This is a genomic window from Micromonospora sp. NPDC049151 (assembly GCF_040648395.1).
Taxonomy (GTDB): domain Bacteria; phylum Actinomycetota; class Actinomycetes; order Mycobacteriales; family Micromonosporaceae; genus Micromonospora.
Map to the genome: position 1 here is coordinate 1 of NZ_JBEZDP010000020.1, position 57,671 is coordinate 57,671.

Genomic DNA, 57,671 nt, shown 5'->3' on the forward strand with positions numbered 1-57,671 from the left:
CCGGTCACATTCCGAACCCGGAAGCTAAGCCCTCCAGCGCCGATGGTACTGCACTCGGGAGGGTGTGGGAGAGTAGGACACCGCCGGACAATCTTCCAGTCGAGGGCCGCCCCAGCAGGGGCGGCCCTCGACTGCGTTAGCGTTCTCGGCGGAAACGCCATCAGGAAGGATGTACCTGTGAGCTCAGGACCCCAGGGCGGGGACCGCCCCCGTCGTTACGAGGATCGCGCCGACCGCGGCCAGGGGCGTGGTGACGCCGGCCGCGACGGCCGTCGCGATGACCGTCCCTCGTACCGGGGCGGCCGCGACGACCGCCCGGGCGGCTTCCGTGGTGGCGATCGCGACAGTGGCGCCCGTGGCGGCGCCCGTCGCGAAGGCGGCTTCCGTGGCGGTGACCGCCGTGAGGGTGGTGCCCGTGAGGGCGGTTTCCGTGGCGGTGACCGTCGCGAGGGCGGTTTCGGCGGTGGTGACCGTCGCGAGGGTGGTGCCCGTGAGGGCGGTTTCCGTGGCGGTGACCGCCGTGAGGGCGGTTTCGGCGGTGGTGACCGTCGCGAGGGCGGTTTCCGGGGCGGCGACCGTGAGGGTGGCTTCCGGAGTGGAAACCGTGAGGGTGGCTTCCGGAGTGGAAACCGTCCGGGCGGTGACCGTCGCGAGGGCGGTTTCCGGGGCGGCGACCGTGACAGCGGTTTCCGCGGCGGGGAGCGTCGCGAGGGTGGATTCCGTGGCGGTGACCGTCGCGAAGGCGGCGCGCGTGACGGTGGCTTCCGCGGGGGCGACCGCCGTGAGAGTGGTGGTTTCCGGGGCGGCGACCGCCGCGAGGCGGGTGCCCGTGACGGTGGTTTCCGTGGCGCTGAGCGTCGTGAAGGCGGCTTCGCCGGTGGCGATCGTCGCGAAGGCGGTTTCCGTGGTGGTGACCGTCGTGAGGGCGGTTTCCGTGGTGGCGACCGTGAGGGTGGCTTCCGGAGCGGGGGCCGCGAGGGCGGCGACCGCCGCGAGGGCGGTTTCCGGGGCGGAGACCGCGAGGGTGGCTTCCGGGGCGGCGAGCGCCGTGAGGGTGGTTTCCGTGGTGGCGACCGCCGTGAGGGTGGTGCCCGTGAGGGCGGCTTCCGGGGCGGGGACCGTCGCGAGAGCGGCGCCCGTGATGGTGGTTTCCGAGGCGGTGACCGTCGCGAAGGCGGTTTCCGTGGTGGCGACCGCCGCGAGGGCGGTTTCCGTGGTGGCGACCGTGAGGGTGGCTTCCGGAGCGGGGGCCGCGAGGGCGGCGACCGTCGCGAGGGTGGCTTCCGGGGCGGCGAGCGCCGTGAGGGTGGCTTCCGCGGTGGTGACCGTGACGGTGGCTTCCGTGGTGGAGACCGCCGCGAGGGTGGTGCCCGTGACGGTGGTTTCCGGGGCGGTGACCGTCGTGAGGGCGGTGCCCGTGACGGTGGTTTCCGGGGCGGTGACCGTCGTGAGGGCGGTGCCCGTGACGGTGGTTTCCGGGGCGGCGATCGTCGTGAGGGCGGTGCCCGTGACGGTGGTTTCCGGGGCGGCGATCGTCGCGAAGGCGGTTACCAGGGAGGCGACAACCGCCGGGAGAGCTACGCCGGCGGCGACCGTCGCGAGGGCGGTTACCAGGGAGGCGATCGCCGTGAGGGCGGCTTCCGTGGTGGCGACCGTGACGGTGGCTTCCGGCGCGACGATCGTCGCGACGACCGGCGGCCGGGCGGCTTCCGGGGCGAGCGCGACAGTGAGCGCCGTGGCTACGGCGACCGGCCGGGTGGCGACGACCGCCGTGGCAACTACGGCCCGCAGCGGGAGCGCCGGGACGAGCGGGGCGAGGGGCGTACCGGCGAGGCGCCGGAGCTGCCGGACGACATCGTCGCGAGCGACCTCGACTCGGCCGTGCGGGCGGAGCTGCTCTCCCTCGCCAAGCCGGTGGCGGAGACCGTCGCCCGGCACCTGGTCGCGACCGGTCTGCTGATCGACGAGGACCCGCAGCTGGCGCTGGCGCACGCCATGGCGGCCCGCCGGCTCGCCTCGCGGATCGCCGCCGTGCGGGAGGCCGTCGGACTGGCCGCGTACCACGCCGGTGAGTGGCAGACCGCCATCGCCGAGCTGCGGACGTACCACCGGATGAGCGGGCTGCAGAGCCACCTGGCGGTGCTGGCCGACTGCGAGCGGGCGCTGGGCCGGCCGGAGCGGGCCATCGACCTGTTTCGCGGCGCCGACCGCGACAAGCTCGACCAGGCCGTCGCGATCGAGCTGCTGATCGTGGCTGCCGGGGCGCGTGGCGACCTCGGGCAGAAGGACGCCGCGGTGGCGATGCTCCAGGTCCGCGAGCTGACCGGCGACTCGACCGAGCCGTGGGCGGCGCGGCTGCGCTACGCGTACGCGGACGCCCTGCTGGCGGTGGGCCGGCGCGAGGAGGCGCGGGAGTGGTTCTCCCGGGCCGCCGACGTCGACTCCGAGGGTGAGACCGACGCCGCCGAGCGGCTGCTGGAGCTGGACGGCGTGGTCATCGAGGGCGACGACGAGCCGGAGGACGACGCGGACGCGTCCGAGCCGTCGGCCGGGGCCGCCCGCGACAATGACGACGACGAGGATGACCTCGACGACGACGACGATGACGACGATGACGACGACGACGATGACGATGACGATGACGATGACGATGACGACGATGACGATGACGACGACGACGACGACGACGACGACCTCGACGACGAGGATGACGACGACCGGGATGACGACGCGCGGCTGAGCGAGGACGACTCCGCCTCGGGTGCGGGCGGGGACGCGGCGCGGGCCGGCTACCGGGACCGGGACGCCGGCGATCTGGACGACGACGAGCTGACCGACGCCGAGGCCGGCTCGCTCGCGGCCGGCACCACGGCGGCCACCGCCGAGGCACCGACCACGCCGGCCACGACCACGCCGGACACCGGCGTGGCCGCCGACGGCCCGGCGGCCGACGTCACCCCGGCGGACGAGGCCGGCCGGTCCGCGCCGGGTGACGCCACGGGCGGCGAGGGCGAGGCGGCGGAGCGCCGATGACCGGGTACGCCGGTGACACCGCCTCCGGCGCGGATCGGGGAGAACCCGACCGCGCCGGGGCGGGCGGTCGGCTGGTCGACGCGTACTCGCTCGTGGTCTTCGACCTCGACGGCGTGATCTACCTGATCGACCGGCCCATCCCCGGCGCGGTCGAGGCGGTCGGCCGGCTGCACGCCGAGGGGCGCGCGGTCGCGTACGCGACGAACAACGCCTCCCGCCGCTCCAGCGAGGTGGCCGACCTGCTCACCGGCATGGGCGTTCCGGCCGAGCCGGCGGAGGTGCTCACCTCCGCGGCCGCCACCGCCGAACTGCTCCGCGACCGGCTGCCCGAAGGTGCGCCAGTGCTCGTGGTCGGCGCGGAGGCGCTGCGCGCCGAGCTGCGCGCGGTGGGCCTGCGGCCGGTGTCCACTGCCGACGAGGAGCCCGCCGCGGTGGCACAGGGCTACGGCCCGCAGGTCGGCTGGTCCGACCTGGCCGAGGCGTCCCTCGCGGTACGCGCGGGCGCGCCCTGGTACGCCACGAACACCGACCGCACGCTGCCCAGCCCGCGCGGCCCGCTGCCGGGCAACGGCTCGCTCGTCGCGGTGCTGCGTACCGCGCTGGGCCGCGACCCCGACGTGGTGGTGGGCAAGCCGGAGCCGGCGCTGTTCACCACCGCCGCGCGGCGGGCCGGGGCCGGGCGCACCCTCGTGGTGGGCGACCGGCTGGACACCGACATCGAGGGCGCCCGCCGGGCCGGGCTGGACAGCCTGCTGGTGCTCACCGGTGTCAGCGACGCCGCCGAGTTGCTGGCCACGCCGCAGGAGCGTCGCCCCGCGTACGTCTCGTTCGACCTGGCGGGTCTGTTCGACCCGGCCGCTGTGGTGGCCGTGCCGGGCCCGGAGAACGCGGGCGGCTGGGCGGTGACGGAGTCCGGCGGGGATCTCGTGCTCGACGGCGCGGGACCGCAGCTGGCGGCCCTCGCCGCGCTGTGCGGGGTGGCCTGGTCGACGGCGGCCGGGCCGCGCGTGCGGGCGCAGTCCCCGGCGGCGGCCGAGGCGCTCGCCGCGTTCGGCCTCGACGGCTGAGGCGCCGGCCGCTCAGAGCAGCTTGCGGAGCTTCATCAGGTCGAACGGGTTCGCCTTGATCGAGACCCGGCGGGAGGCCACCGCCGACATCACGTCGAGCCGGCCGTGCACCAGTGCGACGAGGTCGTCGCTGCCGGTGGTCAGCGCGATCTTCGCCTTCGGGTCGTCGCCGTCGGCGAGGTCGACCAGCCGGCCACCCTCCAGCCGCCCGTGGAACGCGGTGCCGAGGTCGGTGATCCGGCAGGCCAGGGTGCGGTCCAGGTCGATGCGCCCCTGCGCCTCGGCGTTGCGGTCCAGCCGCGCGGCCAGGTCCTGCAACGCCTGCCGGCACTCGTCCACGCTGGCCACATCGTCTCCTCACCACGAACCACGCCGTTCCCGGCACCGTACCGCAATGGGACGTCCGGGGTCCCCGGTAGCGTGGCACCTGCACACCTCGCCCCGCGGAAGGACTCAGGCATGCAGGACGCGTGGCGCGCCTACCTCGAGCTGGCCATGGGCCTGACGGAGGCGCCCCGGAAGAAGGCACAGGACGCGGTCATGCGCGTCGTCGGCCAGGGCGGCGCGACCGCCGCCCAGATCCAGACGCTCGCCGAGGAACTGGTGGCGACCGGCCTGGCGAACCGGGAGTCGCTGACCAAGCTGGTCCGCTTCGAGGTGGACCGGGCACTGGGCGCGGTCGGGCTGGCCACCGCCGACGAGGTCGCCGAGCTGACCCGCCGCGTGCACGACCTGGAGCGGCAGTTGCGTGAGGCGCGCGGCCACCTCGGGCCGGGCGAGACGGCGCCCGCCACGCCGTCCGGACTCGCCACCGCGCCGTCGGGGGCGACTGCCTCTCCGCAGACCGGGCCCGCGCACGCTGAGTCGTCCGAGGCAGCACCGGCCGGGACCGAGCCGCCGACGAAGACGGGCTCGCCCGCCGCGTCCTCCCCGGCGACGACGCCGACGAAGGCCCCCGCGACGACTCCGACGAGGGCGGTGGCGAAGAAGACGGTGGCCAAGAAGGCGATCGCGAAGAAGCCGCCGGCCACCGTGGCCCGCACCCCCGCCGACGGTTCGCCCGCCGCGCCCGCCCGGCCGGCGAAGAAGGCCACCGGGCGCCGGGCGGCCGGCTCGTGACCGCGCCCCGGCCCGGCCCGCCGCCGGGCCCGCGGCCCGGGCCACCCCCGGGGGTACGGCCCGCGCCGGTCGAGGAGGTCGGCGAGGCCCGGCACCCGGCGGTCGACGCCGCGGTGCTCGGCATGGCCAACGCCGAGGCGCTCGCCCCGGCCGACCAGATCGCCCAGTACGAGGCGGCGTACGAGACGCTGCGCGAGACCCTCGCCACCATCGACCAGGCCTGAGCAGAGGCGGAGACACACCTGATGGCTCGTCGTACCCGGCTGGACGCCGAACTGGTCCGGCGCGGGCTGGCCCGCTCCCGGGAACAGGCCGCCGCGCTCGTGGAGGCGGGTCGCGTCCAGTTGCGCGGAGTGCAGGCGCGCAAGGCCGCCGCGATGGTCGACCCGGCCGATCCACTGCTGGTCACCGGCGAGGACCCGGCCGACGCATACGTCTCCCGGGGCGGCCACAAGCTGGCCGGCGCGCTCGCCGCGTTCGCCCCCGGCGGGCTGACCGTCACCGGCCGGCGCTGCCTGGACGCCGGCGCGTCGACAGGCGGTTTCACCGACGTGCTGCTGCGCGGCGGCGCCGCCGAGGTGGTCGCCGTGGACGTCGGCTACGGGCAGCTCGCCTGGTCGCTGCGGACCGACGAGCGGGTCCGGGTGTTCGAGCGCACCAACGTGCGTACCCTCACGCCGGAGGCGATCGGCGGCCCGGTCGACCTGACGGTGGCCGACCTGTCGTTCATCTCACTGCGGCTGGTGCTGCCCGCGCTGGCCGCGTGCACCGGCCCCGGCGGTGACCTGGCGCTGATGGTCAAGCCGCAGTTCGAGGTCGGCAAGGAGCGCGTCGGCGCCGGCGGCGTGGTCCGCGACCCGGCGCTGCGCGCCGAGGCGGTGCTCGACGTGGCCGCGACGGCCGCCGGCCTCGGCCTCGGCCTGGCCGGCGTGGCGGCCAGCCCGCTGCCCGGCCCGAGCGGCAACGTCGAGTTCTTCGTATGGTTGCGCGGGGACGCGCCCGCCGCGGACCCGGAGCGGGTCCGCGCGGTGGTGGCCGCCGGCCCGCAGGGCGCCGCCGCGACGGCGGCCACGACCGAGGAGGTGTCCGGGTGAGCCGTACCGCCCTGCTGGTCACGCACACCGGCCGTCGACGCAGCACCGAGCACGCCCGCGCGGTGGCCGCCGACCTGATAGCCGCCGGTTTCGAGGTGCGGGTGGTGGCCGAGGAGGCCGACGACCTGGACCTGCCGGGCGTGGTGCCGGTGACCGGCCCGGAGGCCGCCGAGGGCGCCGAGATCGTGTTCGCGCTCGGCGGGGACGGCACGTTCCTGCGCGCCGCCGAGCTGGCCCGACCGGCCAAGGTGCCGCTGCTCGGCATCAACCTGGGCAAGGTCGGCTTCCTCGCCGAGGCGGAGATCGACGACCTGGACACCGCCGTACGCGACGTGGTCGACCGCAACTACACGGTGGACGAGCGGCTCACCCTCGACGTCACCGCCGAGTTCGAGGGCGGGCCGACAATCGAGTCGTGGGCGCTCAACGAGATCAGTGTGGAGAAGGGCGAGCGCGCCCAGATGCTGGAGCTGCTCGTGGACGTGGACGGCCGGCCGCTGTCCCGGTACGGCTGCGACGGCGTGATCTGCGCGACCCCGACCGGCTCGACCGCGTACGCGTTCTCCGGCGGCGGGCCGGTGGTCTGGCCCGAGGTGGAGGCGCTGCTGCTGGTGCCGATCAGCGCGCACGCGTTGTTCAGCCGCCCGCTGGTGACCGCGCCCACGTCGACGTTCGTCATCACCGTCGACCCGTTCACCACCCTGGCGGTGCTCTGCTGTGACGGCCGGCGCGTCTACGACCTGCCGCCCGGCGCCCGGGTCACGGTGCGCCGGGGCACGCTGCCGGTGCGCATCGTGCGGCTGCGTGCCCGCCCGTTCACCGACCGGCTGGTGGCCAAGTTCGACCTGCCCGTACAGGGCTGGCGGGGCAACCGCCGCTGACCAGCGGCTCAGCGGAAATTCTCCGTTCGGCCCACCGGCCCCGGCGCTCGCGCGCGTTACGGTGGGCGTACGGGCCGCGAAGAGGTGAGTCCGGGCGCGGCGGTGAGGCCCGTCGTTTCCCGGATGCGGCCCGTCTGTCGCGGGCTCGGCCAGGGGGTGGTCGGGACCGCGACGGTCGGGACGCCGGAGCGTCGTAGCCGGCCCGCGGCGGGCGGACCGGCACGCCGAGTCCGGTCGGGTGTCGACCCCGGCCGGGCCGACAGGTCGCAGGGCCGCCGCCGGAGGAAGCGGCGGCACGCGAACTGGGCGACGCGGTCTCCGGCGTCCCGGCCCCACTCCGTCGTGCCCGTGTCGACCTGGCGCCGATGCGGCGTCCCGGTGACCCGGCGGCGGGCCGACAAGGACGACCTGGGCGCACTGTGGACGTCGCCGCGGGACGCGCCGCATCGGCACGGGCTGAACCGTACGGGTGCCCGCGCCCCGCCCGGCCGGCTGGTCAACTGTCACACGGCGGGGCTACTGTCGGGTGCTGTGCTGGAAGAGCTGCGCATCACCGGACTGGGCGTCATCGAGGACACCACGCTGCCGCTGGCCGCGGGGATGAACGTCATCACCGGCGAGACCGGCGCCGGCAAGACCATGGTGGTGACCGGCCTCGGCCTGCTCTTCGGCGGCCGCGCCGACGCCGGCCGGGTGCGCGCCCAGCCGGGCCGCGCGGTCGTGGAGGGCCGGCTGCGGCTGGGCGGCCGGGTGGCCGAGTCGGTGCACGCCCGGATCCTCGACGCCGGTGGCGAGCCCGACGAGGACGGCGCGCTGCTGCTCAGCCGCACCGTCACCATCGAGGGCCGCTCGCGCGCGCACCTGGGCGGTCGCGCCATGCCGGTGGCCACGCTCGGCGAGGTCGGCGAGCAGGTGCTGGCCGTGCACGGCCAGTCCGACCAGCTGCGCCTGCTGCGCCCGGCCGAGCAGCGCGCCTCGCTCGACCGGTTCGCCGGGCCGGAGCACGAGAAGCTGCTCGACGCGCTGCGCGAGACGTACGCCAGGTGGCGCACAGTCGTCGACGACCTGGCCGACCGGCGGCGCAACGCCCGGGAGCGCAACCAGGAGGCCGACCTGCTGCGCCTGGGCCTGGACGAGATCACCCGGGTCGACCCGCAGCCGGGGGAGGACGAGGAGCTGAAGGCCGAGGCGCAGCGGCTGGAGCACGCCGAGGGGCTGCGCACCGCCGCGCAGGTGGCGCAGCAGTGCGTGGCCGGTGGCGTGGAGCCGGCCGACGAGACGCCGGACGCGAGCGCGCTGCTCGGCACCGCGCGGCGCACCCTCGAGGCGCAGGCCGGCACCGACCCGGCGCTGGGTGAGCTGGCGGCCCGGCTGGAGGAGGCGGCCACGCTCGTCACCGACGTGTCAGCGGAGCTGTCGGCCTATCTGGCCGCGCTGGACGCCGACCCGGCCCGCCTGCAGACCGTCTACGAGCGGCGGGCCGCGCTGCGCGGGCTGACCCGCAAGTACGCCGACGACGTCGACGGCGTGGTGGCGTGGGCCGAGCGGGCCCGGACCCGGCTGTCCGATCTGGACACCTCCGACGAGTTGCTGGACGAGCTGGACCGCGAGGCGACCCGGCTCGCCGGTGAGGTGGCCGACCTCGCCGGCCGGCTGTCGGCGTCCCGGCGGGAGGCAGCGGTCCGCTTCGCCGAGGAGGTGACCGTCGAGCTGGCCGGGCTGGCCATGCCGCACGCCCGCATCGAGGTGGCGGTGCTGCCGCGCCCGGCGGGCCGGTCCGAGCCGAGCCTGCCGGTCAACGGCGTCGAGACCGGCGTCGGCGCGGACGGCGCCGACGAGGTGGAGCTGCGGTTGCTGGCGCACCCGGGCGCACCGGCGCTGCCGTTGCAGAAGGGTGCCTCCGGCGGCGAGCTGTCCCGGGTGATGCTCGCCATCGAGGTGGTCTTCGCCGGTTCCGGTGGCCCGCCCACGCTGGTGTTCGACGAGGTCGACGCGGGGGTCGGCGGCCAGGCCGCGGTGGAGATCGGTCGCCGGCTTGCCCGGCTGGCCCGCAGCCACCAGGTGCTCGTGGTCACGCACCTGCCGCAGGTGGCCGCGTTCGCGGACCGGCACCTGGTGGTGGCCAAGGACATCGGGGGAGCGGTCACCACCAGCGGGGTGCGTGTGGTGGAGGACACCGAGCGCGCCCGCGAACTGGCCCGGATGCTCGCCGGTTTGCCGGACTCGGATCTGGGTATCGCCCACGCCGAGGAACTCCTGGCCGTGGCGGCCAAGGAAAGGCGTCCGTGATACCCCGATTGTGAGCGCAAGCACACCGGCGCGGGTCCCGGTGTGCTTCCCTGGGTAGGCGGCCCTGCTCAGGCATGTCGCGACAGCAAAACCTGCCTCACATGCCAGGATGGTCACGATGCGTCTACCCACACTGCGCCGGAGCCGGAACCCGGAGCCGGGCTCCATCGTCGGCACCGCGCGCCTGGACCGCCGGACGAAACGGCTGGTCGGGCGGCTGCGGCCCGGCGACATCGCGGTCATCGACCATGTCGACCTGGACCGGGTGGCGGCCGACTCGCTCGTCGCGGTGGGTGTGGCGGCGGTGCTGAACGCGAAGCCGTCGGTCTCCGGCCGCTATCCGAACCTCGGGCCCGAGGTGTTGGTCTCGGCCGGCATCCCGCTGCTGGACGATCTCGGCGAGGGCGTCTTCGAGCAGGTCCGCGAGGGCGACCGGGTCCGCATCGAGGGCAACACCGTCTTCGCCGGCGAGGAGCCGGTCGCGCACGGCTCACTGCAGGACGCCGAGACCGTGGCCAAGTCGATGGCCGACGCCCGGGAGGGCCTGTCGGTGCAGTTGGAGGCGTTCGCCGCCAACACGATGGACTACCTGCGGCAGGAACGCGACCTGCTGCTCGACGGCGTCGGCGTGCCGGAGATCCAGACCCAGATCCAGGGCCGGCACTGCCTGATCGTGGTGCGCGGCTACGACTACAAGGCCGACCTGGACGTGCTGCGCCCGTACATCAGGGAGTTCAAGCCGGTGCTGATCGGCGTGGACGGCGGGGCCGACGCGCTGGTCGAGGCGGGCTACACGCCGGACATGATCATCGGGGACATGGACTCGGTCACCGACGACGTGCTGCGCTGCGGCGCCGAGGTGATCGTGCACGCCTACCCGGACGGGCGGGCGCCCGGTCTGGCCCGGGTCAACGGGCTCGGCGTGCCGGCGATCACCTTCCCGGCGGCGGCCACCAGCGAGGACCTGGCCATGCTGCTGGCCGATGAGAAGGGCGCCTCGCTCCTGGTGGCGGTGGGCACCCACGCCACCCTCGTCGAGTTCCTGGACAAGGGACGCGGGGGCATGGCGTCGACGTTCCTGACCCGGCTCAAGGTGGGCGGCAAGCTGGTCGACGCCAAGGGCGTCAGCCGGCTCTACCGGCAGAGCATCTCCGGGTCGTCGCTGCTGCTGCTGGTCCTGTCGGCGCTGGCCGCCATGGCCTCCGCCGTGGCGGTCTCCACCGTCGGGAAGGCGTATCTGGGCGTGGTCTCCGAATGGTGGGACAATTTCGTGTTCCAACTCGGCCAGCTCTTCTAGCCCTCCCGACGATCAAGAGGCTGCAAGCGTGATCAACTTTCGTTACCACGTGGTGTCCCTGACCGCGGTGTTCCTGGCACTGGCGATCGGCCTGGTGGTCGGCACGGCCGCCCTCAACGGGCCGGTCGCCGACTCGCTCCGGGAGCAGGTGAACGGCCTGCGTAAGGACAACTCGCTGATGCGCCAGTCGGTGAACAGCATGCAGAAGCAGTTGGAGACCGAGGAGGACTTCGCCGGCGAGATGGCCCAGCTCGTCCTGCCCGGCAAGCTGACCAGCCGCCGGGTGCTGGTGCTCACCCTGCCGACCGGCCGCGACCAGGCCGACGGCGTGGTGAAGATGCTCCAGACCGCCGGCGCCGACATCACCGGCCGGATCAACGTCCAGGACAAGTTCGTCAACCCGGACAGCAACAACAACCTGCTGGAGCTGGCGGTCACCGCGGCCCGGCCGAACAGCGCGCCGACCGGCAACCTGCCCGGCAACGGGCACGGCGTGGAGACATCCAGCGCGCTGCTGGCCAACGTGCTCGTCGACCGCCCTGCCGGAAGCCCGCCGGTCAGCGAGGCCGACCGGCGTGCCGTGCTGGAGCAGTACGCCACCGCCGGGTACCTCACCCCGGCGGACCGGATCTCCACCGCCGCCGAGGCGGTGGTGATGGTCACCGGCCAGCCGTACGTGGACAAGGACTCGGCGAAGAAGGACGAGTCGGTGGTGAAGATCGCCGAGCAGTTCGACCGGGCCGGCGCGCTGGTGGTGGCCGGCATGGGCTCGACCGGCGGGAACCTCGTCTCCGTGGTCCGCGGCGACCCGGTGCTGTCGCAGACCATCTCCACCGTCGACAACGCCAACACCGTGCAGGGTCAGCTCGCCACCAGCCTCGCCCTGGCGGAGCAGCTCACCGACAAGAAGACCGGCCAGTACGGCGTGGGCGACAACGCCGCCACCCGGGTGCCTACACTGCCCCGGTGACCGCTCCGGGCCGCCCGGTCCGTGCCGCGTCGCGTTCGAAGTCCGGATCGAGGAGGTCCCGTGAGACTGGGTCGGCTGCTGGCCGTGGGCGCGGGCGCACTGGCCGCCCGCTACGTGCTGCGCCAGACGCGCACGTCGCCGGGCGGGCCGGCGCTGGAACGCGCCAACTACCGGGGCCGCACGGTGACCCTGGCCGCCGGTCCGGCCCTGGCCGTCGGCGCGGCCACCGGCGCCGCGCTGGGCGCCGGTAGCGCACCGGCCGGCGCCGCCGCGCTCGTCGCCGGGCTCGGCGCGGGCGCTGTCGGCCTCTACGACGACGTGGTCGGCGCCCGTCCCGAGCAGAAGGCCGCCAAGGGCTTCGCCGGGCACCTCGCCGCGCTGCGCGAGGGGCAGATCACCGCCGGGATGGTGAAGGTCGCCGGGGTGGGCGTGGCCGGGCTGGGCGCCGCGGCGCTGCTGGCCGCCGACCGCCGGGTCGCCGCGCACCCGCGCCGCCGCAGCGCCGGGGCGTTCGGCCGCGGGGTCGACGTGCTGCTCGGCGCCGGCGTGGTGGCCGGCACCGCCAACCTGGTCAACCTGCTCGACCTGCGGCCCGGCCGGGCGCTGAAGTCCGGCATGCTGCTCGGCGTGCCGCTGACCACCGGCCCGTACGGCGGCGTCGCGGCGGGCGCTGTCGGCGCCTCGGCGGCACTGGTCGGCGACGACCTCGGCGAGCGCGTCATGGTGGGCGACAGCGGCGCCAACGCCCTGGGCGCGCTGCTCGGGGTGAGCCTCGCCGCGCGTACCGGGCCACTGGGCCGGGCCGGGGTGCTGGCCGTGCTCGCCGCGCTCACCGCCGCCAGCGAGAAGGTCAGCTTCACCCAGGTGATCGCGTCCACGCCCGGGCTGCGGCATCTCGACGAGCTGGGCCGGCTCTCGGACTGACGTGACGAAACCGGCTCCTCTCGCCGCCGCCGGCCGGGTCGCCGGGGCGGCCGCCCTCATCGCCGTCCTCACCGTGGTCAGCCGGCTCGCCGGCTTCGGCCGGACCGCCGTGTTCACCTGGACGCTGTCCACCAGCGACCTCGGCGGCGCCTACGTGGTGGCGAACTACGTCCCGAACTTCATCTTCGAGATCGTCGCCGGTGGCGCGCTCGCCAGTCTCGTCGTACCGCTGCTGGCCGGCGCGGTCGAGGCGGGTGACCGGCGGGCGGTGGCCGCCACGACGGGCGCGCTGCTGACCTGGACCTTGACCCTGCTGGTTCCGCTGGCCGTGCTGGTGGCGGTGTTCGCCGATCCGCTGCCGGGCCTGATCGGCAACGGTCTCAGCACGGCCCAGCAGGAGTCCGGGGCGCGGATGCTGCGCGTGTTCGCGCCGCAGCTGCCGCTGTACGGCGTGGGCATCGTGCTGACCGGCGTGCTCCAGGCGCACCGCCGCTTCGCCTGGCCGGTGATCGCGCCGCTGCTGTCCAGCGTCACTGTCATCGCCGTCTACCTCGGCTTCACCGCCACCGAGGGGCGGCTGGCCACGATCGGCGAGGCCGGGCGCGGCGGCGAGTTCCTGCTGTCCGCCGGCACCACGCTCGGCGTGGTGGTGCTCTCGCTGTCGCTGCTGATCCCGCTGCGCCGGCTGCGGCTGCGGATCCGGCCGGGCTACCGGTTCCCGGCCGACGCGCGGGCCCGGGTCGGCGGTCTGGCGGTCGCCGGGGTGGTCACCGTGACCGCGCAGCAGATCGCCCTGGTGGTCGCGCTCAACCAGGTCACCTACGGCCGGACCGCCGACGTCGGCGTCTACAACCTGGCCCAGACCGTCTACTTCCTGCCCTGGGCGGTGCTGGCGGTGCCCCTGGCGGTGGCCGCGTACCCGACGCTCGTGGCGGCCCGGGCCACCGGCGACGAGCGTGCCTACCGGGAGACGCTGGCCCCGGCGGTACGCGGCGTCGTGCTGCTCAGCCTGCTCGGCGCCGCCGCGCTGGTCGGCACCGCCATTCCGGTCGGGCACTTCTTCTTCGCCGACCCGCTCGACGCGCGTACCGCGGCGGCCGCGATCGCCGGGTTCGCGCCCGGCCTCGTCGGCTACGGCCTGTTCGCGGTCCTCACCCGCGCCCTGTACGCGCGCGGCGAGACGCGCCGGGCCACGGTCGCCACCGCGCTCGGCTGGCTCAGCGTGCCCGCGCTCGCCGTCCTCGCCGCCCAGGCGCTCCCGCTCGCCGACCGGGTGCTCGCGGTGACGCTGGCGAGCTCCGCCGGGATGCTGCTGCTCGGCGTGCTGCTGCTCGTCGCGGTCCGGCGGGCCGCCGGTGGCGGGGCGCTCGCCGGTGCGGGCCGGGCCGGCGCCGCCGGGCTGCTCGCCGCCGTCGTCGCGGCGGCCGGCGGGACGGCCGTCGCGGCGGGACTCGCCGGGCTCGGCGACGGCACCCCGACGACACCGCGGGCGCTCGCGCAGGGCATGCTGTCCGGGGTCGTGGTCGGTGTCCTGTTCCTGGCCGTCGCCTGGCTGACCGACGCCCGCGACCTGCGGCCGCTGCTCGCGGCCGTGACCCGCCGGCTACGCCGGCGACGCCCGGCCGGCGGGGACGACGGCCCGCCGGCGCAGCAGCACCCCGGCGAGCGGGGTGACGGAAGGGAGACCGTTTCCTCATGACGGACGCCTCGCCGGCACCGCGCTGGCCCGGGTCGGTGGCCCTGGTGCTCGCCTCCAGCACCGGCGGGGTCGGGCAGCACGTGCGCTCGATCAGCCGGGGGCTGACCGAGGCCGGCGCGTCCGTGCTGGTCTGCGGCCCGGCCGCCACCGAGGAACAGTTCGACTTCACCGCCGCCGGGGCCCGGTTCGCGCCGGTGGAGATCCCGGCCAGCCCCACGCCGGGCGACGCGCGCGCGGTCACCGCGCTGCGCCGGGCGCTCGCGGACACACCTGTCGACGTGGTGCACGCGCACGGGCTGCGCGCCGGCCTGGTCGCCGCGCTCGCCCGCCCCGCCGCGCCGCTGGTCGTCACCTGGCACAACGCGGTCCTCGCCGGTGGCCTGCGCGGCGCGGTGTCCCGGCTGGTCGAGCGGGTCGTCGCCCGGTCCGTGCGGGTCGCCCTGGGCGCCTCCGCCGACCTGGTCGACCGCGCCGCCGCGCTCGGCGCCGCCGACGCCCGCCTGGCCCCGGTCGCCGCGCCGGTGCTGCCCGCGCCGCGTCGCCGCCGCACCGCGGTACGCGCCGAGTTCGGCGTCGCCGCCGACCGTGAGCTGATCCTGTCGGTGGGCCGGCTGCACCCGCAGAAGCGGTACGACGTGCTGATCGACGCCGCCGCCCGCTGGCGCACCCGAACCCCCGCCCCGCTCGTGGTGATCGCCGGCAGCGGTCCGGCGTACCTGCCGCTGGCCGCCCGGATCTCGGCCGCCCGCGCGCCGGTGACGCTGCTCGGGCACCGCACCGACGTGGCGGACCTGCTGGCCGGCGCCGACCTCGCCGTGGTGACCAGCGACTGGGAGGCCCGACAGTTGTTCGCTCAGGAGGCGCTGCGGGCGGGCGTGCCGCTCGTCGCGACCGCCGTCGGCGGGCTGCCGGACCTGGTCGGCGACGCCGCCGTGCTGGTGCCGCCCGGTGACGTGGACGCCGTCGACGCGGCGGTGCGCGACCTGCTCGACGACCCCGTACGCCGGGCCGAACTGGGTCGCCGTGGGGTGGCGCGGGCCGCGACCTGGCCCACCGAGGCGGACACCGTGGCCGCGCTCGCCGGCCTCTACGCCGAGCTGACGCCCCAGCTGTCGACCGGGAACCGCTGATGCTGCGCCGACTGACCCCGGTCCTGCTGACCCTGATCGTGGTGGCGCTGGGCATCACCGCGCTCTCCGCCCGTCCGGACGACGGCGCGTCCCGGCCCGGCGCCGACTTCGTGGTGCTCGTCGGCGCGGCGGGCCTGCGGTGGGACGACGTCGACCCGGAGAACACGCCGACGCTGTGGCGGATGGCCGAGCAGGGCGCGATCGGGTCGCTCTCGGTGCGCTCCGCGCACCGTCCCACCTGCCCGGTCGACGGGTGGCTCACGCTCGGCGCGGGGAACTACGCGGCGTGGCCCGGCGCCCGCCCGGGTGGCGGCTGCCCGGCCACCTCGGTCACCGTCGAGCGGCCCGACGGCATCGGCGCGAACCTGCCCGACCAGGCCGGCGCGGTGGCGCACAACCAGGACCAGCTCTCCTGGGGCGCCACGCCCGGCGCGCTGGCCGAGTCGGTGCGCTGCTCGGTGGCGGTCGGGCCGGGCGCCGCGGTGGCCGCCGCCCGCCCGTTCGGGCGGGTCGACAGGTACGCCCCCACGCTGCCCGAGGACCCGGCGGAACTGCTCGGCTCCTGCGTGCTGAGCATCGTCGACATCGGCACCGTCGACGACGACGACCGAGCCGTACGGGCCGTTCAGGCGCGGCAGGCCGACGCCCGGCTGGCCCGGGTGCTGGCCGCCCGGCCGCCGCGCTCGCTGGTGCTCGTCGCGGGCGTGTCCGACACCGACTACCCGGCGCGGCTGCACGTGGCGGTCGCCGACGGCCCCGGCTGGGAGGGTGGCTGGCTGACCTCGCCGAGCACCGCCCGGTCCGGCTACCTGCAACTGATCGACCTGGCCCCGACGGTGCTCGCGGTGCTCGACAAGCCGATGCCGGACCGGGCGTTCCTCGGCCGGCCGGCGGTGACCGTCGACGACCGGCCGGACGACCTGCGGGCCGCGATCGAGGCGCCCGCCGACGCGGACCGGGAGGCCGCCGCCCAGCGCCGCGTCGCCGGCTGGTTCTTCACGCTGCTCGCCGCCGCCCAGCTCGCCCTCGCGGTGGCGGTGCTGCCGCTGCTGCGCCGGGCCCGCCGGCACGCCGGACCGCACGGGCCGGAACCGGTGTCCCGGCGGATCGTCGCAGTGGTGGAGCTGCTGCTGATCGCGGTCGCGCTGGCAGTGCCCGCGGCGCTGCTCGCCGACGCCGTGCCCTGGTGGCGGGGGGACCACGCCGGCCTGTGGTACGCGTCGGTGACCGCGCTGCTCATCGTCGGCGGCACGGCCCTGGTCCGGTTCACTCCCGGCCACGAGCGCACGCTCGGCCCGCTCGGCGCCGTCGCCGGGCTGGCCACGCTCGTCGTGGGTGTGGACGTGCTCACCGGCTCCCGGTTGCAGCTCAACGGCGTGGTCGGCTACTCGGCGCTGGAGGGCGGCCGGTACGCCGGTCTCGGCACCGTCGGGCTGGGCGTGTTCATCGCCGGGGCGCTGCTGAGCGGCGGCTGGCTCGCCCAGCGGTTCCGCAAGGGCTGGCGGCCGATGGTGATGGTGACCGTCGGCGGCCTGGCCGTCGTGATAGTGGGCAGCCCGTACCTGGGCGCCGACTCGATCGGGGCCATCGCGCTCACCGCCGGGGTGAGCGTCGCGGCCGCCATCTGCACCGGCGGCTGGCTCACCGTGAGCCGGCTGGCCTGGGCGACGATGGCCGCGCTCGCGGTCACCGTCGGCTTCGCCCTGGTCGACCTCGGTCGCCCGGCGGCCGAGCGGGGCAGCCTGGGCCGGTTCCTTGCCGCGCTCGGCGACGGCACCGGCGGGCTCACCGTGCACCGGTCCGGCAGCTCCAACTTCCAGACGCTGGTGAACAGCCCGCTGACAGTGCTGGCCCTGGCCGGGGCCGCGCTGGTCTGGCTAGCGCTGCTGCAGCCGTGGGGCGGGCTGATGCGGCTGTTCGGCATCTACCCGGCGATCCGGGCGGCGATGGCCGGCACCGGCGTGGCCGTCGGGCTGGGCGGCGTACTCGGCGGGCGGGCGCTGGACGTGGCCGGCGCGGCGGCGGCGCTCGTGGTGCCGATGGCGGCCCTCGCCGCGCTGCGGGTGCTGGACCACTCCACCGACCGTACGGTGCCCGACAGCGGGCGTCCCGGCGGGGAGACGGGCGCGGTCCCACCGGGCGGCGGGCCGGGCGGTGGCGGCGCGGCCGGTGACGGTTCCGGCGGCGACCGGGCGGCTGCCGACGGCGCGGCCGGGGCGGGCGACGGCCCGGGGGAGACCGGGAAGCCGGCCGGGCGGGACTCCGCAGGCGAGGAGGCGCCGGAGGGCCCACGTGCCGCCGGTGCGCGGATCCCCGCACAGCCGGCCCCGGCGTCCACCGAGATCCCCGCCGGCTGAACCGGACCGTCCGGGCCGCAGTGCCGGGTCGCCGCGCCGGGCCGGAGAGGGCCGTCGCGCCGGGCCGGAGAGGGTCGCCACCGGCCCCACGTGCGCCGACAGCGGGTGCGACGCCGGCTCACGGTCCGGATGGTGTTACCGTGGAATCCCGTGGATCGCGTGATCACTCTGCTGATCGGCACGGCGGTTCGCACGACCGCTACGGACGACACGGGAGCAGGCGTTGGCCCCTACAGCACGGACGACCAGGCACATTTTCGTCACCGGGGGCGTCGCCTCCTCGCTGGGTAAGGGCCTCACCGCCTCCAGCCTCGGCAGTCTGCTGACCGCGCGCGGACTGCGCGTGGTGATGCAGAAGCTCGACCCGTACCTGAACGTCGACCCCGGCACGATGAACCCGTTCCAGCACGGCGAGGTCTTCGTCACCGAGGACGGCGCCGAGACCGACCTCGACGTCGGCCACTACGAGCGGTTCCTCGACCGGGACCTCTCCGGCAAGGCGAACGTCACCACCGGCCAGATCTACTCGGCGGTGATCGCCAAGGAGCGGCGCGGGGAATACCTCGGCGACACGGTGCAGGTCATCCCGCACATCACCAACGAGATCAAGGCCCGCATCCGCGGCATGGCCGACCCGGACGCCGACGGCCAGGTGCCCGACGTGGTGATCACCGAGGTCGGCGGCACCGTCGGCGACATCGAGTCGCTGCCGTTCCTGGAGTCGATCCGGCAGATCCGCCACGACCTGGGCCGGGACAACTGCTTCTACCTGCACGTGTCGCTGGTGCCGTACCTGGCGCCGTCGGGCGAGCTGAAGACCAAGCCGACCCAGCACTCGGTGGCGCAGCTGCGCAGCATCGGCATCCAGCCCGACGCGCTGGTGCTGCGCTGCGACCGGGAGATCCCGGAGAAGGTCAAGGAGAAGCTGTCGCTGTACTGCGACGTCGACCGGGAGGCGGTCACCGCCGCGCCGGACGCGCCGAGCATCTACGACATCCCCAAGGTGCTGCACCGCGAGGGCCTCGACGCGTACGTGGTGCGCCGGCTCGGCCTGTCGTTCCGCGACGTCGACTGGACCCGCTGGGACGACCTGCTGGAGCGGGTGCACCAGCCCCGGCACACGATCACCGTGGCGCTGGTCGGCAAGTACGTCGACCTGCCCGACGCGTACCTGTCGGTGAGCGAGGCGATCCGGGCGGCCGGGTTCGGCCACCGCGCCCGGGTGCAGCTCAAGTGGGTGCCCAGCGACGACTGCGTGACCCCGGCCGGTGCCGCCGCCGCGCTGTCCGGCGTCGACGGCATCGTGATCCCCGGCGGCTTCGGCGTGCGCGGCATCGAGGGCAAGGTCGGCACCGCCCGGTACGCGCGGGAGAACGGCGTCCCGCTGCTCGGCCTCTGCCTCGGCCTGCAGTGCATGACCATCGAGGTGGCCCGGCACCTGGCCAACCTCGACGGGGCGAACTCGCTGGAGTTTGACGAGGAGGCAGTGCACCCGGTCATCGCCACCATGGCCGACCAGGAGGACATCGTCGCCGGGCGCGGCGACCTGGGCGGCACCATGCGGCTCGGGGCGTACCCGGCGAAGCTGGCCGAGGGCTCGATCGTCGCCGAGGCGTACGGCAGCACCGAGGTCAGCGAGCGGCACCGGCACCGGTACGAGGTGAACAACGCCTACCGCGACCAGCTCGCGAAGGCCGGCCTGAACATCTCCGGCACCTCGCCGGACGGGCGGCTGGTCGAGTTCGTCGAGCTGGACCGCACCCTGCACCCGTTCTTCGTGGCCACCCAGGCGCACCCGGAGCTGAAGAGCCGCCCCACCCGGCCGCATCCGCTGTTCGCCGCGTTCGTCGGCGCCGCCGTGGCGTACTCGCAGGCCGACCAGCTGCCGGTGGACCTGGACGGCGCGTCGAAGAAGACCGGCCGCGGCGGCGGCGCGAAGGCGTCCGGGAAGTGAGCGGCGTCGAGCACCGCTATGAGGTGACCGGCCGCCGGGAGATCTGGTCCGGCCGGATCTTCTCCGTGGTCAGCGACGACGTCACCATGCCCGGCGGCGGCAGCGCGACCCGCGACTACGTGCGGCACGTCGGCGCGGTCGCCGTGGTGGCGCTCGACGACGCCGGTCAGGTGGTGCTGATCCGCCAGTACCGGCACCCGGTCGGCCGGCACCTGTGGGAGCTGCCCGCCGGTCTGATGGACGTCGGCGGCGAGGACCTGGCCGCCGCCGCGCTGCGGGAGCTGGGCGAGGAGGCGGACCTCACCGCGGGGCGCGTCGACGTGCTCGTCGACCTGCACAGCTCGCCCGGCTTCACCGACGAGGTGGTCCGGGTCTTCCTGGCCCGCGACCTGGCCGACGTGCCGGCCGAGCAGCGGCACCACCGCCACGACGAGGAGGCCGACCTCCAGGTGGTGCGCGTGGACCTGGACGAGGCGGTGCGGATGGTCCTGGCCGGCGAGATCACCAACGCCTCCTGCGTGGCCGGACTGCTCGCCGCCGCCCGCGCCCGCGAGACCGGCTTCACCGAGCTGCGCCGCCCGGAGGCGCCGCTGCCGCGCTGACCGGCGACGACGCGAAGGGCCGCCCGGCGTACCGCGCCGGGCGGCCCTTCGCGGTAGTTCACGTCCGTCCGGCGTCGCCGCGGCGCCGGTGCGAAGATGACATCGAACTCTGTCCCGTCGGCGGGTGACGTCTCCACCGGGCGGCCCGAGGGGTTGCCTGACAGACCGTCAGGACCAGCGGCCACCGGATGTCACAGTGTCGCGGCCGGTGGACCTTCCACGGGCCTAGACTGCCGCCGGCGGGACCGGCAGACCGCGCCGGCAACGGAGCCGGCGCGGCGCCGCGCAGTCGGGGGTGAACCGCCCCGGAGGAAGGTGTCTGCATCGTGAAGGTCGGAATCCCCCGCGAGGTCAAGAACCACGAGTACCGGGTGGCGATCACACCCGCGGGCGTCAACGAGTTCACCCGCCACGGCCACGAGGTCTTCGTGGAGGCAGGCGCGGGCGTCGGTTCCAGCATCACCGACGACGAGTTCGCCGCCGCCGGCGCGAAGATCCTGGCCACCGCCGACGAGGTGTGGGACACCGCCGAGCTGGTGCTCAAGGTCAAGGAGCCGATCGCCGAGGAGTACCACCGGATGCGCGAGGGGCAGGTGCTGTTCACCTACCTGCACCTGGCCGCGTCCCGCGAGTGCACGGACGCGCTGGTCGACCGCAAGGTCACCGGCATCGCGTACGAGACGGTCGAGCTGCCCGACCGGTCGCTGCCGCTGCTGGCCCCGATGTCCGAGGTGGCCGGCCGGCTCGCCCCGCAGGTGGGCGCCTTCTACATGATGCGCACCGGCGGCGGGCGGGGCGTGCTGCCCGGCGGCGTCTCCGGCGTGTACGCGGCGAAGACCGTGGTCATCGGCGCGGGCGTGTCCGGCCTGAACGCCGCCGCCATCGCGCTCGGCCTGCAGTCCGAGGTGCTGCTGCTGGACAAGAACGTGGCCCGGCTGCGCCAGGCCGACGCCATCTACCGGGGCCACCTGCAGACGGTCGCCTCCAACGCGTACGAGATCGAACGGGCCGTGCTCGACGCGGACCTGGTCATCGGCGCGGTGCTGGTGCCCGGCGCGAAGGCCCCGAAGCTCATCTCCAACGAGCTGGTCTCCCGGATGAAGCCGGGCAGTGTGCTCGTCGACATCGCCATCGACCAGGGCGGCTGCTTCGAGGACTCGCGCCCGACCACGCACGCCGACCCGGTCTACAAGGTCCACGACTCGATCTTCTACTGCGTGGCGAACATGCCGGGCGCGGTGCCGAACACCAGCACCTACGCGCTGACGAACGTCACCCTGCCGTACGCCCTCGAACTGGCCAACCAGGGCTGGCAGCAGGCGCTGCGCAACGACCCGGCGCTGGCGCTGGGCCTGAACACCCACGCCGGCAAGGTCGTCTACGGGCCGGTCGCCGAGGCGCACGGCATGGACGTGCTGCCGCTGGACGAGGTGCTGAGCTGACCGACGCCGCGGTGCGCAGGGCCGGCGCGGAACCCGCGCCGGCCCTGCGCCGTGCGGTCCGGGCCTACCTGGACCACCTCACCGTCGAACGCGGGCTGTCCGCGAACACGCTCGCCTCGTACCGCCGGGATCTGGACCGCTACCTGGCCACCCTGGCCGCGGCCGGGGTGACCGACCTGGCCGCCGCCGGGCCCGCGCAGGTCGAGGCCCACCTGGCCCGGCTGCGCGCGGGCGACGACGACCACCCGCCGCTCGCCGTCTCGTCCGCCGCCCGCGCCGCCAGCGCGGTACGCGGCCTGCACCGCTTCGCGCTGCGCGAGGGACTCGCCGGCGCCGACCCCAGCCGCGACGTCCGGCCGCCCGCACCGCCGCGCCGGCTGCCCCGGGCGCTGCCGGTCGACGCGGTCCTGCGGCTGCTGGAGGCCGCCGGCCTGCCCGGCGCCACCGGCGACGCCGCCGCCCGCGCGCTGCGCGACCGGGCACTGCTGGAATTCCTGTACGGCACCGGCGCGCGCATCTCCGAGGCGGTCGGCGCGGCGGTCGACGACCTCGACCTGGACGCCGGCACCGTGCTGCTGCGCGGCAAGGGCGGCCGGACCCGGCTGGTCCCGGTCGGCGGGTACGCGGCCGACGCGCTGCGCGCCTGGCTGGTCCGGGGCCGCCCGGCGCTGCTCGCCGCCGGGCGTGGCACCCACGCGGTCTTCGTCAACGCCCGTGGTGGCCCGCTCACCCGGCAGGGCGCCTGGGCGGTGCTGCGCTCCGCTGCCACCCGCGCCGGCCTGCCCGTCGACGGGCGCGACGCGGTCTCCCCGCACACGCTGCGCCACTCGTACGCCACCCACCTGCTCGACGGCGGCGCCGACGTGCGCGTGGTGCAGGAACTGCTCGGCCACGCCTCGGTGACCACCACCCAGGTCTACACGCTGGTGACCGTGGAGCGGCTGCGCGAGGTGTACGCGACAGCGCATCCGCGCGCCCGCTGAGCGCCGACGCGACCGGCCCTGGCTGACGGGCGGCCGACACGCCGACCCGCTACCGAACGCGCTGCTGGCCGGTGGCGTACAGTCGGCATCGGCGCGGGCCTCCAGGTACGACGGACCGGGGGTGCGCAGCGGCGCCGCGAGGGACGTCGGACGGCTCCGACGCCGGGTGGTCGTCGGGAGGGGGCAACGAGGACATGGCAGGCAACGGTGACCGTGCCGAGACCTGGACGTCGGAGCTCCGTGAGCAGCAGGCGACGCTCGGTGCCGATCTCGGCCCCGCCGACCCGGCCGCGTACACCATGCGCAAGCCGATCCCCGAACCCATGCCGACCGACCGGCACGGCCCGGCGCGGATCATCGCGATGGCCAACCAGAAGGGCGGCGTCGGCAAGACCACGACGACCATCAACCTGGGCGCGGCCCTGGCCGAGTACGGCCGCAAGGTGCTCCTCGTCGACTTCGACCCGCAGGGCGCCCTCTCCGTCGGGCTGGGCGTCAACCCGCACAACCTGGACCTGTCGGTCTACAACCTGCTGATGCAGGACGACGTCACCGCCGAGGACGTCCTGATCAAGACCGACGTGGCCGGCCTGCACCTGCTGCCCGCCAACATCGACCTCTCCGCCGCCGAGATCCAGCTGGTGAACGAGGTCGCCCGGGAGATGGCCCTGGCGCGGGTGCTGCGCACCATCCGCAAGGAGTACGACTTCATCCTGATCGACTGCCAGCCCTCGCTGGGCCTGCTGGCGATCAACGCGCTCACCGTCGCGCACGGCGTGCTCATCCCGCTGGAGTGCGAGTTCTTCAGCCTGCGCGGTGTGGCGCTGCTGCTGGACACCATCGACAAGGTGCGCGAGCGGCTCAACTTCGACCTGGAACTCGAAGGCATCCTCGCCACCATGTACGACAGCCGCACCACCCACTGCCGGCAGGTGCTGCAGCGGGTGGTCGAGGCGTTCGGCGACAAGGTCTACCAGACCGTCATCACCAAGACGGTGAAGTTCCCCGAGTCCACGGTGGCCGGCGCCCCGATCACCACCCTCGACCCGGCCTCCTCCGGCGCGCGCAACTACCGGCAGCTGGCCCGGGAGGTCATCGCCGCCCAGGCGGACCGGTAGGGCGTACGCCGGCTGCCCGCCGCGTCGTCTACGGTTTCCCGGTGACCGCACCGCCCCTCGACCCGCCGCACGGCCCCGGTGACGCCGCCGTCGCCGCGGAGCTGGCCGCCGAGGTCGACGGTGTGGTGCCCGACAGCCCGGAGACCAGTGGCTTCACTGTCCGGCTGGACAACTTCACCGGCCCGTTCGACCTGCTGCTCCAGCTGATCAGCAAGCACAAGCTGGACGTCACCGAGGTCGCCCTGCACAAGGTCACCGACGAGTTCATCGCGTACCTGCGCGCCATGGGCGACCAGTGGGACCTGGACGAGACAAGCGAGTTCCTGCTCGTCGCCGCCACCCTGCTGGACCTGAAGGCGGCCCGGCTGCTGCCCTCGGCCGAGGTCGAGGACGAGGAGGACCTGGCGCTGCTGGAGGCGCGGGACCTGTTGTTCGCCCGGCTGTTGCAGTACAAGGCGTACAAGGAGGCCGCCGCGCACATCGCCGAGCTGGAGGCGGTCGGCGGCCGGCGCTACCCGCGGGCGGTCACCCTCGAACCGCGGTACGCCGAGGCGCTGCCCGACCTGGTGCTCGGCATCGGCCCGGAGCGGCTGCGCAAGCTGGCGGTCAAGGCGATGAGCCCGAAACCGGTGCCCGAGGTGTCCATCGCGCACGTGCACATGGTCCGGGTCAGCGTCCGGGAACACGCCGGCATCATCGCCGACCGGCTGCGCCGAGCCGGGGTCGCCACGTTCTCGCTGCTCTGCGCCGACTGCGAGATGACGCTCGAAGTGGTGGCCCGGTTCCTGGCGCTGCTGGAGCTGTACCGGCAGGGCCTGGTGGCGTTCGTGCAGGAGCAGGCGCTGGAGGAGCTGACGGTCCGCTGGACCGGCCCGGCCGACGGTGACGCCGAGCTGACAGTCGACGAGTACGCCGGCACCCCCGAGCCCACGACCACGTCCGTCCCCGCCGCGCCGGCCGACGACGCTGCTGCTCCGGCCGACGATGCTCCGGCCGGCGCCGTCGTGACTGGCGATGCTGCCGTGACTGGCGATGCCGCCGTGCCGGGCGGCGTCGCAGCGCCTACGGCATCCGAGCCCGCCGTGCCCACCGAGGCGGCGGACGAACCCGCACCGACGCAGGAGTGAACGGATGAGCGACCAGGAACGCCGCGACTCCCTGGCCGACCAGGCCGCCGCCTGGGTGCCCCCGTGGGAGCGCCCCACCCCGCCCAAGCCCGCCCCGGACGACACCGTCCCGGCCGACACCCACCCCTCGAAACCCGACATCACGGACACCGCATCGAAGCCGTCCACAGATCTTGGAAGCGAGGGGCCCTCAGAGGGGCCGATTCCATCCAAGATCGCCGCTGCGGTCCCGGCCGTGCCGGATCTTGGTACGGGGGCGCCCTCTGAGGGGCGGGACCGTACCAAGATCTCGGGGGCGAGCGGGGCGGGCGGGGCGGGCGGGGCGGGCGGGGCGAGCGGGGCGGGCGGGACGGCGACCGGGTCCGGGGGCGGTGCGGCGGGCGCTGAGGGGTCCGACGACGATCGCCCGTCGCCTGCGGTCGGCGATCGGCCAGTGGCCGCCCTCGGCGACGACGCCGGGCGGGACGCGGCGCGGCAGGAGGGCGGGGGAGCGGGTGCTGAGGGCGTACCCCCGAAGCGGGGACGGCGGCGAGCCGTGCCGGAACCGCCGCCCGCACCCGTCCTGGACGACGCGGAGCTGCGCGGCGCCCTGGAGGCGATCCTGCTCGTGGTGGACCAGCCGGTCAGCGAGCTGACCCTGGCCGAGGTCCTCGAACAGGCCCCGGAGCGGGTCGGCGCGATGCTCGACGAGATCGCCGCCGGGTACACCGCGGCCGGGCACGGGTTCGACCTGCGCCGGGCGGCGGGTGGCTGGCGTCTCTACACCCGCCCGGAATACGCGACGTACGTGGAACGGTTCGTGCTGGACGGGCAGTCCGTGCGGCTGACCCAGGCCGCGCTGGAGACCCTGGCCGTGGTCGCCTACCGCCAGCCGGTGACCCGTTCCCGCATCTCGGCCATCCGGGGTGTCAACTGCGACGGGGTCCTCCGTACCCTGGTGGGTCGCGGCCTGGTCGAGGAGTGCGGCACCGAAGCGGACAGCGGCGCCTACCTCTACCGGACCACCACCATGTTCCTGGAGAAGCTGGGGCTGAACTCGGTGGACGACCTGCCGCCGCTCGCCCCGTTCCTTCCCGACGACGTAGAAGAGCTTGCCGATGCGACGCGATGACCGTGCCCCGAAGCCCGACGCCCCCGTGTACGAGGGCGCCGAGCGCCTGCAGAAGGTGCTCGCCGCCGCGGGGGTGGGTTCCCGGCGCGCCTGTGAAGACCTGATCTTCCGGCGCCGGGTGACAGTGAACGGGCGGGTGGCGCAGCTCGGCGACAAGGCCGACCCGGCCCGCGACGTGATCGTCGTCGACGGGGAGCGGCTCCAGGCCGACGTCCGCCTGGTCTACGTGGCGATGAACAAGCCGCGCGGGGTGGTCACCACCATGGCTGACGAGAAGGGCCGCACCGAGCTCGCCGACTTCATCGGCGCGCGGCTGGAGCAGCGGGTCTACCACGTCGGGCGGCTCGACGCCGACAGCGAGGGCCTGCTCCTGCTCACGAACGACGGCACCCTCGCCCACAAGCTCATGCACCCGTCGTACGAGGTGCTCAAGACCTACCTCGCCGAGGTCGCCGGGCCGATCCCGCGCAACCTGAGCAAGCGGCTCACCGCCGGCGTCGAGCTGGAGGACGGGCCGGTGAAGGTCCACGGGTTCAAGGTGGTCGACACGCTCGGTAAAACCGCCCAGGTGGAGCTGACCCTGCACGAGGGGCGCAAGCACATCGTCCGGCGCCTGATGGCCGAGGTGGGACACCCGGTGTCCCGTCTGATCCGTACCTCGATCGGTCCGATCAAGCTCGGCGACCTGCGCACCGGGCGGCTGCGGCGGCTGACGAACGCGGAGGTCGCCGCCCTGTTCAAGGCGGTGGGTGACTGACCCGCCGATCGGGGTACCGCTCCCGGTAGGCTTCGACGCGGTCCGCGGCCGGCACACGCTTGCCCGGCGGGACGCCCGCGCGGCGCGGGCATGATTGACGACAGAACCATCCGCTCAACGGCGCCCGGGAATCGGGCGACCCGCGAGGTACGGGCTGAGGAGGACAACGGTGGAGGAAAACGTACCGGCCGGGCGATGTGTGGTCGCTGTGGACGGGCCGTCCGGTTCGGGGAAGTCCACCGTGTCGCGGCGACTGGCCACGGGCCTGGGCGCCCGCTACCTCGACACCGGCGCCATGTACCGGGCGCTGACCTGGGCGGTCCTGCGCTCCGGGGTGGAACTCACCGACACCGAGTCGGTGGCGAAGGTCGCCGCCGAGGCCGACCTCCGCATCGGCACCGACCCCCAGGGGTACGCCGTGACAGTCGACGGCACCGACGTGTCCACAGCCATCCGCGGCGCCGAGGTGACTCAGGCGGTGTCCGCGGTCGCCGCCGTCGCCGCCGTACGCGAGCTGCTGGTGGACCGGCAGCGGCGGGTGATCGCCGACGCGGGCCGGATCGTGGTCGAAGGCCGGGACATCGGCTCGGTGGTCGCGCCGGACGCGGACCTGAAGGTGTACCTGACCGCCTCCGAGGCGGCGCGCGCGAAGCGCCGCAGCGCCGAGGACGCCGCCGACGTCGCGGCGACCGCCGCCGACCTGGCCCGCCGGGACCGGCTCGACTCGACCCGCACGGTCAACCCGTTGCAGCAGGCCCCCGACGCGGTGGTGCTGGACACCACCGAGCTGGGCATCGACGAGGTAGTGGCACGTCTGCGCGACATGCTCACCGAGCGGGGTGTGGCGTGAGTGACAATGATTTCGGTAGCTGGGTGGAGCTGCGCGAGCCGGAGGCCGACTCCGGTGAGCCGACCGGCCCGCAGCCCGTGGTGGCAGTGGTCGGCCGTCCGAACGTCGGCAAGTCCACGCTGGTCAACCGCATCATCGGCCGCCGGCAGGCGGTCGTGGAGGACATCCCCGGCGTGACCCGGGACCGGGTGCCCTACGACGCGCAGTGGAACGGCCGGGCGTTCACGGTGGTGGACACCGGCGGCTGGGAGCCCGACGCCAAGGACCGGGCCGCGGCCATCGCCGCGCAGGCCGAGACCGCTGTGGCGACCGCCGACGTGGTGCTGTTCGTGGTGGACGCCATGGTCGGCGCGACCGACGTGGACGAGGCAGCGGTGAAGATGCTGCGCCGCAGCGCCAAGCCGGTGATCCTCATCGCGAACAAGGCCGACAACGCCACCATCGAGATGGAGGCGACCTCGCTGTGGTCGCTCGGCCTCGGTGAGCCGTTCCCGATCTCGGCACTGCACGGCCGGGGCTCCGGCGACCTGCTCGACGCGATCATGGACGCGCTGCCCGAGGCGCCGAAGATCGTGGAGGACCGGCCGCGCGGCCCCCGCCGGGTGGCGCTGGTGGGCCGCCCCAACGTCGGCAAGTCCAGCCTGCTCAACCGCTTCTCCGGCGAGGAGCGCGCGGTGGTCGACTCGGTCGCCGGCACCACAGTCGACCCGGTCGACAGCCTGGTCGAGATCGGCGGCGAGACCTGGCAGCTGGTCGACACCGCCGGCCTGCGCAAGCGGGTCGGCAAGGCCAGCGGCACCGAGTACTACGCCAGCCTGCGTACCGCCTCGGCGATCGAGGCGGCCGAGGTCGCCGTGGTGCTGCTCGACTCCAGCGAGGTGATCAGCGAGCAGGACCAGCGGATCCTCACCATGGTCGTCGAGTCCGGCCGGGCGCTGGTCATCGCGTTCAACAAGTGGGACCTGGTCGACGGCGACCGCCGCTACTACCTGGACAAGGAGATCGACCGGGAGCTGCGGCGCATCCCCTGGGCGATCCGGCTGAACCTGTCCGCGAAGACCGGCCGCGCGGTCGACAAGCTCGCGCCCGCGCTGCACAAGGCGCTGGCGAGCTGGGAGACGCGCATCCCCACCGCGCAGCTCAACCAGTGGCTCACCGCGCTGGTCCAGGCCACCCCGCACCCGGTACGCGGCGGACGCGCGCCGCGCATCCTGTTCGCCACCCAGGCCGGGGCGGCGCCGCCGCGCTTCGTGCTGTTCACCACCGGGCCGCTGGACGCCGGCTACCAGCGCTTCGTGGAGCGCAAGCTCCGCGAGGAGTTCGGCTTCGAGGGCAGCCCGATCGAGATCTCGGTACGCCCGCGCAAGAAGCTCGGCCCCGGCGGCCGGGGCAAGGCCCACGGCTGACGCTTCGGGCGCCGCCGTTTTGCCGCGCCACACCCTCCTAGGATGCTCTAGGGGGTGTGGCGCGCGGCGCGGGAGGGGCCTCTGCGCGCGGTGCGAAGATCCTGCGCTAAGCTGTACCGGCTGCCGCGGGGGAGACCTGGCGGGGGCATCGGGACGTGGCGCAGCTTGGTAGCGCACTTGACTGGGGGTCAAGGGGTCGTCGGTTCGAATCCGGCCGTCCCGACAGGAAAAAAAGCCCTGACCAGCGAGAATGCTGGTCAGGGCTTTCGCTTTCATCTATGAAGCTTTGAGCCGCCCCCCCCCGAAACCCCCCATTTACGAGGTACGGCAACCAAGTTCGTCATCGGTGTGCATCGTTGTGTGCTGCTGGTGGCTGCGGCCCGTTCGGGCTGGTGCCGAGTCGCTCGAGGATGTCGGACACGTCCGGGGCTTGGACGGGCTTGGCGACGTAGTAGGTCTCGGTGACTTCCTCGCTGGAGTGCCCAAGCTGGGCTGCGGCGCTCTTGGTGTCGGTCTCCTCCTTGATCAGGGTGGCCACGGTCTTGCGGAAGGTGTGCGGGGTGACCCAGTCGAGGTCGGCGCGCGTGGCTGGTCCGGTCATGACCACGCACCCGGGTCCTGCGGGCAGGCAGCGTCAGGCCAGGTCCGCTACGTCGGTCTGATCCGGTGAGCGTTCCGTGCCGTTGTGGACCGTCTGCTGCGGGCGGTGTTCACTCGGGTGCGGTGACGAGGATGTCGCCGCCGCCGGAGTGGACACCGATCCTGTGCGCGGAGGCAGCGTCGGTGGGGATCTCGACGGTGGTTGTGCCGCCGGAGCCCTGCGCGTCGATGCTGTAGCGGTCGCGGGGTAGCCGGAGCGTGACGTCACCACCGCTACTGTCCACGCGGACGGACTCGGGCGGCTTGGTGAACGTGAGCTGGATGGCGCCGCCGCCGGTCCGGGCCGTGATGGTGGCCGGGGTGATTCCGCTCGCGTCGACCGCTCCGCCGCCGGACGTCAGGTTCAGCTCGCCGGACAGGCCGGTGACGGAGATGGTGCCGCCGGCACTGTCAAGCGTGGCCTTGAACGTGGCCGGCACCTCGAGGTGGTAGTCGACGCTGCAGCTGCCTGGGTGGCCCGCGCAGCCCGACGTAAACGTGAGATCCGACCCAACGACGTTGTGCTGCGGTACTGGTTTCGCGCCGGTGTACCGGATGGTCTCGGTGACGTGCACGGTGCCGCCGGAGCCGGCCGTGACGGTGATCCGGCCGCCGAGGCTGCTGACGGCGAGGGCGTCAACCTTGTCGGTGAGGTCGTACGCGCGGGTCTCGGTCTGCTGCTGCTCGTCGCAGGCGGCCAGCGGTACGAGCGCCATGGCTAGACAGGCAAGTGCGGTGATGCGGGTGCGCACAAGGTGGCCTTTCCAGAGGGTCAGGGGAGCAGGAGGCCCCAGTACAGGGCCCAGGGGAGGAAGAGGACGCCGGCCACGAGCAGGAAGCCTTGGCGCAGACGGTCGACGGTGGAAGTACGCCATGCGTGGATCGTCACGGCGGTGGTGATGACGGTTAGGAGCGCGACGGCCTGGAGCGCCAGCCAGAACACGGGTCGACCACCCACCATCGGGCCCGGTGAGATGCCCTTCCAGTTTGCGCTGTCGGCCACGGTGACGAAGTATGCGACGAAGCCGATGACCGCAGTGGCACCCGCGGCGGCGAGGAGCCGGGCGGGACGAGCGGCGGTTACCGCACGGCGGGGCACTCGCCGGACAAGAGCGACGATCGGGTAGGACAGGAAGCCGGTCAGGAGCACGGCGAGGGCGATGAGCTGCGCGGGCCAGGACTCCCACCATGCCGAGGGGGTCAGTGCGACGCTGTTCGCCTGCTGCGCCGGGGGCTGATCGACGTGCGGCGGCGGAATGGTGCCGGCGCCGACCGCGCGGATCCAGTCGCCGACGATCTCCGGGTACGACGGGAACAGTTCGTTGGTGAACATGCCGGTGTCGTCGAGGACTCGCAAGGTGTGTCCTGCGCTGGGGATGAACCGGACGGTCAGCGGTGAGCGGATCGTCTGGCGCAACACAGCGACGCTCTCGGCGGGCGGCACTTGCGTGTCGGCCGTTCCGTACACGGCGAGGACCGGCTGCGTGACGGCGGACAGCGCCGGCCGTGGCTCATAGTCGGCCTCGGCGAACAGTCCTGCGTCGTCCGCGAGCCGGTAGAACTTGTTGGACAGCGTGTCGGTGAGCGCGCCGGAGACCCCGGCACCAGCCAGCTTGTTGCGCATGTTCCAGTTCTGGACGCGCACCGGTGGCAGGGCCGGGGCGGAGGCGAGGACGAGGAAGGCGATGTCCTTCGATCGGCTCGCGGCGATGGGCATGACCCAGCCGCCCTCGCTGATCCCCCAGAGCCCGACGGCGTTCGGCTTCACCCCAGGTTGCTTTCGCAGGACGCCGACCGCGGCGACGACGTCGTCGGCGAGCAGCGAGTACACCGGGTTGTCGAGCGGGCGTTTGTCGTACGCGAGAACGGCGATCCCCTGTCGCGCGAAGGCGATCGCCTCCGGGGTGACGCTTGACCGCTTGCCGTTGCCGGAGCCGTGCACCAGCACCAGTCCGGGCAGCGGGCCGGACGCGGCGCGAGGCGCGAAGACCGTACCGGCAAGGGTCTTTCCGTCGGCCGTAGGAATTCCGACGTCGGTCGTGGTCAGGTCGGCCGGGACCGGAGCCGGCGGTGGGGCGGCGGCTGACGGTACGCCGGTCAGTGCGATGGCGACGAACAGCAGGCTCAGGATTCGGACAGTGCGTGCGATCACCGGACGATCATCGAAGAACCGGCGTACGCAGCCATCGCCGCAGCGAACGGACCTACCTGGGTCGCGCGAGCGGTTCTGGTCTCACTCCACAGAGGGAGGCGGCTCGCCGGCGACGACGAGACCGGACTCGTACGCGGCCACGACCGCCTGTGCCCGGTCCCGCAGGCCGAGCTTGGCGAGCACACTGCTGACATGCGTCTTGACGGTGTGCTCGCTGACCACCAGTCCGGCCGCGATCTCGGCATTGGTCAGTCCCCGGCCGAGGAGCTGCAGCGTCTCGCGCTCCCGCGGGGTGAGCCGGTCCAGGCCGGTCCAGGAGTTGGGCGGCGGCGCCGGCCTGCGGACCGCCGTCTCGATCAGCCGAGTGGTGAGCGCTGGGGCGAGCAGCGACTCACCAGCGGCGACGACCCGGACCGCGTGGACCAGTTCGGCGCGGCGGACGTCCTTGAGCAGGAAGCCGCTCGCTCCGGCGCGCAGCGCGTCGTACATGTAGTCGTCCTGCCCGAATGTCGTCAGCATGAGCACCCGTACGGGTGCGCCGCTCAGCCGCTGGGCGGCCTCGATGCCGTCCATCCCCGGCATTTGGATGTCGAGCACCAGGACGTCGGGGGTGTGCTCGTGAACGGCGGCCACCGCCTCGGCGCCGTCAGCGGCCTCGGCGACGACCTCCATGTCGGGCTCGGCGTCGAGGATCGCCGCGAAGGCGCCCCGCACGAGCTCCTGGTCGTCGGCGACCACGATGCGGATGCTCATCGCGCGACCTCCGCCGCCGCGCCGGGCAACCTCGCCTGCACCTGGAAGCCCTTGCCGCCGGGCACCGGGCCGACCGACGCGGACCCACCGCAGGACGCGGCGCGTTCCCGCATGCCGATGAGCCCCTGTCCTCGGCCGTCGGTCTGGGGCCCTCGGCCGTCGTCGGCCACGGTGATGACGAGTTCGCCGTCACGCCAGTCGAGCGTCACCGTCACCGTCTTCGCCTCCGCGTGTTTGAGCACGTTGGTCAGCGCCTCCTGGACGATCCGATACGCCGCGACCTCGGCGTCGGGCGTTACGGTACCGGGCCGTCCGGAGACGATCAGCGTGACCGACGTGGAGCCGACCCGGGAGACCGTGTCGACGAGGCCCGGGATCCCAGCGAGCGTCGGCTGCGGGGTGCGCGCGCTCTCGCCACCGGCGTCAAGGACGCCGAGGATCCGGCGCAACTGGGCCATGGCGTCCCGGCCCGCCGTGGCAATCGCCTCGAACGCTGCCTCTGTACGAGCAGGGCCGTGCTTCATCGCCACCGGCCCTGCCTCCGCCTGCGCGATCGTGATGCTCACCGCGTGGGCCAGGATGTCGTGCATGTTCCGCGCGATCCGGGACCGTTCCCGCTCGGCCTCCAGTTCCCGCTCGCGTTCGAGGTGCCGGGCGCGCTCCTGAAGCGTCCGTACGTACTCCTGTCGGTTCGACCAAGCGCGGCCCATCGCATACGCGGTCGTCCACAGCAGCGCTCCCCGGGCAGCGGTCTCGAACGAGCCGGTGAGAATGAACGCACCCGACGCGATGATCACGACGGCGCTGACCCGTTGCCAGCGGGGCGCTTGCGCGGCGACAGTGAACATGGCGATCAGCGCTCCATACCAGAGGGGCTGGCGCGGCCCGTCCGGGACGAACGTGTACGCGGCGGCGGCAAGCTCGCTCACCATGAGGACGGCGAACGGTGCCCTCCGCCGCCAGATCACCGGCAGCGACACGGCAACACAGATTAAGTACGCGGCGATCGGCCAATCTCGGCCGCCGGACACGAACGGGGCAAGCTGGGCGACCAACGCGACAACCACCAGCCCGGCGTCCACCGCTATCGGCGGCAGCCCGCCCGCCCGCCGTACCACTCGTTCGTACATGATCCGATTCTGACGTACGGCCAGCGTCGAAACATTCGGCGGTGCATCGCACGTCAGACGTCAGCTGATACACACGGATACTTCAAGGCCGCGGTCGCCATCCTGCCGCACGGCAGCACTGGGATCAGCGCTCGGCTTGGCTGAAACGAAGTTCAGAAGGCTGGTCCGAAACATGGGGCTGGCCTTGCTTGCTTCCTGGGGACCACGCCGGTCAAGTGCGCCGTCCGGTAGCGCTCCTTGACCGCTGGTCAAGCTTCAGCGGCCGGCTGAACGCGACTACCGCCGGGCCGGCAGAACTCTGGCCACCGCCGCCGCTGGCATCGCTCATCCCCACAACATCGGAGCTCTCCAGCTGAACCAACCGGACCCCGGCCCCCGTCGGTCAGGGATTCGAGACGTCCTTCAGGTCCTCAAGACGGCCCGAAACGGGCCCCACGCCCCGGCCGCCTGAGGATGAGGCCTGGGGTAGTCAACGCGGGACGGCCACTGTGGTTTGGAAGTCTGCGCCGTCGCGGAGCCGGGCTATGAGGTCCAGCACGGCGGCGGGTCCGCCGTGAGCGCTGGTCCAGCGACTCACCACGCAGGCCGCGTGTAGGTACGGTCGGTCCACGCCGCCCGCGGTCATGGCTCGCCAATCCGAGTCGACGATCGGCGAGGCCTGCTCGTACGGCAGGCGGCACCGGTCCCCCTCAGAGGAGGGCTTCAGATAGCGGGAGTCGTCGGAGATGAGTACGGCCAGCCCTTCGTCGAACCAATGCGGCACTTTGCCTCGGGCCGACCCGAGGCGCTCGTGGAACTCGACGTGCGACAGCTCGTGGGTCGCGATGGTTTCGTTTGCCCCGACTGGTGACAGCATGAGGGACCAGTTGCGGATCGCCTGTCCTTTCTCCCCGCCTCCGCCGAGCCGCCGGTAGCAGGCTGGGGCGGCGCAGATCAATACCCTGGGATGGCTCATCCGGGTGCCGTAAAAGCGGGTGATCCGTTCGTCGTCCGGGTCGGTGTAGATGCTGCCGTCGAGTGCGGAAAAGTCCATAGCACTGTGGACAGGCAGTCGCCGCGACGGCGGGAGCGACCAGGGCAACTGTCCCGACAGCGACTCCGATGAGGGCGACCACGGCCAGCGCCACGATCCATCTACGCCTTGGCATGCCGGCATGGTGGCCCTCCGAACTGACGACTGGAGGTGGCACTCGTCCGGTGGGCGTGAGGTCGCCAAGCGCGTCAGCGCCCGGGGGACCGGGTGGGGACCACATGTCGTGCGGGGATGGTCGACGGCATGCCGTCGACTACACGGCCTGGTCTTGGGATGGCGTGCGTGACGTGCGGGAATGCTTAGCGAATCGTTCGGCCCAGCCCGGGAAGGCGGCGCCGGGCGGCCGTGACGGCGCGGTCGACGTCGGCCGCCGTGCCTGCCGGCACGCTCGCCAGCACCTCCTCGGTCGCCGGGTTGTGCACCGCGATGGTCTGCCCGCAGGAGGGGACGACCCACGCTCCGTCGAGATAGATGTCGGATAGTGCGAGATCCATCGCGCACCTCACGGTGGTCGAAAACTATCGCTGGAAGTTTCTACTCTAGTGCCCCGGATCGGCTGGCGGGAGGGGTGGTAGCGGCCCGACGTGCTCCTCGTAGGTGCGGGAGAGCCCATGGATGAGCGCGTCGAGGCCGAGCGCGAAGGCGCCCTCGTCCACCCGTTGCTGATGCTCGGCGAGCCGGTGCGCCTGGGTCAGGTGCGGATACCGCTCCCCGTACAACCCCGGGTCCTCGACGAAGCCACGGGCGAACGATCCGAGCGCGGAGCCCGCCACGAAGTAGCGCATCAGCGCCCCGATGTGCGTCGCGCGCGCGGGCGGCCAGCCGGCAGCGACGAGCCCGCCGTAGACCGCGTCGGCCATCGCCAGCGCCGCCGGCCGCCGGCCCGGCCCGCGGGCCAGGTACGGGACGATGTTCGGGTGTGCGGCCAGTGCCGCCCGATACGAGTGCCCCCACCGGCGCAGCGCCTCGTGCCAGTCGAGGTGCCCGAAGAAGGAGACGTCCACCTGGGCGGTGACGCTGTCGGCCACCGCGTCGAGAATCTCGTCCTTGGTGGCGAAGTGGTTGTAGAGCGAGGGCCCGCGTACGCCGAGTTCGGCAGCGAGCCGGCGGGTGGAGAACGCCTCCAGCCCGTCCGCGTCGATCAGCGCGGCGGCGGCATCGACGATCCGCTGCCGGCTGAGCAGCGCCTGCCTCGGCCGGGGCATCCGCGCCTCCCTCGCTCACTCGTCGGTCCGCGGCAACTCTGCCACAGCCGGGTCTGGACGTACTTAAACTTTCAGCGCTAGTTTATGCCGCATGGACCTTCAGCTCTCCGCGGAGCAGGCGGCGGTTCGTCAGCTCGCCGCCGAGTTCGTCGACCGTGAGGTTGTCCCGCACGCCGCGGCCTGGGACCGGCGCGAGTCGGTCGACCCGGAGATCGTGGACAAGCTCGGCCGGCTGGGCTTCCTCGGGCTGACCATCCCCGAGGAAGACGGCGGGTCCGGCGGCGACCACCTCTCCTACTGCCTGGTGCTGGAAGAGCTCGGCCGGGGCGACTCCGCCGTCCGGGGCATCGTCTCGGTGTCGCTCGGGCTGGTCGCCAAGGCCATCGCCGCGCACGGGTCCGCCGCGCAGCGGGCCGAGTGGCTGCCCCGGCTCTGCGCCGGCACCGCGCTCGGCTGCTTCGCCCTGACCGAACCGGACAGCGGTTCGGACGCGGCCGCGCTGACCACCCGGGCGACCCGCGACGGCGGCGACTGGCTGATCACCGGCGCGAAGACGTTCATCACCAACGGCACCGTGGCCGACGTGGTCCTGCTCTTCGCCCGCACCGGCGGACCCGGACACCGGGGCATCAGTGCGTTCCTGGTGCCCACCAACGTCGCCGGGCTCACCCGGAGGGAGATCCACGGCAAGCTCGGGCTGCGCGGGCAGGCAACCGGTGAGCTGTGCTTCGACGCCGTCCGGGTGCCCGACTCGGCGCGCCTCGGCCCGGCCGGCGGCGGGTTCCGGCTGGCCCTGGCCACCCTGGCCAAGGGCCGGATGTCGGTGGCCGCCGGCTGCGTCGGCATCGCCCAGGGCTGCCTCGACGCGGCGGTCGGCTACGCCGGGCAGCGCACCCAGTTCGGCAAGCCGATCGCCGGGCACCAGCTGGTGCAGCAGTTGCTCGCCGCCATTGCCGTGGACACCGCCGCCGCACGGCTGCTGGTGTGGCGGGTGGCCGACCTCGTGGACCGGGGCGAGGCGTTCGCCACCGAGGCCTCGATGGCCAAGCTCTTCGCCAGCGAGGCAGCGGTCCGGGCGGCCAACAACGCCGTCCAGGTCTTCGGCGGGTACGGCTACATCGACGAGTACCCGGTCGGCAAGTACCTGCGCGACGCCCGGGTCGCCACCCTCTACGAGGGCACCAGCCAGATCCAGCAGCTGCTCATCGGGCGTGCGCTCACCGGCGTCAACGCCTTCTAGCAAAGGGGAGAACCGTGACCAGATTCGCCGACCGGGTGGCCGTCGTCACCGGCGCCGGGCAGGGCATCGGCGCGGCGACCGCGCACCGGCTGGCCGCCGAGGGCGCCGCCGTCGCCGTGGTCGACCTCGACGAGGAGCGCAGCCGGGCGGTCGCCGACGAGATCACCGCGGCCGGCGGCCGGGCCGTCGGCATCGGCTGCGACGTGACCGACCCCGCGGCGGTGGCCGCGATGACCGACCGGGTGGTGCAGGCGTACGGCGGGTTGCACGTGCTGGTGAACAACGCCGGCATCACCCGCGACGACCTGCTGTTCAAGATGCCCCTGCCGCACTGGGAGGCGGTGCTGACCACCAACCTGACCAGCATGTTCCTCTGCTGCCAGGCCGCCCAACAGCACATGGTCGCGGCCCGCTACGGCCGGATCGTCAACCTCAGCAGCCGCTCCGCCCTCGGCAACCGGGGCCAGGTCAACTACGCGGCGGCCAAGGCGGGGGTGCAGGGTCTGACGGCCACCCTCGCCATCGAACTCGGCCCGTACAACGTCACGGTCAACGCCGTCGCCCCGGGCTACGTGGCCACCGCGATGACCGCCGCCACCGCGCAGCGGGTCGGTAGCAGCCCGGAGGAGCATCAGCGGATGGTCGCCGAGCACACCCCGCTGCGCCGGGTCGCCCAGCCGACCGAGATCGCTTCGGTGATCGCCTTCCTGGCCAGCGACGACGCGTCGTACGTCAGCGGACAGACCCTGTACGTCAACGGCGGCGCGCGCTGAGGCGCGCCGGCGGACCAGCACCCGGAGGGGACATGGACTTCGCGCTTTCCGACACCGAGCGGGCGATCCGCGATACCGCCCGCGACTTCATCACCAGGGAGGTCATGCCGCTGGAGCAGGAGCTGCTGCGGCGGGAACGGGCGCACCGGCCCGGACTGGAGCACAGCGAGCTGCGCGAGTTGCAGCTCAAGGCGCGCAAGTTCGGGTTCTGGGGGCTGGCCACCCCGGAGGAGTACGGCGGCATGGACCTGCCGGCCGTCACCCAGTCCCTGATCTGGACCGAACTCGGCCGCTCGTTCGTGCCGTTCCGGTTCGGCGGCGAGGCGGACAACATCCTGTTCCACGCCAATGACGAGCAGAAGCGCGAGTACCTGGTCCCGACCATCGAGGGGGAGCGGCGCAGCTGCTTCGCGATCACCGAGCCCGGCGCCGGCTCCGACGCGGCCAACATCAAGCTCAGCGCCCGCCGCGACGGCGACGACTGGATCCTCAACGGCGAGAAGACCTTCATCACCGGCGGTCACGACGCCGACTTCGCCATCGTGATCGCGGTGACCGACCGGGAGAAGGGGGCCCGCCACGGCGGCGCCACCGCGTTCCTGGTGGACCGGTCGATGGGCTGGCGCTCGGAGTTCATCCAGACGATGGGCGAGGGTGGCCCCGCCTCGCTGGTCTTCGACGACGTCCGGGTGCCCGGGCGCAACATCCTCGGCGAGCCCGGGCAGGGCTTCAGCCTCGGTATGGAGTGGATCGGCAAGGGCCGCTACATTATCCCGTCGCACGCCGTCGGCATCGCCGAGCGGGCGTTGTCGATGGCCATCGACTACGCCAACACCCGGGAGACCTTCGGCGCGAAGATCGGCACCAACCAGGCCATCCAGTGGATGATCGCCGACTCGGAGACCGAGCTGGAGGCGGCCCGCTGGCTCATCCTGCGCGCCGCCTGGACCGTCGAGCAGGGCATGGACCCGCGGCACGCCTCCTCGATGGCGAAGCTTTACGGCGCGGGCATGGTCAATCGGGTGGTCGACCGCGTCCTGCAGATCCACGGCGGCATGGGCTACACCCGCGAGCTGCCGATCGAGCGCTGGTACCGGCAGGTCCGGCTCTACCGGATCTTCGAGGGCACCGACGAGATGCAGCGACTGATCATCTCCCGCGACCTGCTGCGCGGCTACACGAAGCTGGGAGGACACCTGGCATGAGGGTCTTCGCGTCCATCGAGGAGTTGGCCGAGGCGACCGGCGGGACCCTGGGCCCCGGCCCCTGGTTCCGGATCGACCAGCAACGGGTCGACCGGTTCGCCGACGCCACCGACGACCGCCAGTGGATCCACATCGACCCGCGACGGGCCGCGGCTGGCCCGTTCGGCGGCACCATCGCGCACGGCTACCTCACGTTGTCACTGCTGCCGGCGCTGGCCGGTGGCCTTTACCGGGTAGAGGGGGTGGCCATGGGGGTCAACTACGGCCTCAACCGGGTGCGCTTCCCGGCCCCGCTCCGGGTCGGCAGCGCGGTCCGCGCCACCGCGACCCTGGCCGAGGTTTCACCCGTGGACGGCGGCGTGCAGGTGGTCACCGCGGTCACCGTCGAGAGCGACGCCGGTGGCAAGCCGGTCTGCGTCGCCGAGACGGTCAGCCGCCTGGTGCGGGGCGTGGCCCGATGACCGCGCTGTCGCTGGCCATGGTGCTGGCCGAGTCCGCCCGCCGGCACGCCGACACCGTCGCCGTGGTCGACGGCGACGCCCGGGTGACGTACGCCGAGCTGTGGCTGGAGGCGCGCAGCTACGCCGCCGGGCTGCGCGAGCGGGGGGTCGGCCCCGGCGACAAGGTGGCCCTGCTGGCCCCGAACGTGGTGGACTTCCCCCGGGTCTACTACGGGGCCCTCGCCGCCGGCGCGGTGCTCGTCCCGGTGCACCTGCTGCTGACCGTGGACGAAGCGGCGCACGTGCTGACCGACAGCGGCACGAAGCTGCTGGTGTGCCACAGCTCCCAGCTCGCCCTGGGCGCCGCTGCCGCGGCGGCGGCCGGCGTGCCGCTGGTGACCGTCGGGCCGGCCGCCGCCGGCGCGGTCGCGCCCCGCCTGGAGGAGCTGAGCCACCCGCTGCCACCGCTGCCGTCGTACGTCACCCGGTCGGCGGAGGACCCGGCGGTGGTGCTCTACACCAGCGGCACCACCGGGGTGCCCAAGGGCGCCGTGCTCACCCACCTCAACCTGGTCATGAACGCCACCGTGAACGTCTTCGACGCCAACGACGCGCGCAGGACGGACGTAGTGCTCGGCTGCCTGCCGCTGTTCCACAGCTTCGGCCAGACGGTGGCGATGAACGGCACCTTCCGGATCGGCGCGACGCTGGTGCTGCTGAGCCGGTTCACCGGGCCGGCCGCCATCGACCTGATGCTGCGTGAGGGGGTGGACGTCTTCCACGGCGTGCCCACCATGTACGTGGCGCTGCTCGACGCCGCCCGGGACCGGGACGACCTGCCCCGGCTGCGGCTCTGCGTCTCCGGCGGGGCGTCGCTGCCGGTGGCCGTGCTGGAACGGTTCCACGCCGCCTTCCAGACGACGGTCTTCGAAGGGTACGGGCTCTCCGAGACCTCACCCACCGCCACCACCAACCAGCCGCACTTCGGCACCCGCGCCGGGACCATCGGGCACCCGGTCTGGGGCGTGGAGGTGGAGATCGCCCGCGCGGAGGTGGACGAGCGGATCGAGCTGCTGCCGACCGGAGAGCTCGGCGAGATCGTCATCCGGGGGCACAACGTCTTCGCCGGTTACCTGGGGCGGCCCGAGGCGACCGCGGAGGCGGTGGTGGACGGCTGGTTCCGTAGCGGTGACCTGGGACGCAAGGACGCCGACGGGTTCATCACCATCGTCGACCGGAAGAAGGACATGATCATCCGGGGTGGCTTCAACGTCTACCCACGCGAGGTGGAGGAGGTCCTTGCCGGGCACCCGGCGGTCGGCCAGGTGGCGGTGATCGGGGTGCCCGACCCTCGTCACGGCGAGGAGGTCTGCGCGGTGGTGGTGGCGGACCCGGCCGGCCCGGGCCTGCCCGACGAGCAGGAGATGATCGACTGGTCGCGGGAGCATCTGGGCCGGCACAAGTACCCGCGGCAGGTCCGGTATGTCGACGACCTGCCGCTCGGGCCGAGCCACAAGGTGCTCAAGCGGGAACTGCGTCGCCGGATGGCCCCGCCCGACTGACCACCGCCCGCCGTCCGCTGCCACCCGCCCAGGCCGCGGCCCTCGTCGCGCTCGCCGCGCATCGAGGGCCGCTTCCTCCGGCTGTCGCGCCGGCGAGCGTCGCCCGTCGTCGTGCTCGGCGGGCGGTCCCGGCGGTGGCGTCGAATACTGAGCCGATCACCAACCCCGACCTCGATCCCGAGGTACCGACGGGCTGCCGCAAGTCCGGTCGGTACACGATCTATAAAGCTGCCGGGGAGCCACAGTCAGGGGCGGGGGCCGGCCCGGCACCTGCTGACCGCGCTCGGCGACGTCACGGGTCGGTGATGACCTCAAGCGGCGGCTCAATGCACTCTTTGGTGACGTGGTTCAGGAATGAAACGGGAAGCCCGTCACCGTGACGGGCCGTGACGTTTCCATTGGTCCACTGGCGTGGACGCTACCTGCCACGCGCCGGGTCATGCTCACTCCAGCCCTGATCGAGGATCCGGAATCCCGCGTCGAGCATCGGATCGGTGTCACTCGTCACGAGTAGCTGGATCTGGAGGGCGAAACGAGCGTAGACCCGGATGTCGTCGCTCGGCTGGGACAGGCCGAGATCCTCGGTGATGGCCGCGACGAGTGCGTCCTCGTGGCGGAGCCACATCCGGGAGGCGTACTCCTGAAGGGCCGGTGTGGCTTCCATCAGCGACATGACGCGGCGGCGGAGCGGCGCCTCCTCGCCGGACCACATGGCGACGAACTCGGAGCGGTAGTAGGCCTTCAGCGCCTCCGAGATCGAGAGGCCGGCCGGTCTCTCGCGTACGGCGGCGACGAGTCGCTCGCGTTGCGCGTCTTCCTCGTGGAAGAGGAGTGCCTCCTTCTGGGGAAAGTGGGCGAAGACAGTGGTGGGGGAGACGTCCGCCTGGTCGGCGATCTCTCGCACGCTCACCGCGTCGAAGCCGCGCTTGAGGAACAGCTCCTGCGCAGCTAGCAGGATCGAGGCTCTGGTCATGGCCTTCTTTCGCTCGCGCCGCCCAGTTTGATTCAGCTCCCCTGCCATGCCCGTCATCGTACAACTCTGACCATTATTGTATTGACACCGAAACTGGTGCCACTACACTTTTGCAGTGATACCAGGGGCGTCCGTCCCTGCCGACCTCGCCGAAGGGCTCCCGGCCATGACACAACTGGTGACGGCAACGCCGACGGCAACCGTCTCTGCGGCGCAACGGAGCGGCCAGCGCCGGCCCGCCGGAGCAGCGCTCGCCGCAGCGGCAGCGATCTTCCTGCTGCTCGAGTTCGTCGCCGCCGCGGCCTGGCGGAGTCCGCCCTACAGCTACACCTACCACTACATCAGCGACCTCGGAGTCCACGGCCCGCTGACCGCGTTCGGCCAGTACGTGTATTCGCCCCTCTGGTGGGTCATGAACACCGGCTTCTCCCTCTTCGGAGTCCTGGTGTTCATCGGTGTCGCCCTGCTCAACGGCCTGCGAGGCTGGCGCCGGGGGGTCCTGCTCGGCATGGCCACCCTGGTCGGCGCCGGCGGCGTCGTGCTGGCGCTCTTCCCCGGCGACGGCGAAGCCGATCGGCAGGGCACTGTCGACTTCCACGGCCTGGGTGCCATGGCCGCCATCGTCGGCGGCAACATTCTGATCATCGTGCTCGGACGCATGTACCGAGATCTCGGCATCGGTAGGAAGCCCGGGAAGGCCATGGTCATGCTCGGCGCCTTCGGACTCGTCTCCACGGTGGCTTTCCTCGCCGTCGCCGGCTCAGGGGCCAACGTGTTGGTCGGCCTCGTCGAACGCTGCGCCGTCTACTCGATCCTCATCGGCCTCATCTCCGCAGGGGTTTCCATCTGTCGCCGCAGGTACCGGCGGGATACCGCCGCGCTCTAATACAGCGGCAGTTGTCCAGGGGGAGCCGCGTCGTCGGTAGTGGCAGATCCGGGCTTGGTGTTGGCGGCGTCGTCGCCTTCGGACCATCCCCGGCGCGGTGAAGCCGATCATCATGCCGTCACCGGGCCGGCTCCCTTTTGCGGTAATGGATCGGGCCACGGCAAGGCAGGCGTGGGCGGCCATCGAGAGCGTGATGGGCGTACCAGGCCCGTCAGTCGCGGACCTGGTACTCATAAAGGCCGGCTTCGTTCCTGGCTTGAATGGTGGTGTGCGGTGTCCGATGCACGGAAATGGACTGAAGTACACCGGTCCGAGCCCGAGGAATCCGGTGGCGTGGCCGCATCCGCCACAGCACCGGCGCCGCTGTCCGCAGGGCGGTGACCGGGCACGAGGCCGTCAGGCAGCCGCAGGGGCAACTTCCCGGCCTTCGAGTTCGTCCAGGCGCCGCCACCATTCTGGAAACTCGGGCCGCAGTTCGGTGAGATCCTTCTCCTCACCGGCTATGAAACAGATGCCCTCGCCTGTGGCGGCGTCCCAGTAAGCGACGTCGCGTCCTTCGGCGAATCGGATGCGCACGTAGTCGAGATCCGTTCCGCCCACGATCAGGTGGGCGGCGAGGCAGGCCAGATCAGTGGCCGCACGGTCGACGGTAAGGCCCGCGATCGGTTCCTGCACCCGAAGAACATCAACCTCGCTTGAGCGTGCGGGGAATCCCTGGCCGGCAAGTCGCCGCACGATGGTTCTCTCCCATCGCACGGACGCCGCTCGGATGTCCCAACTGGCACTCATCAGTTCTACGATCTCGCGACCCGTGTAGTTCCCAGCGACGTAGCGCAGGTTAGCGACGAGAGCGGCGGCCTGCCGCGCGTCTGATGCGGTCAGCCTCAGCAGATGTTGATCAAGGCCGAGCGTCGGCGACAGCAGCAGTGCCTGAGCTTGATCGCGTACGGCCGAACGTAGCTCGTCGTCGAGGTCATATGCGGCGAGTTCGGAGAGGGCACGAAGCATAGTTTGTCGAGCCTTCGCCCCGGTGAGAACCTGCTCGGCGGCTGCGCGCTCCTCTCCGGGGAGCGAGGCAACGTTACTCTTCGGGCCCCACAGAAACGACCACGTAGCGAGCTGCGCCATGATCGCCCGTCCTGGGTCGATAGCGTCACCGTGCAGCAGCTCGCGCAGGACGTGGCCCAGGATGACCGCGTTGCGCACCGTCAGGGTGGGGCCGAGTTTCTCCTGAAAGGCTTTGTTCTGCAATGCCGCAGTGAATCGGATGGCGAGCCGGTTGCAGGCCATGCGGGTCCGGGTAGAGACGCTCAGGCGCCGCGTGAGCTCCTCCTTCAGCTCGACGTCGTCTGGTTCGCCTCCGGCGTCGAGGTCGTTGTCACGGTCGCCCATAGTGGACGGCCCGGCAGCCCCGCCCAGGCGAGCGGCGATCGAGCTGAGGATGACCTCGATGTCCGATGCGGGCTCTCCATCGGGCCCTCGGCTCCGTTGGTAGCCCCGATAGCGGGGGTGCCGGTAGAGCCGGTCCCAGTCGATTTCCTCCCACCGCAGCCGCTCCCCGTCACCCCCGTCCCCGGCTTCGGTTCCCGTCTTGGTCCCTGCCACCTTCCAAGCGGTCTCGGGATCGAAGATCAGCGTCTGCTCCAGCTGTCTGAGGAGCTGGAACAGGTCACTGTCGTCGCGGGGCAAGGTCCCCGTCGAGGACAGCAGATGATTGTCGTCTCCGCTTCGCTCCATCCGACCACGCAGCGAGTCCACGTGGTAGGGCCACGTCGGCTCCGGATCGGCGGTGCCGGCGCTGCCGGGCAGGCGGACGTCGATGCGCCCGCCATGCGTGAGCCGATCGACGTCCCTGTCAGCCAACCGGAACCGGAAACTCGTGCCGTCACCCTGGGCGGCCAGCGCGAGCACCGCGGTCCCGTCCGGAAAGACCAGGTCCGGCATACCCGAACCCAGGGCTGCGTTGAACACCAGCGTCAGGAGGTTGCCCTGTAGCTCGCTGTAGAGCAGTGCCACGGCACCTGCCGATGGTGTCTCACCGCCGCCCCGAAAGGTCAACGAGATCGATTCCGCGGTAGGCAGCGGCTGTATCGTCAGCGGCTTGTAGAGGCCAACGAACCCTCCGCGCGGCCGCGTCTCAATCACCGCCAGCTCGATGTTGCCGGTGGCGGCCGTCAGCAGCAGTGCCCGTCGAGACATGTTTGCCGAACCGGTGACCAACACCTCCTGCTTGCTGCCCACCACATGAATGAACTTGGCGTGCAGGAAGGCCGTCGGAGCGTCGGTCACGTGGACCCTCTCGAGCGACACCGCCGTGCCGGGGCGAGTCGCCAACGCGGTGAGGCGCCCCCCATCGACCGACGTGTCCGGGGTGAGCAGAACCCGCAAACGGCGGGGTCGTAGCCGGTCCAGCAGTTGCCCGAGCGCCGCCACATCCTCGTCGTAGAACGGTGCGTGCACCGTGAGCAACTCGACCGGACCGTCCACCGCGGCGGTGATCACCTCGATCAGCGGAGTATCGAGATTGTGGTGCAGCGGCTGCTGCGCAGTTGGCTGAGGGATCAACCACGGAGTGGAAGACCAAGCCAGGCCCAGCCCGGCGACTGCGGCGGGATCGAGCCACCCCCACGCCGCGATCCCGTCGATCAAGGACCGGAGCGCGGCGAACACGTCGGCATGCTCACCGATGCTGTCGTCATAGGTGTAGCGGTGCCACAGCTCACCGGGTTCGGCGTACCCGTCTGGCCCCAGATTGCCCGAGCCGACCAGCAACCGGCCCGCTGTGGACGTCGTCAGCAACACCGCCTTCGCATGCGCTGCCCACGGGTTGCGGACCGGTGCGGCCAGATAGGTTCGGTTTGCCTGACCGAGCCGCTGCCCGGATCGTGCCGCAGTGGCGAACTGCTCGGCCAGCCGCCGATCATCGGCCAGCACTATCCGGTTCGGCACTCGGCTCAACTGCCGAAGCAGATGGGTCTCGAAGAAGTCCAGGTGTGCCGAGTAGGTCAGCACGATCAGGTTCGTCCACGCACCCTGGACCTGCTCCGGGACGATGAACGGGGGCACGACACTCACCGCGCGTTCTCCCGGTGGAACCGCGCCGCCGCCTTCTGCGCCGCGCCAGCTGGGAGGTCGCCGTCGGTCAGGAGGGCCGACCCGGCGAGGGTCAGCTGCCGCTGCGGCAAGCTCAGGCTGGAGACGAGGCCGAGCTCGTGAGCGATCGTACTCAGGGCCCAGAACCGGCTGTCGTTGAAGCCGACCGGCGCGTCGGCGGGAAAGAACCGCAGCGCGTCACCGACCCGCCGGAAACGAAAGGTGTCCCCGCTGCTGAAGAGCTTCGCCGTGGCCACCCGCTCATGCTGGACAATCACGAAGTCGATGATGATCCATTGGAGGAGTTCGGCGATCGTCTGGTTTGCCATGAGCCGCTTGCGTAGCAACTCGTAGAAGCGGCTCATGCCGATGCGCTGGCCGCCACCCTCGGTAAGCAAATCGGCGTCGTCACCCAGGTCGGCCTGCCGCCCGGGGGCGCCGAGTCTGCGGTGAACGAGCAGCAGGATTCCCAGCATCGCGATCAGCGTTTCGGCGTCGTCCTCGGCGTTGGCGCACCAGTCGTAGAGGCTGTGCTCGTCGAACTCCTCGTGTCGAGGCCACAGATCGTCGACTCCTGGCGCCACATCGACGTGCCCCGTGAGCCACTCGGCGAAGGCCGCGCCCGGCATGTCGGCCCCGATTCCAGGATCGGGCAGGTCGCCGCAAAAGCTGTTGTCGTCGAGTTCTTCAGTAATGATCGCCCAGAGTTTACTCAGGGGAACCAGGCTCAGACCGTCGTCGGACAGCTCCAGCCCACGGCGTGCCACCCACGCCCACAGCCGATTGAAGGCAAATGCAAAATACTCGCGCGCCTGGTAGATGCGCCACCGTCGGGCGGTGATGAGCACTCCCGGCAGCGGTACGTACGGCTGGCCGTCCAATTGCCGGAAGTAGACAAGCTGGCGAAAGCGGTCCTGGCTTACCGCCTCCGCCGGAGCTGTCCGGCAGAAGTCGAGAATGAAGCGAAAGGTGGCGCGCCGCCGCTCAGCTTCCTCGGGCTCGCCGTGGTGCAGGAACACGTCTTGAAGTAACGGTAGGTCGGCGGTGGCGGCCGTGGGCAGCTGGCACAGGCAGCCGGCGGCTGCGAACTCCGTGAGAACCTCCCGCGGGACAGCGGCATCGCAGTCCGCGAAGTAGTCCCGGTAGAATCGGGTTCCGTCGACTGCAGCGCGATACCCGGCCGCCACCGACCGACCCAACGGCGTCGGAGCGTCGAACACCACCCCAGTACCCGGATCGGTCAGCACGACCAAGCCCATCGTCTCCATCACCGTGCGGTAGTAGAGCCCGTATCCGCCGAGTGGCTCCTTGATGTAGTCGAACCCCGGATCGAACTCCTCCTGACCGATCACACCGTATGTGCGCCTGGACCCGACGATGCCGCTCGTCAGGGTCTCGTGCTCAGGCTGCTCACAAAGCTGGCAGGCAACGGAGTACAACGCCTCCCGGGGGCGATAGAACGCCCGGAAGGCGCTCCGGTGGCGCGGCAGATCCCGCGCCCAAAACTCGTCCAACAGGAACGCGTAGAACGACCAGTACCGTGGGTGGGCGGTCAGCACGTTGACGCCCGGCGACAGCCGCGTCAGCAGCCGATCAGAACTAACCGAACCGAGCCCGAGATGGTCCTGCCCCGAGCCGCGCGAATAGGCCCGCGCCGCCCAGAACGGCCCCGTCAGCTCACCCTCGGACGTCATACGCCGGCAGGTGCTGACAGCCGGAACGAAGCCGCCGGGGCTCCGCCATCCCATGGCCTGCCGGTAACCCGGCGTGTGCCGAGCGCGGACCCGCACCAAGCCGTAATCCAGCTCTGAGCCGCGTCGGCGTGGCATACGCGGTGGACACCGCCCTAAGCGAAGCCGCACTATCGCGGTCGAAAACTACGACCGATCGTCTAGCCGGAACGTATGGTACTCGTCCAGCCACCGCCCGGAAGGCTTCCATGCCGTTCTCCTGTCCGGTGAGCCGGGTGCGACATTTCCACTGAGGACTGCGGTTGCCTGTCGTCCGAGCAGAATACTGCGTAACCGCCAGCATCGGTAAGCGCGGAGCAGCAAATGAAAGCGAACCAACTGGTCCGCGAGGCTGACAGCAATGTCCTAGGGTGATCTGGTGAGGATGCGGCGCCACACAGGCATGTCCGGCCGTGGGTGCCGACCTTCACCGGCATGCATCGAGCCGGCCGTCGATCCCCTGCGGGGCGGAGGTCATCAGACGAAGATCGGCGTCAACCAGGACCCAGCCCCAACCAGCCGCGATGTTAGCCAGGCTGAGAAACGCACCAGCCGACATCTTCGGGCAACGGCAGACGGCAGGACGGGGCATGATGCTCGGATGACATTGGCCGAGATCTGGCCCGTGCGCCGTCTGCGGGTGACGACGTCCGTGCTTGAGCTGGCTGTGCCGGGTGAGGACGAGCTCGCCGAACTGGCGATCCATGCGGCAGCTGGCATCTACGATCCGCAGAACCGCTTTCTGACGCGTTCGCCCGTGGCGGGATGGGAGTCGGGACCGTCTCCCCAAGCCGAGTGGTCGTTTCTGCGGTACTACTGGGCATCCCTGGCGGACTGGCGGCCGAGCAGATGGAACCTGGTAATGGCTGTGAAGGTCGATGGCGTCTGCGTCGGGGTGCAGGAGATCGGCGCGCAGGGCTTCGGGATCACCAAGACCGTCTCGACGGGGTCATGGATCGCGCGGCGGTTCCAGCGGCGTGGTTACGGCAAGGAGATGCGGGGCGCCATCCTGCATCTCGCGTTCGCCGGGCTTGGAGCGGATCGCGCCGAGTCCGCCGCCTGGTCCACCAACGCGCCGTCGCTGGGAGTCTCGTGGTCGCTTGGCTATCAGTCGAACGGCACCACAATCCGGGCTTTCGAGGGTGTCCGCCAGGAGCAGATCAACCTGGTGCTCGACCGCGAACGGTGGGAGAGCCGGCGTGACGACATCGCGATCCACGGACTCAGCGACGAGATGCTTGAGCTGATGGACGTCAAGCCGGCCGCATCCCGGTGATGGCCGCTGCCCGTGTGGCCGCACGTCCGTCGGGCTGCGTAGCCACTACCAGCGCAGACTCGGCCACTTGGCTTGAGACCTACTCGTCTAGGGCTCGAGCGTGGCGGGCATGCTGAAGGCGGCGACGTGACGGGCACCGATGAAGGCGTTGCTCTCTACGATCCTCCCGTTCTCGATCCGGAGTACGTCGACGACCAACGCCTCGTAGTGCGGGCTGCCGGGCCGGCGGAGATAGTTGATCAGTGCCGGGCGCCCGTTGGCCGAGGTGAGGAACGTACGCCAGTCGAGCGGTCGGCCGAGGAACTCCGCGGCCGCGTCGATCCCGACGACTGGCGGCTCGGGCGGCATCGTGATCCGTACGTCCTCGGCGAGCAGTGCCCGGATCGTCTCCGGGTCCTTCGCGTTGGCGTAGCGGCGCAGGATCTCTTCGTCCTTACTGGTGAGCTGCGGGCGGCGCCAGTCCTTCGGATCCGACGGAGCGCGCCGCCGGAGGGTGTGGCGGGCCCGCTGGAGGAGGCTGTTGACGGCCGCTACGGCGGTGTCGAGCGCGGCGGCGATCTCCTGCGGCGTCCAGCCGTAGACGTCGCGCAGCACGAAGGCCGCCCGCTGCCGCGGCGGTAGGTACATGAGCGCTGCGATCACGGCCAGTTCGACAGTCTCCCGGGCGGCGAGACCGGTCTGCGGATCGCCGCCCAGCAGGGCGTCGGGATAGGGACCGAGCTCGGTGGACCACTCCAGCGGGTCACCGTACGGTACCGTCCGGTGACTGGCCGCCTTGCGGCTGTCGAGGAAGACGTTCGTGGCGATCCGGTAGAACCAGGTGCGCGCCGACGCCCGACCCTCGAAGCGGTCGCGAGCCCGCCAGGCACGCAGGAAGGTCTCCTGCACCAGGTCGTCCGCGTCGGTGACGTTCCCGGCGAGGCGGTAGCAGTGGACGTGTAGCTCACGCCAGTGCTCGTCGAAGGCGCGCTGCAGCCAGACCGCCTGCTCATCAGGCGAGCCGGACATGTGGTTTCCCCGGGTCTGAGTGGTCCTCACAACCGTACTGACGACCGCGAACGCATCCGTCATCGGTCACCGATGACGATCGCCGACTCGGTCGTCTGTAACTGTGACCGATCCCCACTCCACGAAGGAGGCAGCCATGACGGCAACCCCCGCGGCCAGCGCCGCCGCGCCCTCGGTCGTCGACCGGGAGACCTGGCTGCGCGAGCGCGACGAACTGCTGGTCCGGGAGAAGGCCCATACCCGCGAAGGAGACGCGATCGCAGCCGCTCGTCGTCAGCTGTCGATGACCTTGGTGCCGACGGTGACGGTGCGGGGCCCTGGAGGGGACATCCCGCTGGTGGAGGTGTTCGAGGGCCGCCGAATGCTCATCGCCTACTTCCACATGTGGCACGACGGCAAGCCGTACGAGCATCAGTGTGAGGGATGCACCTTCTCGACCTGTCACATGCAGATGTTGGACTACCTGCACGCTCGGGACGTCACCTACGCCGTGTTCTGCGAGGGTCCGTACGACGAAAGTGCCCCGTTCGCGGAGTTCATGGGCTATAGGTTTCCCTGGTATTCGGCGAAAGACTCCGACCCGGCTCTTGCCGACGGTCGTGACTTCGGGTTCATCGCGTGCTACCTGCGCGACGGCGACAAGGTCTTCGAGACCTACTGGACCACCGGGCGGGGCGTCGAGGCGTTGATGACGACCTACCACGCCCTGGACCTCACGGTGTACGGCCGGCAGGAGAACTGGGAAAACTCGCCCGAAGGCTGGCCGCGGGTCACCGGGCACCCCTGGCGTCTCGACGGCCGTCCCACCGCGCAATGGTCACGCCCCGGCGTCGCACCGCGATGACGTCCTGATGATCGAGGCGATCATGGTCGGGTCGGCCGCGGTGTCAGCCTGCTGCTGCGTCGTGCCGCGGGCGGACGCTTTCCGCAGAGCCCGAATGCTTGCGTGCGACAGTGGCTGTCGTGGTCGCGGTGACCCTTGACGCCGCACCGGTTGTGCAGCACGCGGGCACGCTGCTGCTCCTGGCTTTGGCGGTGGCAATCGTCGTCGGCAGTCCGACCGAGGCCTGCCGAATCGCCCTCTCAGTCCAGCTTCGGTTGTTCGTACAGTTCGCGGGCGGACAGGTTCACCGCGCTGCCGTCTGCGAGGCGGACGGTCAGTGTGGTGGTGTTGCTGCTCGACTCGTCGAGGCCCTCGGGGTACCAGGCGCCGAAGTAACCGTCGCGAACGGTTGCCCGCGCCGTCCGTGACGAAGCGCCATCCTTGGTCCGCAAGTTGATCTCCACGCTCGTCACCTGTGAGCCGACATGTCCCGCCATGATCCGGACGTAGCCTTCGTCGGTGCGTAGTTGACCCCACGAGTACATCTCGACACCCCCGGCGCCGAGCCGCTCGGTGCTGGTCAGCACGGTAAGGATGCTGGTATTCGTCACGTCTCCATTGCGATCGCGGAAGCACGTCTGGCTTCCAGCCGGCGACACGGCGTTCACGTATGCGTACTCGCCGCGTTTTTCGCCGATGACCACCCTTGCGACGCTCGCGTCCTGGGCAGGCAGGCATTTGCTGGCGAGGTCGCGTGCCTCGGCATCCGAGATCGGGCTCGGCTCGGGCGTCCACGACGCAAACGCGGGACCAGCGTTGACAAGTGTCAGGGTGAAGGCGACAGCGGCGACGAGCGCTCCGGCCGCGCCGGCGATCGCCAGGCGGGGCCGACGGTGCGGTGTGCGCGCTGGTCCTGGGCGTGGCCGCCGATCAGTGGCGACGATCCGCTCGAGCAGTTCTCGCGCGGGTTCCTGCCCGACGCGTGCGGGCACCTGGACCGCGGCGGAGCGGATTATCTGGTCGAGGACATCGTCGTGGGTCATGCGGAGCCTCCGCGTCGTGAAGGGCCAGCCGGTGCAGGGACGTTTGTGGGTTCGCTGTTCGGCCGCTGACCAAGATGCTGACGCAGGCGGCGGCGGGCGCGCAGCAGGCGCAGACTGAACGCGGGCCGGGAAATGCCCAGTACGCGTGCTGCCTGCGGCCCGGTGAGGTCTTCGATCGCGGTCAGCGTCAGCACTTCCTGATCGGCGGATGACAGGCGCTGCCAAGCCTTCACCAGGTCGATGCGGGTAGCCGCGAGGTCGGCCTCGGCGCTGCTCGGAGCATCGGGTTCCCGTAGGACGCGAAGCGCGAGGCTCTGCTGCCGCTGGTCGCTGCGCTGCCGATTGTGCAGAACGTTGCGGGCGACGGTGAACAGCCAGGCGCGGGCCTCGCCGAGTGGTTTCGGTACTTCGTCCAAGCGGCGCCACGCTGTCAAGAACGTCTCGGCGACCACGTCTTCGGCAACGGCGAGGTGTGCACGGCGTTCGACGAAGAGCAGCAAATCGTCATACGCGGCCTCGAACAGCTCGCGGAAGGCGGAATCGGCATCCGCGGTCGTTTGATCCACACTCGTCCTCGTGTTCGGCGCGTTGCGTCTGGTGGTCATTGTCGTCGCCGGTCCGATACAAAGCCGCGGATCAGGGGTGCGAGTGGGCGCTCGACGAAGCGATGGACGAGCCAGGCTGCCGCCAGCAGCCCAAGCACGGTGCCGCCGATCAGTATCGACGCGGGGAGGTTGGTTTCCTCGTACACGTTGCGGATCACGCTGTATCCAATGCGCGGGTGCAAGAGGTAGAAGGGGTAGCTGAGTGCACCCGCGGTGGCCAGCCAGCGCAGTTTTACCCGGTCGGTGTAGCCGAGCGCGATGATGAGCATCAAAAGGTAAACCCCGGTGAGCAGTACCGGTGCCGGCCAGACGGCTACCTCGAAGCCGGGCTTCAACTCCAGGGTCCGCCCGTGCACGCGCTGCAGGCTGACCAGCCATGTGGCGAGTAACAGCACCCACAGCCATCGATCGGCTCGGTTGCGGCGAAGCAGGAACAGGGTGATTCCGGCGATGAAGTACGGCGCGAAATTGGACATCACTACCTCGTCCAGGGCGGCACCCCGGAAAACGGGCATGATCACGGCGGCGGCCAGCCACACGGCACTGAATATTTTTGCTCCCCGGTCGGTCAGCTTGGCCGCAAGAATGCACGCCGCGATCAGATAGAACCGAAGCTCGATCCAGAGGGTCCAGTACACGGTGTCGACAAGCGGCGTGTTGAGGGGCTCCGCCAGCATGGTCAGGTTGACCAGCACGCCCCACCCGTCCGGCGGAGGTGGGAAAGGCAGCCCGCCGCTGATCGGCAGCACTGCCGTTACGGCTGTCGTGGTCACCACACACACCCAGAACGCCGGATAGAGTCGCGCGGCGCGGGAGGCAGCGAACTCGCGAACGGTACGCCCCCAGCCGCTCATGAGGATCACAAATCCGCTGATCAGAAAGAACGTCTCGACTCCGAGGAAGCCATAGATCAGCACCGGTGCCGCGTCCGGCAGGAAGTATGCCGGCGGGCGCACCCCGTCCAACCTCCACGAGTCGCCGAAGTGGTATCCGGCCACCGCAAGAGCACAGATCAGCCGCAACCCGTCCAGCACGTACAACCGTGGCGCCCGCCCGGGAGGGCCGCTGACGGGCGACGGCGTCGGCGCACGGTCGAGCAACGCGGTCGTCGTCATACTCTGCTCCTGTCCTGGACACACGACTGCGCCCAGGACAGACATGTGCAGCACCGCGCCAAGTGCTACAGGTGATCACCGTCACTGTCCTCTGACGAAGCGGGCCAGTATCGCGAGCCTGACGCTGTCCCGCTGCGATAGGTAGGAATGACCGCTCAGGACGACGCCGAACTCCTGGCCCTGACCGCAGGCGACGAATGGAACGCGGTCGAGGTGTTCTACCGCCGGCAACGCGGACGTGGGCGCCGCGGGGAGGATGCTCTCGCAAGGGTCGGCTGCGGCTGCACGTCCAGCTCGGGGGACGGACGCGAGTCAGGGCAACTGGGCATCGAGTTCGTCGAGCGCGTCATGGACGTACTCCTGCCCGACGCCGTCCGGCAGCGTGGCACGGACCGCGTAGGCGAGCTCCACGAATGCCTGCCGTACCGTTGCCAGCTCTGCACTGTTCAGCTCGATGCGGTGCCATGACGCTGTGGGCGACTTGGCCGGATCGTCGACGAGTCGGTGGGCGACGGTCCGGGCCAGCGCGTACGGAGTACCGGTCCGCGCTTCCCACTCGTCATCGCCCAACTCCTCCGCCACACACTCGACGAGCTGCCCCCAGCGGCGGAACTCTGCCGGATCGCCGCGCAGCTCGTACCCGGTGGGATGCAGCCGCACGGTCGTACGGGCGATCGGTACGTCGTCCAGGCCAACGCTCATCTCGCCGAGTCGGAACTGAACGTTCTGCCGCTGCCAGCCCCGTGCGATCTCGAGCGCGCCCGCATGGTCAGCGCCGGCCAACAGCAGCACGCTGCTCACGGCCCGCTCGTTGCGTTCGATGGCGTGCATCAGCGCGGTGTGCCCGTAGCCATCGACCGCGTTCGGATCAGCGCCTGCGGTGAGAAGCACGTCAACGGCGGCGTGGTCACCGCGCCGAGCGGCGAGGATGAGCGCTGGGGTGCCGTCGGAGCGCCGCGAGTTCGGATCAGCGCCATGGCCGAGCAGCATGCGGATCGTGGCAGGTGCGGCCGATCCCAGCACCGCCTGGACGATCGGGCTCTCCTCGCCAGGCGCGGGCTTGGCACCGAGTTCCAGCAGGTAGCGCAAGACCTCCAACGCTGCGGCCTGCGGTCGGTGTCGGGTGGCGGCGATCGCGGTGGCGAGAAGGCTGCCGTTGGCGTCCAGGTCGAGCGCCACGGCTCGCTCGCCCAGACGCTCCACCGAGAGCTGGACGCGCTCAGCACGGGCGGATGTCAGGTGCCGGGCAGGCGGGATCCGGTTCGGCATGGAGCGGTAGGATTTCTGCTTCTGCACGGAACAGGGCCGTGCTCGGCCGGTCGCGCCGCTTCGGCCTCGCCGGGCGCCGTGGCGTCCGAGACGAAGGGTGGACACCCCGGATGCACCAGCGGATCCTGCTGCGAGCCCGCAAGGGCCCGTTCGACGTCGTCACCGCAGAGGAGACCTACGAGCGGGACTGGATCGGCAAGAACAGCGGCAACCTGGTCTTCAGCCACGCCGCGCACAAGCTGCTGGCCACCTCGGCGGCGGAGATCACCCCGTCGCGGTTCCGGGCGGACCCGCGCGATGCCGACGAGATCAACGAGAAGTACGACGCCTTCGTGATTCCGCTGGCGAACGCGTTTCGCCACGACTACGTGAACCGGCTGACGTCGATGACGCGGCTGATCGAGCGGCTCAAGATCCCGGTGGTGGTGCTCGGGGTCGGGGCGCAGACCGACGTGGACGGCGACCTGGAATACCTGCGCCCGATCGACGAGCCGGTGAAGGCCTTCTGCCGGGCGGTGCTGGACCGATCGCACAGCATCGGCGTACGCGGCGAGATCAGCGAAAACTACCTGCGTACGCTGGGTTTCTCCGCCGTCGAGCAGATCGGCTGCCCGTCGATGTTCCTGCACGGCGACAGCCTCCGGGTCGAGAAGGCGAAGGCGACCCTGAGCACCCAGGATCGGCTCGCGTTCGTCATCTCGCCGTACGTCCGCGCGCTGGCCCCGATCGTCGCGCACCACCACCAGCGTTACCCGAACCTGCGCTACCTGGCGCAGGGCCTGTACGCCCTCGGCACCCTGCTCTACGGCGACGCGCCGAAGTTGCTCGGCAAGACCGACGACATGCCGATCTACACCTCACATCCGCTCTTCGTCGAGGACAAGGTGCGGATGTTCGTGGACCCGTGGCCCTGGATGGAGTACCTCTCCGGATTCGACTTCGCCTTCGGCACCCGGATCCACGGCACGATCGCGGCGCTGCTCGCCGGCACTCCCGGGTATCTCCTCGCGCACGACTCGCGCACCCTGGAACTGGCCCGCTACTTCGACATCCCGCACCGGTTGATGCGCGATGTGCCGGCCGACATCGACGCCGCCCAACTCTACGAGGAAGCCGACTACACGGCCCTGAACGAGGGCCACAAGGAGCGCTTCGCCCGGATCACCGCGTTCCTCGCCAAGCACGACCTCGGCCTTTCGTTCGCCGACGGGGACAGCGCCACCCGTTTCGACGAGCAGGTCCGCCAAACCGTCTACCCGCAGGCGGTCCGGCCGGCCTCCGCCTACACCGCCGAGGAACTGCTGGCGCGCATGCGGTGGCTTCGGGACGAGAACCAGGCGCTGCGGCAGAAGCTCAAGGCGCTCGGCGCGCAGCCACTGCGCGACCGGGTCAAGCAGGCGGTGGGCGGTCGGGTCCGCCGGATGCTGTCGCGCTGACCGTCGTACGCCTGGTCGGCAGCGGAGCAACCGGCGACGGTGTCCGGCCCGGCGCCGACGTCGATCACCCGCCGTCCGGCCCGCACCCCGCCGCGTCCAGCAGCGCTTCCGCCGGGTACGCGCAGAGCTTGGCGAAGCTGCGCTCGTACGCTTCGGCCCGTCCGGCCCACCGCGACCGTTCGTGTACGAGAACGTGCGGCGACCGGGCAGCCAGCCCTCACTCCAGAGCGAGCAGCACCGCTGTTTCCTTACGTCACCAGCGGTGACGAACGCCAGCACGTCAGGAGCTGAAGATCACCGCCGACCACGTTTTGGCATCGATGCTCGTCGACCCTATCGACGCATGCGGTGCAGTACTCACGGTGTGCTGTACTTCCCAGTAAGTCGCGGGACCTATGTAGTCGCCCTGGTCTCTTGCTGTCCTGTTCGAAGGGGTGATGACGATGATCCAGACGTTGTTCGACAGCAGGGACTTCCCGGTCGACGAGCGATTCGACCGCTGGCACGAGATGACGATGCGATCGCTCGCGGCCTCGGACGTAGCCACCGAAATCCCGCACCAGGACTTTCGGGCAACGATGCAGCATCTCGACCTGGGCGCGGTCCAGATCGTCGCCATGACGTATCCCTCGTTGCGGTGTCGGCGTACGCCGAGAATGATCCGGCAGAGCGACCCCGGGTATCTCAGCCTCGGGATGATCCTTGGGGGCAGGCAAGGGATCGCCCAACGCGGCCGGGAAAGCGTTGCGGGGCCGGACGACCTCGTGCTCTACGACACGTCACATCCATACGAGGCGCACGTGACCGCCGCGAATCCGGTGGCGGCTCGCACGGTGGTGGCACAGTTCCCCAGAGCGCTGCTGCCCACGCGCAACGTCGAGCAACTGCTCGGCGCGCGCTTGTCCGGGAGAGTCGGAACCGGAGGTCTGGTCGCACAGTTCCTGTTCGGACTGGTCAGGGGTGCACGCGACTACGAGCCTGCGGACTCCCCTCGGCTGGCCACGGTCTTCCTCGATCTGCTGTCCATCACACTCGCCCGGGAACTCGGCGCTGGATGCGGACTGCCGTCCGA

Annotated in this window: 50 protein-coding genes, 1 tRNA gene, 1 rRNA gene and 1 pseudogene (1 of these 53 running past the window's edge); 35 read left to right on the forward strand and 18 right to left on the reverse strand. The window is 71.8% G+C overall.

The window, feature by feature from the left end; translation table 11 throughout:
* Positions 1-89: ribosomal RNA gene (gene rrf, locus AB0B20_RS21550) — 5S ribosomal RNA — on the forward strand; the annotation flags it as partial.
* A 94-nt stretch (positions 90-183) separates the two neighbouring features.
* Here rrf and AB0B20_RS21555 read toward each other — a convergent pair.
* Positions 184-1,938 (reverse strand): hypothetical protein, encoded by a 1,755-nt coding sequence (locus AB0B20_RS21555; protein ID WP_357472843.1) that lies wholly within the window; start codon positions 1,936-1,938, stop codon positions 184-186.
* Between AB0B20_RS21555 and AB0B20_RS21560 the strand changes: the two are divergent.
* Positions 1,915-2,526 (forward strand): annotated as a pseudogene (locus AB0B20_RS21560) (Replicase polyprotein 1ab); the annotation flags it as partial. The gene AB0B20_RS21555 and the pseudogene AB0B20_RS21560 overlap by 24 nt on opposite strands.
* Before the next feature lie 503 nt (positions 2,527-3,029).
* Positions 3,030-4,100 carry an HAD-IIA family hydrolase gene (locus AB0B20_RS21565; protein WP_357472848.1) on the forward strand — a complete coding sequence of 357 codons (1,071 nt, stop codon included), beginning with the start codon at positions 3,030-3,032 and terminating at the stop codon, positions 4,098-4,100.
* 12 nt (positions 4,101-4,112) lie between these two features.
* Here AB0B20_RS21565 and AB0B20_RS21570 read toward each other — a convergent pair whose 3' ends face one another.
* Complete coding sequence (locus AB0B20_RS21570) at positions 4,113-4,448, reverse strand: SCP2 sterol-binding domain-containing protein (protein WP_357388290.1); 336 nt, start codon at positions 4,446-4,448, stop codon at positions 4,113-4,115.
* Positions 4,449-4,559: 111 nt separating this feature from the next.
* Between AB0B20_RS21570 and AB0B20_RS21575 the strand changes: the two genes are divergently transcribed.
* From AB0B20_RS21575 to AB0B20_RS21680, 22 genes are all read left to right on the forward strand, one after another.
* A complete protein-coding gene (locus tag AB0B20_RS21575; RefSeq protein ID WP_357472851.1) occupies positions 4,560-5,219 on the forward strand; it encodes a hypothetical protein in 660 nt (219 codons plus the stop codon).
* Positions 5,216-5,443 (forward strand): hypothetical protein, encoded by a 228-nt coding sequence (locus tag AB0B20_RS21580; RefSeq protein ID WP_073831637.1) that lies wholly within the window; start codon positions 5,216-5,218, stop codon positions 5,441-5,443. The genes AB0B20_RS21575 and AB0B20_RS21580 overlap by 4 nt, the downstream gene beginning before the upstream one ends.
* Positions 5,444-5,464: 21 nt before the next feature.
* Entirely contained in the window at positions 5,465-6,313 is an 849-nt protein-coding gene (locus tag AB0B20_RS21585) for a TlyA family RNA methyltransferase (RefSeq protein WP_357388296.1), read from the forward strand.
* Positions 6,310-7,194: an NAD kinase gene (locus AB0B20_RS21590; protein ID WP_013285580.1), complete on the forward strand. Its 885-nt coding sequence runs from the start codon at positions 6,310-6,312 to the stop codon at positions 7,192-7,194. The genes AB0B20_RS21585 and AB0B20_RS21590 overlap by 4 nt, the downstream gene beginning before the upstream one ends.
* Positions 7,195-7,725: 531 nt before the next feature.
* The gene (gene recN, locus AB0B20_RS21595) at positions 7,726-9,483 is read left to right on the forward strand and encodes a DNA repair protein RecN (RefSeq protein ID WP_357472855.1); all 1,758 of its coding nucleotides are present in this window, start codon (positions 7,726-7,728) and stop codon (positions 9,481-9,483) included.
* A gap of 118 nt (positions 9,484-9,601) precedes the next feature.
* Positions 9,602-10,780, forward strand: a complete 1,179-nt coding sequence (gene steA / locus AB0B20_RS21600) for a putative cytokinetic ring protein SteA (RefSeq protein WP_357472858.1) — start codon at positions 9,602-9,604, stop codon at positions 10,778-10,780.
* A 28-nt stretch (positions 10,781-10,808) separates the two neighbouring features.
* Entirely contained in the window at positions 10,809-11,750 is a 942-nt protein-coding gene (locus AB0B20_RS21605) for a copper transporter (RefSeq protein ID WP_357388302.1), read from the forward strand.
* 60 nt (positions 11,751-11,810) lie between these two features.
* Complete coding sequence (locus AB0B20_RS21610; RefSeq protein WP_357472861.1) at positions 11,811-12,674, forward strand: hypothetical protein; 864 nt, start codon at positions 11,811-11,813, stop codon at positions 12,672-12,674.
* A gap of 1 nt (position 12,675) precedes the next feature.
* Positions 12,676-14,373 carry a lipid II flippase MurJ gene (locus AB0B20_RS21615; protein WP_357472864.1) on the forward strand — a complete coding sequence of 566 codons (1,698 nt, stop codon included), beginning with the start codon at positions 12,676-12,678 and terminating at the stop codon, positions 14,371-14,373.
* The gene (locus AB0B20_RS21620; RefSeq protein WP_357472867.1) at positions 14,370-15,503 is read left to right on the forward strand and encodes a glycosyltransferase family 4 protein; all 1,134 of its coding nucleotides are present in this window, start codon (positions 14,370-14,372) and stop codon (positions 15,501-15,503) included. Before AB0B20_RS21615 ends, AB0B20_RS21620 begins: the two co-directional genes overlap by 4 nt.
* The gene (locus AB0B20_RS21625) at positions 15,503-17,860 is read left to right on the forward strand and encodes a hypothetical protein (protein WP_357388310.1); all 2,358 of its coding nucleotides are present in this window, start codon (positions 15,503-15,505) and stop codon (positions 17,858-17,860) included. Before AB0B20_RS21620 ends, AB0B20_RS21625 begins: the two co-directional genes overlap by 1 nt.
* 223 nt (positions 17,861-18,083) lie before the next feature.
* Entirely contained in the window at positions 18,084-19,814 is a 1,731-nt protein-coding gene (locus tag AB0B20_RS21630; protein ID WP_357472871.1) for a CTP synthase, read from the forward strand.
* Positions 19,811-20,416, forward strand: a complete 606-nt coding sequence (locus tag AB0B20_RS21635) for an NUDIX hydrolase (RefSeq protein WP_357388314.1) — start codon at positions 19,811-19,813, stop codon at positions 20,414-20,416. The genes AB0B20_RS21630 and AB0B20_RS21635 overlap by 4 nt, the downstream gene beginning before the upstream one ends.
* A 326-nt stretch (positions 20,417-20,742) precedes the next feature.
* Complete coding sequence (ald, locus tag AB0B20_RS21640; protein WP_174537683.1) at positions 20,743-21,858, forward strand: alanine dehydrogenase; 1,116 nt, start codon at positions 20,743-20,745, stop codon at positions 21,856-21,858.
* Between the two features lie 11 nt (positions 21,859-21,869).
* Positions 21,870-22,841 (forward strand): tyrosine recombinase, encoded by a 972-nt coding sequence (locus AB0B20_RS21645; protein WP_357472875.1) that lies wholly within the window; start codon positions 21,870-21,872, stop codon positions 22,839-22,841.
* 194 nt (positions 22,842-23,035) lie between these two features.
* Positions 23,036-23,959: an AAA family ATPase gene (locus tag AB0B20_RS21650; RefSeq protein ID WP_013285595.1), complete on the forward strand. Its 924-nt coding sequence runs from the start codon at positions 23,036-23,038 to the stop codon at positions 23,957-23,959.
* A 41-nt stretch (positions 23,960-24,000) separates the two neighbouring features.
* The gene (locus tag AB0B20_RS21655; RefSeq protein ID WP_357388318.1) at positions 24,001-25,086 is read left to right on the forward strand and encodes a ScpA family protein; all 1,086 of its coding nucleotides are present in this window, start codon (positions 24,001-24,003) and stop codon (positions 25,084-25,086) included.
* A gap of 4 nt (positions 25,087-25,090) precedes the next feature.
* Positions 25,091-26,197 carry an SMC-Scp complex subunit ScpB gene (scpB, locus tag AB0B20_RS21660; protein ID WP_357472879.1) on the forward strand — a complete coding sequence of 369 codons (1,107 nt, stop codon included), beginning with the start codon at positions 25,091-25,093 and terminating at the stop codon, positions 26,195-26,197.
* On the forward strand, positions 26,184-26,954 hold the full coding sequence (locus AB0B20_RS21665) for a pseudouridine synthase (RefSeq protein WP_357388320.1): 771 nt from the start codon (positions 26,184-26,186) through the stop codon (positions 26,952-26,954). The genes scpB and AB0B20_RS21665 overlap by 14 nt, the downstream gene beginning before the upstream one ends.
* 169 nt (positions 26,955-27,123) lie before the next feature.
* Positions 27,124-27,804: a (d)CMP kinase gene (cmk, locus tag AB0B20_RS21670; protein ID WP_357388322.1), complete on the forward strand. Its 681-nt coding sequence runs from the start codon at positions 27,124-27,126 to the stop codon at positions 27,802-27,804.
* Positions 27,805-27,827: 23 nt separating this feature from the next.
* Entirely contained in the window at positions 27,828-29,210 is a 1,383-nt protein-coding gene (gene der / locus AB0B20_RS21675; protein ID WP_357473010.1) for a ribosome biogenesis GTPase Der, read from the forward strand.
* A 149-nt stretch (positions 29,211-29,359) separates the two neighbouring features.
* Positions 29,360-29,433: transfer RNA gene (locus AB0B20_RS21680), tRNA-Pro, on the forward strand.
* Between the two features lie 117 nt (positions 29,434-29,550).
* On the opposite strand, the gene AB0B20_RS21685 is transcribed toward AB0B20_RS21680, so the two are convergent.
* The 8 genes from AB0B20_RS21685 to AB0B20_RS21720 all read right to left on the reverse strand — a co-directional run bounded on the left by AB0B20_RS21685 (position 29,551) and on the right by AB0B20_RS21720 (position 36,122).
* A complete protein-coding gene (locus tag AB0B20_RS21685) occupies positions 29,551-29,811 on the reverse strand; it encodes a tyrosine-type recombinase/integrase (protein ID WP_357384671.1) in 261 nt (86 codons plus the stop codon).
* A 109-nt stretch (positions 29,812-29,920) separates the two neighbouring features.
* Positions 29,921-30,601: a DUF4097 family beta strand repeat-containing protein gene (locus AB0B20_RS21690; protein ID WP_357472882.1), complete on the reverse strand. Its 681-nt coding sequence runs from the start codon at positions 30,599-30,601 to the stop codon at positions 29,921-29,923.
* Positions 30,602-30,621: 20 nt separating this feature from the next.
* Entirely contained in the window at positions 30,622-32,001 is a 1,380-nt protein-coding gene (locus tag AB0B20_RS21695) for a prolyl oligopeptidase family serine peptidase (RefSeq protein WP_357472885.1), read from the reverse strand.
* Positions 32,002-32,082: 81 nt separating this feature from the next.
* Positions 32,083-32,754 carry a response regulator transcription factor gene (locus AB0B20_RS21700; RefSeq protein ID WP_357384677.1) on the reverse strand — a complete coding sequence of 224 codons (672 nt, stop codon included), beginning with the start codon at positions 32,752-32,754 and terminating at the stop codon, positions 32,083-32,085.
* Positions 32,751-33,884, reverse strand: coding sequence for a histidine kinase (locus tag AB0B20_RS21705; RefSeq protein WP_357472888.1), 1,134 nt, complete (start codon positions 33,882-33,884; stop codon positions 32,751-32,753). The genes AB0B20_RS21700 and AB0B20_RS21705 overlap by 4 nt, the downstream gene beginning before the upstream one ends.
* A 469-nt stretch (positions 33,885-34,353) precedes the next feature.
* The gene (locus AB0B20_RS21710) at positions 34,354-34,917 is read right to left on the reverse strand and encodes a hypothetical protein (protein WP_357384681.1); all 564 of its coding nucleotides are present in this window, start codon (positions 34,915-34,917) and stop codon (positions 34,354-34,356) included.
* A gap of 299 nt (positions 34,918-35,216) precedes the next feature.
* Positions 35,217-35,411 (reverse strand): aldehyde dehydrogenase family protein, encoded by a 195-nt coding sequence (locus tag AB0B20_RS21715; protein WP_357472891.1) that lies wholly within the window; start codon positions 35,409-35,411, stop codon positions 35,217-35,219.
* Positions 35,412-35,456: 45 nt separating this feature from the next.
* On the reverse strand, positions 35,457-36,122 hold the full coding sequence (locus AB0B20_RS21720; protein ID WP_357472896.1) for a TetR/AcrR family transcriptional regulator: 666 nt from the start codon (positions 36,120-36,122) through the stop codon (positions 35,457-35,459).
* 91 nt (positions 36,123-36,213) lie between these two features.
* Between AB0B20_RS21720 and AB0B20_RS21725 the strand changes: the two genes are divergently transcribed.
* Genes AB0B20_RS21725 through AB0B20_RS21745 form a run of 5 tightly spaced genes read left to right on the forward strand, consistent with a single transcriptional unit; the run spans position 36,214 to position 41,342 of the window.
* On the forward strand, positions 36,214-37,362 hold the full coding sequence (locus AB0B20_RS21725) for an acyl-CoA dehydrogenase family protein (RefSeq protein ID WP_357472899.1): 1,149 nt from the start codon (positions 36,214-36,216) through the stop codon (positions 37,360-37,362).
* A 14-nt stretch (positions 37,363-37,376) separates the two neighbouring features.
* Positions 37,377-38,135 (forward strand): 3-oxoacyl-ACP reductase FabG, encoded by a 759-nt coding sequence (gene fabG / locus AB0B20_RS21730; protein ID WP_357384687.1) that lies wholly within the window; start codon positions 37,377-37,379, stop codon positions 38,133-38,135.
* Positions 38,136-38,167: 32 nt separating this feature from the next.
* Entirely contained in the window at positions 38,168-39,340 is a 1,173-nt protein-coding gene (locus tag AB0B20_RS21735) for an acyl-CoA dehydrogenase family protein (RefSeq protein ID WP_116507000.1), read from the forward strand.
* Positions 39,337-39,801, forward strand: a complete 465-nt coding sequence (locus AB0B20_RS21740) for a MaoC family dehydratase (RefSeq protein ID WP_357384690.1) — start codon at positions 39,337-39,339, stop codon at positions 39,799-39,801. The genes AB0B20_RS21735 and AB0B20_RS21740 overlap by 4 nt, the downstream gene beginning before the upstream one ends.
* On the forward strand, positions 39,798-41,342 hold the full coding sequence (locus AB0B20_RS21745) for a long-chain fatty acid--CoA ligase (RefSeq protein WP_357472902.1): 1,545 nt from the start codon (positions 39,798-39,800) through the stop codon (positions 41,340-41,342). Before AB0B20_RS21740 ends, AB0B20_RS21745 begins: the two co-directional genes overlap by 4 nt.
* 418 nt (positions 41,343-41,760) lie before the next feature.
* Here AB0B20_RS21745 and AB0B20_RS21750 read toward each other — a convergent pair whose 3' ends face one another.
* On the reverse strand, positions 41,761-42,363 hold the full coding sequence (locus tag AB0B20_RS21750) for a helix-turn-helix domain-containing protein (RefSeq protein WP_357384694.1): 603 nt from the start codon (positions 42,361-42,363) through the stop codon (positions 41,761-41,763).
* 118 nt (positions 42,364-42,481) lie between these two features.
* Between AB0B20_RS21750 and AB0B20_RS21755 the strand changes: the two genes are divergently transcribed.
* A complete protein-coding gene (locus AB0B20_RS21755; RefSeq protein ID WP_357384696.1) occupies positions 42,482-43,201 on the forward strand; it encodes a DUF998 domain-containing protein in 720 nt (239 codons plus the stop codon).
* A 396-nt stretch (positions 43,202-43,597) separates the two neighbouring features.
* On the opposite strand, the gene AB0B20_RS21760 is transcribed toward AB0B20_RS21755, so the two are convergent.
* Positions 43,598-46,276 carry a hypothetical protein gene (locus tag AB0B20_RS21760; RefSeq protein WP_357472905.1) on the reverse strand — a complete coding sequence of 893 codons (2,679 nt, stop codon included), beginning with the start codon at positions 46,274-46,276 and terminating at the stop codon, positions 43,598-43,600.
* Positions 46,273-47,988 (reverse strand): hypothetical protein, encoded by a 1,716-nt coding sequence (locus AB0B20_RS21765; protein ID WP_357472908.1) that lies wholly within the window; start codon positions 47,986-47,988, stop codon positions 46,273-46,275. The genes AB0B20_RS21760 and AB0B20_RS21765 overlap by 4 nt, the downstream gene beginning before the upstream one ends.
* A 637-nt stretch (positions 47,989-48,625) precedes the next feature.
* On the opposite strand from AB0B20_RS21765, the gene AB0B20_RS21770 reads away from it, so the two are divergent.
* Positions 48,626-49,300 carry a GNAT family protein gene (locus AB0B20_RS21770; protein WP_357472911.1) on the forward strand — a complete coding sequence of 225 codons (675 nt, stop codon included), beginning with the start codon at positions 48,626-48,628 and terminating at the stop codon, positions 49,298-49,300.
* An 87-nt stretch (positions 49,301-49,387) separates the two neighbouring features.
* On the opposite strand, the gene AB0B20_RS21775 is transcribed toward AB0B20_RS21770, so the two are convergent.
* Positions 49,388-50,308, reverse strand: a complete 921-nt coding sequence (locus AB0B20_RS21775) for an RNA polymerase subunit sigma-70 (RefSeq protein WP_357384704.1) — start codon at positions 50,306-50,308, stop codon at positions 49,388-49,390.
* A 136-nt stretch (positions 50,309-50,444) separates the two neighbouring features.
* Here AB0B20_RS21775 and AB0B20_RS21780 point away from each other — a divergent pair, with 136 nt between their 5' ends.
* On the forward strand, positions 50,445-51,152 hold the full coding sequence (locus tag AB0B20_RS21780) for a DUF899 family protein (protein ID WP_357384706.1): 708 nt from the start codon (positions 50,445-50,447) through the stop codon (positions 51,150-51,152).
* A 239-nt stretch (positions 51,153-51,391) separates the two neighbouring features.
* Here the strand turns inward: AB0B20_RS21780 and AB0B20_RS21785 are convergent, their stop codons facing one another.
* The 4 genes from AB0B20_RS21785 to AB0B20_RS21800 form a co-directional block, all read right to left on the reverse strand.
* On the reverse strand, positions 51,392-52,174 hold the full coding sequence (locus AB0B20_RS21785) for a hypothetical protein (protein WP_357472914.1): 783 nt from the start codon (positions 52,172-52,174) through the stop codon (positions 51,392-51,394).
* Positions 52,171-52,740 (reverse strand): RNA polymerase sigma factor, encoded by a 570-nt coding sequence (locus tag AB0B20_RS21790; protein WP_357384710.1) that lies wholly within the window; start codon positions 52,738-52,740, stop codon positions 52,171-52,173. The genes AB0B20_RS21785 and AB0B20_RS21790 overlap by 4 nt, the downstream gene beginning before the upstream one ends.
* Positions 52,741-52,775: 35 nt before the next feature.
* Positions 52,776-53,894, reverse strand: a complete 1,119-nt coding sequence (locus AB0B20_RS21795) for an acyltransferase (protein ID WP_357384712.1) — start codon at positions 53,892-53,894, stop codon at positions 52,776-52,778.
* 312 nt (positions 53,895-54,206) lie between these two features.
* Positions 54,207-55,190: an ankyrin repeat domain-containing protein gene (locus AB0B20_RS21800; protein WP_357472917.1), complete on the reverse strand. Its 984-nt coding sequence runs from the start codon at positions 55,188-55,190 to the stop codon at positions 54,207-54,209.
* A gap of 83 nt (positions 55,191-55,273) precedes the next feature.
* On the opposite strand from AB0B20_RS21800, the gene AB0B20_RS21805 reads away from it, so the two are divergent.
* A complete protein-coding gene (locus AB0B20_RS21805) occupies positions 55,274-56,599 on the forward strand; it encodes a polysaccharide pyruvyl transferase family protein (protein ID WP_357384717.1) in 1,326 nt (441 codons plus the stop codon).
* Between the two features lie 443 nt (positions 56,600-57,042).
* A protein-coding gene (locus AB0B20_RS21810) for a helix-turn-helix domain-containing protein (RefSeq protein WP_357472921.1) crosses the window boundary here: on the forward strand, positions 57,043-57,671 show its 5' portion. Its footprint extends 361 nt past the window's final position; the window shows 629 of its 990 coding nt (coding positions 1-629); it begins with the start codon at positions 57,043-57,045; its stop codon lies off the right edge, out of view.

What these genes read in the sequence shown, in the direction of transcription:
- AB0B20_RS21650 (WP_013285595.1), top strand. Translation starts at nt 23,036, where the DNA reads ATGGCAGGCAACGGTGACCGTGCCGAGACCTGGACGTCGGAGCTCCGT.
- AB0B20_RS21780 (WP_357384706.1), top strand. Translation starts at nt 50,445, where the DNA reads ATGACGGCAACCCCCGCGGCCAGCGCCGCCGCGCCCTCGGTCGTCGAC.
- AB0B20_RS21625 (WP_357388310.1), top strand. Translation starts at nt 15,503, where the DNA reads ATGCTGCGCCGACTGACCCCGGTCCTGCTGACCCTGATCGTGGTGGCG.
- AB0B20_RS21805 (WP_357384717.1), top strand. Translation starts at nt 55,274, where the DNA reads ATGCACCAGCGGATCCTGCTGCGAGCCCGCAAGGGCCCGTTCGACGTC.
- AB0B20_RS21715 (WP_357472891.1), bottom strand. Translation starts at nt 35,411, where the DNA reads ATGGATCTCGCACTATCCGACATCTATCTCGACGGAGCGTGGGTCGTC.
- AB0B20_RS21620 (WP_357472867.1), top strand. Translation starts at nt 14,370, where the DNA reads ATGACGGACGCCTCGCCGGCACCGCGCTGGCCCGGGTCGGTGGCCCTG.
- scpB (WP_357472879.1), top strand. Translation starts at nt 25,091, where the DNA reads ATGAGCGACCAGGAACGCCGCGACTCCCTGGCCGACCAGGCCGCCGCC.
- AB0B20_RS21740 (WP_357384690.1), top strand. Translation starts at nt 39,337, where the DNA reads ATGAGGGTCTTCGCGTCCATCGAGGAGTTGGCCGAGGCGACCGGCGGG.
- AB0B20_RS21750 (WP_357384694.1), bottom strand. Translation starts at nt 42,363, where the DNA reads ATGGCAGGGGAGCTGAATCAAACTGGGCGGCGCGAGCGAAAGAAGGCC.
- AB0B20_RS21795 (WP_357384712.1), bottom strand. Translation starts at nt 53,894, where the DNA reads ATGACGACGACCGCGTTGCTCGACCGTGCGCCGACGCCGTCGCCCGTC.
- AB0B20_RS21575 (WP_357472851.1), top strand. Translation starts at nt 4,560, where the DNA reads ATGCAGGACGCGTGGCGCGCCTACCTCGAGCTGGCCATGGGCCTGACG.
- AB0B20_RS21705 (WP_357472888.1), bottom strand. Translation starts at nt 33,884, where the DNA reads ATGTACGAACGAGTGGTACGGCGGGCGGGCGGGCTGCCGCCGATAGCG.
- AB0B20_RS21745 (WP_357472902.1), top strand. Translation starts at nt 39,798, where the DNA reads ATGACCGCGCTGTCGCTGGCCATGGTGCTGGCCGAGTCCGCCCGCCGG.
- AB0B20_RS21700 (WP_357384677.1), bottom strand. Translation starts at nt 32,754, where the DNA reads ATGAGCATCCGCATCGTGGTCGCCGACGACCAGGAGCTCGTGCGGGGC.
- AB0B20_RS21775 (WP_357384704.1), bottom strand. Translation starts at nt 50,308, where the DNA reads ATGTCCGGCTCGCCTGATGAGCAGGCGGTCTGGCTGCAGCGCGCCTTC.
- AB0B20_RS21770 (WP_357472911.1), top strand. Translation starts at nt 48,626, where the DNA reads ATGACATTGGCCGAGATCTGGCCCGTGCGCCGTCTGCGGGTGACGACG.
- AB0B20_RS21685 (WP_357384671.1), bottom strand. Translation starts at nt 29,811, where the DNA reads ATGACCGGACCAGCCACGCGCGCCGACCTCGACTGGGTCACCCCGCAC.
- AB0B20_RS21710 (WP_357384681.1), bottom strand. Translation starts at nt 34,917, where the DNA reads ATGGACTTTTCCGCACTCGACGGCAGCATCTACACCGACCCGGACGAC.
- steA (WP_357472858.1), top strand. Translation starts at nt 9,602, where the DNA reads ATGCGTCTACCCACACTGCGCCGGAGCCGGAACCCGGAGCCGGGCTCC.
- AB0B20_RS21735 (WP_116507000.1), top strand. Translation starts at nt 38,168, where the DNA reads ATGGACTTCGCGCTTTCCGACACCGAGCGGGCGATCCGCGATACCGCC.
- AB0B20_RS21665 (WP_357388320.1), top strand. Translation starts at nt 26,184, where the DNA reads ATGCGACGCGATGACCGTGCCCCGAAGCCCGACGCCCCCGTGTACGAG.
- AB0B20_RS21585 (WP_357388296.1), top strand. Translation starts at nt 5,465, where the DNA reads ATGGCTCGTCGTACCCGGCTGGACGCCGAACTGGTCCGGCGCGGGCTG.
- AB0B20_RS21765 (WP_357472908.1), bottom strand. Translation starts at nt 47,988, where the DNA reads ATGACGTCCGAGGGTGAGCTGACGGGGCCGTTCTGGGCGGCGCGGGCC.
- AB0B20_RS21755 (WP_357384696.1), top strand. Translation starts at nt 42,482, where the DNA reads ATGACACAACTGGTGACGGCAACGCCGACGGCAACCGTCTCTGCGGCG.
- AB0B20_RS21785 (WP_357472914.1), bottom strand. Translation starts at nt 52,174, where the DNA reads ATGACCCACGACGATGTCCTCGACCAGATAATCCGCTCCGCCGCGGTC.
- AB0B20_RS21565 (WP_357472848.1), top strand. Translation starts at nt 3,030, where the DNA reads ATGACCGGGTACGCCGGTGACACCGCCTCCGGCGCGGATCGGGGAGAA.
- AB0B20_RS21725 (WP_357472899.1), top strand. Translation starts at nt 36,214, where the DNA reads ATGGACCTTCAGCTCTCCGCGGAGCAGGCGGCGGTTCGTCAGCTCGCC.
- AB0B20_RS21720 (WP_357472896.1), bottom strand. Translation starts at nt 36,122, where the DNA reads ATGCCCCGGCCGAGGCAGGCGCTGCTCAGCCGGCAGCGGATCGTCGAT.